The 57,671-nt window shown below is 50.8% G+C and carries 56 protein-coding genes and 1 pseudogene (2 of these 57 cut by a window edge); 10 read left to right on the forward strand and 47 right to left on the reverse strand.

Annotated features, from left to right (window positions below):
• Both J2T14_RS00495 and J2T14_RS00500 read right to left on the reverse strand, forming a co-directional pair.
• Window positions 1-1,311, reverse strand: the start of a protein-coding gene (locus J2T14_RS00495; RefSeq protein WP_307466697.1) for an IPT/TIG domain-containing protein. It extends 1,371 nt beyond the left edge of the window; only the first 1,311 of its 2,682 coding nucleotides appear in the window; its start codon is at window positions 1,309-1,311; its stop codon lies beyond the left edge, outside the window.
• A gap of 110 nt (window positions 1,312-1,421) precedes the next feature.
• A complete protein-coding gene (locus tag J2T14_RS00500; RefSeq protein WP_307201167.1) occupies window positions 1,422-1,844 on the reverse strand; it encodes a VOC family protein in 423 nt (140 codons plus the stop codon).
• Between the two features lie 196 nt (window positions 1,845-2,040).
• On the opposite strand from J2T14_RS00500, the gene J2T14_RS00505 reads away from it, so the two are divergent.
• On the forward strand, window positions 2,041-4,104 hold the full coding sequence (locus J2T14_RS00505) for a helix-turn-helix transcriptional regulator (protein WP_307466700.1): 2,064 nt from the start codon (window positions 2,041-2,043) through the stop codon (window positions 4,102-4,104).
• A 150-nt stretch (window positions 4,105-4,254) separates the two neighbouring features.
• Here J2T14_RS00505 and J2T14_RS00510 read toward each other — a convergent pair whose 3' ends face one another.
• From J2T14_RS00510 to J2T14_RS00530, 5 genes are all read right to left on the reverse strand, one after another.
• Window positions 4,255-5,193 carry a tyrosine-type recombinase/integrase gene (locus J2T14_RS00510; protein ID WP_307466702.1) on the reverse strand — a complete coding sequence of 313 codons (939 nt, stop codon included), beginning with the start codon at window positions 5,191-5,193 and terminating at the stop codon, window positions 4,255-4,257.
• A gap of 134 nt (window positions 5,194-5,327) precedes the next feature.
• Window positions 5,328-6,539 (reverse strand): Ger(x)C family spore germination protein, encoded by a 1,212-nt coding sequence (locus tag J2T14_RS00515; protein ID WP_307466705.1) that lies wholly within the window; start codon window positions 6,537-6,539, stop codon window positions 5,328-5,330.
• The gene (locus J2T14_RS00520; protein WP_307466708.1) at window positions 6,517-7,626 is read right to left on the reverse strand and encodes a spore germination protein; all 1,110 of its coding nucleotides are present in this window, start codon (window positions 7,624-7,626) and stop codon (window positions 6,517-6,519) included. Before J2T14_RS00520 ends, J2T14_RS00515 begins: the two co-directional genes overlap by 23 nt.
• A gap of 20 nt (window positions 7,627-7,646) precedes the next feature.
• Window positions 7,647-9,110 (reverse strand): spore germination protein, encoded by a 1,464-nt coding sequence (locus J2T14_RS00525; RefSeq protein ID WP_373458099.1) that lies wholly within the window; start codon window positions 9,108-9,110, stop codon window positions 7,647-7,649.
• 250 nt (window positions 9,111-9,360) lie between these two features.
• The gene (locus tag J2T14_RS00530; protein ID WP_307466711.1) at window positions 9,361-11,310 is read right to left on the reverse strand and encodes an ATP-dependent DNA helicase; all 1,950 of its coding nucleotides are present in this window, start codon (window positions 11,308-11,310) and stop codon (window positions 9,361-9,363) included.
• 144 nt (window positions 11,311-11,454) lie between these two features.
• On the opposite strand from J2T14_RS00530, the gene J2T14_RS00535 reads away from it, so the two are divergent.
• From J2T14_RS00535 to J2T14_RS00545, 3 genes are all read left to right on the forward strand, one after another.
• Window positions 11,455-11,784, forward strand: a complete 330-nt coding sequence (locus J2T14_RS00535; RefSeq protein WP_307201178.1) for a DUF5658 family protein — start codon at window positions 11,455-11,457, stop codon at window positions 11,782-11,784.
• Between the two features lie 322 nt (window positions 11,785-12,106).
• Window positions 12,107-13,144, forward strand: a complete 1,038-nt coding sequence (locus J2T14_RS00540; protein ID WP_307466713.1) for a voltage-gated chloride channel family protein — start codon at window positions 12,107-12,109, stop codon at window positions 13,142-13,144.
• A gap of 63 nt (window positions 13,145-13,207) precedes the next feature.
• On the forward strand, window positions 13,208-13,453 hold the full coding sequence (locus J2T14_RS00545) for a hypothetical protein (protein WP_307466715.1): 246 nt from the start codon (window positions 13,208-13,210) through the stop codon (window positions 13,451-13,453).
• Window positions 13,454-13,555: 102 nt separating this feature from the next.
• Here J2T14_RS00545 and J2T14_RS00550 read toward each other — a convergent pair.
• The 12 genes and pseudogenes from J2T14_RS00550 to sleB all read right to left on the reverse strand — a co-directional run.
• Window positions 13,556-13,882: pseudogene (locus J2T14_RS00550) on the reverse strand (undecaprenyl-diphosphate phosphatase); the annotation flags it as partial.
• A 1-nt stretch (window position 13,883) separates the two neighbouring features.
• Window positions 13,884-14,759, reverse strand: coding sequence for a radical SAM/SPASM domain-containing protein (locus J2T14_RS00555; RefSeq protein WP_307466717.1), 876 nt, complete (start codon window positions 14,757-14,759; stop codon window positions 13,884-13,886).
• Between the two features lie 153 nt (window positions 14,760-14,912).
• The gene (locus J2T14_RS00560; protein ID WP_307466720.1) at window positions 14,913-15,590 is read right to left on the reverse strand and encodes a DUF4166 domain-containing protein; all 678 of its coding nucleotides are present in this window, start codon (window positions 15,588-15,590) and stop codon (window positions 14,913-14,915) included.
• Window positions 15,587-16,528, reverse strand: a complete 942-nt coding sequence (locus J2T14_RS00565; protein WP_307466722.1) for a DoxX-like family protein — start codon at window positions 16,526-16,528, stop codon at window positions 15,587-15,589. The genes J2T14_RS00560 and J2T14_RS00565 overlap by 4 nt, the downstream gene beginning before the upstream one ends.
• A 25-nt stretch (window positions 16,529-16,553) precedes the next feature.
• Complete coding sequence (locus J2T14_RS00570) at window positions 16,554-16,973, reverse strand: thiol-disulfide oxidoreductase DCC family protein (RefSeq protein ID WP_307466724.1); 420 nt, start codon at window positions 16,971-16,973, stop codon at window positions 16,554-16,556.
• Window positions 16,974-17,083: 110 nt separating this feature from the next.
• Window positions 17,084-17,728, reverse strand: coding sequence for a response regulator transcription factor (locus tag J2T14_RS00575; RefSeq protein ID WP_307201189.1), 645 nt, complete (start codon window positions 17,726-17,728; stop codon window positions 17,084-17,086).
• Window positions 17,729-17,766: 38 nt separating this feature from the next.
• Window positions 17,767-19,104, reverse strand: coding sequence for a sensor histidine kinase (locus tag J2T14_RS00580; RefSeq protein ID WP_307466727.1), 1,338 nt, complete (start codon window positions 19,102-19,104; stop codon window positions 17,767-17,769).
• A 123-nt stretch (window positions 19,105-19,227) separates the two neighbouring features.
• On the reverse strand, window positions 19,228-19,446 hold the full coding sequence (locus tag J2T14_RS00585; protein ID WP_307466729.1) for a cold-inducible protein YdjO-related protein: 219 nt from the start codon (window positions 19,444-19,446) through the stop codon (window positions 19,228-19,230).
• Window positions 19,447-19,480: 34 nt separating this feature from the next.
• The gene (locus tag J2T14_RS00590; protein WP_307466732.1) at window positions 19,481-20,569 is read right to left on the reverse strand and encodes a lactonase family protein; all 1,089 of its coding nucleotides are present in this window, start codon (window positions 20,567-20,569) and stop codon (window positions 19,481-19,483) included.
• A 91-nt stretch (window positions 20,570-20,660) separates the two neighbouring features.
• On the reverse strand, window positions 20,661-20,927 hold the full coding sequence (locus J2T14_RS00595; protein WP_307466734.1) for a hypothetical protein: 267 nt from the start codon (window positions 20,925-20,927) through the stop codon (window positions 20,661-20,663).
• The gene (locus J2T14_RS00600; RefSeq protein ID WP_307466737.1) at window positions 20,873-21,601 is read right to left on the reverse strand and encodes a DsbA family oxidoreductase; all 729 of its coding nucleotides are present in this window, start codon (window positions 21,599-21,601) and stop codon (window positions 20,873-20,875) included. The genes J2T14_RS00595 and J2T14_RS00600 overlap by 55 nt, the downstream gene beginning before the upstream one ends.
• A gap of 198 nt (window positions 21,602-21,799) precedes the next feature.
• Complete coding sequence (gene sleB / locus J2T14_RS00605; RefSeq protein ID WP_307466740.1) at window positions 21,800-22,456, reverse strand: spore cortex-lytic enzyme; 657 nt, start codon at window positions 22,454-22,456, stop codon at window positions 21,800-21,802.
• A 448-nt stretch (window positions 22,457-22,904) separates the two neighbouring features.
• Here sleB and xerS point away from each other — a divergent pair, with 448 nt between their 5' ends.
• Complete coding sequence (xerS, locus tag J2T14_RS00610; protein WP_307466744.1) at window positions 22,905-23,990, forward strand: tyrosine recombinase XerS; 1,086 nt, start codon at window positions 22,905-22,907, stop codon at window positions 23,988-23,990.
• Window positions 23,991-24,022: 32 nt separating this feature from the next.
• Here xerS and J2T14_RS00615 read toward each other — a convergent pair whose 3' ends face one another.
• From J2T14_RS00615 to J2T14_RS00625, 3 genes are all read right to left on the reverse strand, one after another.
• A complete protein-coding gene (locus J2T14_RS00615) occupies window positions 24,023-25,828 on the reverse strand; it encodes an ABC transporter ATP-binding protein (RefSeq protein WP_307466748.1) in 1,806 nt (601 codons plus the stop codon).
• 28 nt (window positions 25,829-25,856) lie between these two features.
• Window positions 25,857-27,605 carry an ABC transporter ATP-binding protein gene (locus J2T14_RS00620; RefSeq protein WP_307466750.1) on the reverse strand — a complete coding sequence of 583 codons (1,749 nt, stop codon included), beginning with the start codon at window positions 27,603-27,605 and terminating at the stop codon, window positions 25,857-25,859.
• 376 nt (window positions 27,606-27,981) lie between these two features.
• On the reverse strand, window positions 27,982-28,515 hold the full coding sequence (locus tag J2T14_RS00625; RefSeq protein ID WP_307466752.1) for an ADP-heptose synthase: 534 nt from the start codon (window positions 28,513-28,515) through the stop codon (window positions 27,982-27,984).
• A gap of 166 nt (window positions 28,516-28,681) precedes the next feature.
• Between J2T14_RS00625 and J2T14_RS00630 the strand changes: the two genes are divergently transcribed.
• Window positions 28,682-29,659: a YpdA family putative bacillithiol disulfide reductase gene (locus J2T14_RS00630; RefSeq protein ID WP_307468553.1), complete on the forward strand. Its 978-nt coding sequence runs from the start codon at window positions 28,682-28,684 to the stop codon at window positions 29,657-29,659.
• A 45-nt stretch (window positions 29,660-29,704) separates the two neighbouring features.
• Here the strand turns inward: J2T14_RS00630 and J2T14_RS00635 are convergent, their stop codons facing one another.
• The 10 genes from J2T14_RS00635 to J2T14_RS00680 all read right to left on the reverse strand — a co-directional run bounded on the left by J2T14_RS00635 (window position 29,705) and on the right by J2T14_RS00680 (window position 39,758).
• Window positions 29,705-31,039 carry a DUF4129 domain-containing protein gene (locus J2T14_RS00635; RefSeq protein ID WP_307466756.1) on the reverse strand — a complete coding sequence of 445 codons (1,335 nt, stop codon included), beginning with the start codon at window positions 31,037-31,039 and terminating at the stop codon, window positions 29,705-29,707.
• Window positions 31,039-32,187 carry a DUF58 domain-containing protein gene (locus J2T14_RS00640; RefSeq protein ID WP_307466758.1) on the reverse strand — a complete coding sequence of 383 codons (1,149 nt, stop codon included), beginning with the start codon at window positions 32,185-32,187 and terminating at the stop codon, window positions 31,039-31,041. The genes J2T14_RS00635 and J2T14_RS00640 overlap by 1 nt, the downstream gene beginning before the upstream one ends.
• A gap of 10 nt (window positions 32,188-32,197) precedes the next feature.
• Window positions 32,198-33,157 carry an AAA family ATPase gene (locus tag J2T14_RS00645; protein WP_307466761.1) on the reverse strand — a complete coding sequence of 320 codons (960 nt, stop codon included), beginning with the start codon at window positions 33,155-33,157 and terminating at the stop codon, window positions 32,198-32,200.
• Between the two features lie 15 nt (window positions 33,158-33,172).
• A complete protein-coding gene (locus J2T14_RS00650; RefSeq protein WP_307466763.1) occupies window positions 33,173-34,117 on the reverse strand; it encodes a polysaccharide deacetylase family protein in 945 nt (314 codons plus the stop codon).
• 36 nt (window positions 34,118-34,153) lie between these two features.
• On the reverse strand, window positions 34,154-35,146 hold the full coding sequence (locus J2T14_RS00655) for a phosphotransferase (RefSeq protein WP_307466766.1): 993 nt from the start codon (window positions 35,144-35,146) through the stop codon (window positions 34,154-34,156).
• Window positions 35,147-35,192: 46 nt separating this feature from the next.
• Entirely contained in the window at window positions 35,193-35,873 is a 681-nt protein-coding gene (locus J2T14_RS00660) for an MOSC domain-containing protein (protein ID WP_307466769.1), read from the reverse strand.
• A gap of 262 nt (window positions 35,874-36,135) precedes the next feature.
• The gene (locus J2T14_RS00665; protein WP_307466772.1) at window positions 36,136-37,752 is read right to left on the reverse strand and encodes an amino acid permease; all 1,617 of its coding nucleotides are present in this window, start codon (window positions 37,750-37,752) and stop codon (window positions 36,136-36,138) included.
• Window positions 37,753-37,895: 143 nt separating this feature from the next.
• Window positions 37,896-38,507 (reverse strand): DUF3298 and DUF4163 domain-containing protein, encoded by a 612-nt coding sequence (locus J2T14_RS00670; protein ID WP_307466779.1) that lies wholly within the window; start codon window positions 38,505-38,507, stop codon window positions 37,896-37,898.
• 16 nt (window positions 38,508-38,523) lie between these two features.
• Window positions 38,524-39,036 carry a GNAT family N-acetyltransferase gene (locus J2T14_RS00675; RefSeq protein ID WP_307466782.1) on the reverse strand — a complete coding sequence of 171 codons (513 nt, stop codon included), beginning with the start codon at window positions 39,034-39,036 and terminating at the stop codon, window positions 38,524-38,526.
• The gene (locus tag J2T14_RS00680; protein ID WP_307466785.1) at window positions 39,033-39,758 is read right to left on the reverse strand and encodes a phosphonate ABC transporter ATP-binding protein; all 726 of its coding nucleotides are present in this window, start codon (window positions 39,756-39,758) and stop codon (window positions 39,033-39,035) included. The genes J2T14_RS00675 and J2T14_RS00680 overlap by 4 nt, the downstream gene beginning before the upstream one ends.
• Before the next feature lie 160 nt (window positions 39,759-39,918).
• Between J2T14_RS00680 and J2T14_RS00685 the strand changes: the two genes are divergently transcribed.
• Window positions 39,919-40,143 carry a hypothetical protein gene (locus tag J2T14_RS00685; protein WP_307201234.1) on the forward strand — a complete coding sequence of 75 codons (225 nt, stop codon included), beginning with the start codon at window positions 39,919-39,921 and terminating at the stop codon, window positions 40,141-40,143.
• A gap of 71 nt (window positions 40,144-40,214) precedes the next feature.
• Here the strand turns inward: J2T14_RS00685 and J2T14_RS00690 are convergent, their stop codons facing one another.
• Entirely contained in the window at window positions 40,215-40,352 is a 138-nt protein-coding gene (locus J2T14_RS00690) for a hypothetical protein (protein ID WP_307201236.1), read from the reverse strand.
• A 153-nt stretch (window positions 40,353-40,505) separates the two neighbouring features.
• Between J2T14_RS00690 and J2T14_RS00695 the strand changes: the two genes are divergently transcribed.
• Window positions 40,506-41,240, forward strand: coding sequence for an HAD family hydrolase (locus J2T14_RS00695; protein ID WP_307466788.1), 735 nt, complete (start codon window positions 40,506-40,508; stop codon window positions 41,238-41,240).
• 65 nt (window positions 41,241-41,305) lie between these two features.
• Here J2T14_RS00695 and J2T14_RS00700 read toward each other — a convergent pair whose 3' ends face one another.
• The 11 genes from J2T14_RS00700 to pdhA all read right to left on the reverse strand — a co-directional run bounded on the left by J2T14_RS00700 (window position 41,306) and on the right by pdhA (window position 54,165).
• Window positions 41,306-43,597, reverse strand: a complete 2,292-nt coding sequence (locus J2T14_RS00700; protein WP_307466793.1) for a type IA DNA topoisomerase — start codon at window positions 43,595-43,597, stop codon at window positions 41,306-41,308.
• 205 nt (window positions 43,598-43,802) lie between these two features.
• On the reverse strand, window positions 43,803-44,927 hold the full coding sequence (locus tag J2T14_RS00705) for a hypothetical protein (RefSeq protein WP_307466795.1): 1,125 nt from the start codon (window positions 44,925-44,927) through the stop codon (window positions 43,803-43,805).
• 49 nt (window positions 44,928-44,976) lie between these two features.
• The gene (locus tag J2T14_RS00710; protein WP_307201243.1) at window positions 44,977-45,297 is read right to left on the reverse strand and encodes a hypothetical protein; all 321 of its coding nucleotides are present in this window, start codon (window positions 45,295-45,297) and stop codon (window positions 44,977-44,979) included.
• Window positions 45,298-45,406: 109 nt separating this feature from the next.
• Entirely contained in the window at window positions 45,407-46,894 is a 1,488-nt protein-coding gene (locus J2T14_RS00715) for a glutamate synthase subunit beta (RefSeq protein ID WP_307201245.1), read from the reverse strand.
• A 227-nt stretch (window positions 46,895-47,121) separates the two neighbouring features.
• On the reverse strand, window positions 47,122-47,610 hold the full coding sequence (locus J2T14_RS00720; protein WP_307201247.1) for a dihydrofolate reductase: 489 nt from the start codon (window positions 47,608-47,610) through the stop codon (window positions 47,122-47,124).
• A 54-nt stretch (window positions 47,611-47,664) separates the two neighbouring features.
• Entirely contained in the window at window positions 47,665-48,621 is a 957-nt protein-coding gene (locus J2T14_RS00725; RefSeq protein WP_307466797.1) for a thymidylate synthase, read from the reverse strand.
• A gap of 61 nt (window positions 48,622-48,682) precedes the next feature.
• Entirely contained in the window at window positions 48,683-49,168 is a 486-nt protein-coding gene (locus J2T14_RS00730) for an acyl-CoA thioesterase (RefSeq protein ID WP_307466800.1), read from the reverse strand.
• 115 nt (window positions 49,169-49,283) lie between these two features.
• Window positions 49,284-50,702: a dihydrolipoyl dehydrogenase gene (gene lpdA, locus J2T14_RS00735; RefSeq protein ID WP_307201253.1), complete on the reverse strand. Its 1,419-nt coding sequence runs from the start codon at window positions 50,700-50,702 to the stop codon at window positions 49,284-49,286.
• Window positions 50,703-50,705: 3 nt separating this feature from the next.
• Entirely contained in the window at window positions 50,706-52,028 is a 1,323-nt protein-coding gene (locus J2T14_RS00740; RefSeq protein ID WP_307466802.1) for a dihydrolipoamide acetyltransferase family protein, read from the reverse strand.
• A 71-nt stretch (window positions 52,029-52,099) separates the two neighbouring features.
• The gene (locus J2T14_RS00745; protein WP_307466805.1) at window positions 52,100-53,077 is read right to left on the reverse strand and encodes an alpha-ketoacid dehydrogenase subunit beta; all 978 of its coding nucleotides are present in this window, start codon (window positions 53,075-53,077) and stop codon (window positions 52,100-52,102) included.
• Window positions 53,078-53,097: 20 nt separating this feature from the next.
• Window positions 53,098-54,165, reverse strand: a complete 1,068-nt coding sequence (gene pdhA, locus J2T14_RS00750) for a pyruvate dehydrogenase (acetyl-transferring) E1 component subunit alpha (RefSeq protein WP_307201259.1) — start codon at window positions 54,163-54,165, stop codon at window positions 53,098-53,100.
• A gap of 347 nt (window positions 54,166-54,512) precedes the next feature.
• Between pdhA and J2T14_RS00755 the strand changes: the two genes are divergently transcribed.
• Window positions 54,513-55,250, forward strand: coding sequence for an alpha/beta hydrolase (locus J2T14_RS00755; RefSeq protein ID WP_307466807.1), 738 nt, complete (start codon window positions 54,513-54,515; stop codon window positions 55,248-55,250).
• A gap of 63 nt (window positions 55,251-55,313) precedes the next feature.
• Here J2T14_RS00755 and J2T14_RS00760 read toward each other — a convergent pair whose 3' ends face one another.
• A complete protein-coding gene (locus J2T14_RS00760; protein ID WP_307466809.1) occupies window positions 55,314-55,802 on the reverse strand; it encodes a low molecular weight protein-tyrosine-phosphatase in 489 nt (162 codons plus the stop codon).
• Window positions 55,799-56,431, reverse strand: coding sequence for a trimeric intracellular cation channel family protein (locus tag J2T14_RS00765; RefSeq protein WP_307202312.1), 633 nt, complete (start codon window positions 56,429-56,431; stop codon window positions 55,799-55,801). Before J2T14_RS00765 ends, J2T14_RS00760 begins: the two co-directional genes overlap by 4 nt.
• Window positions 56,432-56,663: 232 nt before the next feature.
• Here J2T14_RS00765 and J2T14_RS00770 point away from each other — a divergent pair, with 232 nt between their 5' ends.
• The gene (locus J2T14_RS00770) at window positions 56,664-57,302 is read left to right on the forward strand and encodes a thiamine diphosphokinase (RefSeq protein WP_307201264.1); all 639 of its coding nucleotides are present in this window, start codon (window positions 56,664-56,666) and stop codon (window positions 57,300-57,302) included.
• 56 nt (window positions 57,303-57,358) lie between these two features.
• On the opposite strand, the gene J2T14_RS00775 is transcribed toward J2T14_RS00770, so the two are convergent.
• Window positions 57,359-57,671, reverse strand: the 3' end of a protein-coding gene (locus J2T14_RS00775) for an endonuclease MutS2 (RefSeq protein WP_307466812.1). Its footprint extends 1,658 nt past the window's final position; 313 of the gene's 1,971 nt are visible here — the last part of the coding sequence; its start codon lies beyond the right edge, outside the window; it ends in the stop codon at window positions 57,359-57,361.

Raw genomic sequence — 57,671 nt, forward strand, 5'->3', positions numbered from 1 at the left:
TCCGTATACTGTCACCCTTTCGCCGCTTTTGACATAAAGCGAGGTCACACGGTTGATCGCAGGCTCCAGCATTTTTCTTCTGAAATCGTCTGCGTTGATGGAGAAGAAGCCGATCGGATTAGGCAGGACGCCTCCTGGCTGACCGTTTGGTCCTGTCATGCCATATGCTCCCGTCGATCCATACTGACCAGCCCTCCGGGGTCCCGGACCGCAAGATCCCTTCGAGGCTCCTACGGCTCCTCCTTCTCCGCCGATACCAGGGTAGCCCGCAGCTCCGCCGATACCTGCACTGCCTCCTTCGATACGGATTTCGAAACCCGCTGCATACTGCTGTAAAACAGGCTGAGGCGCATATAGGCTCAGTCGGCCTCCACTTCCGCCATTGCCGCCGGCACCGCCATTACCGCCTCTGCCGCCGTTGCCGCCGTTGCCGCCGGCACCCGCACCCGCCTTGCAGAAGCCCGCCCAGTCCAGCACGGCAGGCTTGCCTCTGCCGCCTTTGCCGCCGTTGCCGCCATTTTGTCCTTGCCCGCCTTGCGTGCCGTCCTGCCCGCGAAGATCAAATCGCGGCCTCCCCGTCATCTCGAGCACCCATACTTCAAGTTCCGGTGCTCGGGCGCCGTCATATCCGCGGTCCCCCGTCCAGCCTGGCTCTCCGGGAGTCCCCGGGATCCCGACCAGCGTCGTGGACATCGGTGCCTCATCCGGCGTACGCGGTGCCGGGTTTTTTTGCGGAGGAGCAGTACGGTAAGGACGCTCCCAACTAATCGTGACGTTCTCTTCGACCGTCAGCTTTTCCGCGATAATAATGAGATTGCGCTGCGGATATTTAAGGACGATGTTTGTTCCGCTTACGAGATACACCTCAGATGCGGCCCAGTAAGCCGAATCGACAAAGATATCGGATCCGGCAGCCGTTAGAGAGGGCAACGACAGAAAAGCTTTGTCCTTGCTTGTGAACGGAATCGCCGTGAGAATATCTGCCTTTCCGCTGTAGGTCTCTACCGACGGTGTTCCTTTCTGACTGGAGACGATGCGGGTCGTGGACTGCACCATCGTGCCTCCGCTGATGATTCTTGCTCCCGGCTTCGTCACGCCCTGCTGGGGAACGATTTGGCCGCTAATCCGCAGCATGCCTAGACCGGATAATGACGTTATACCTTTCGACTCGAGCAAAGCTTTATGATAACTCAGCCTGTCGTTTACCATCTGCGGAGCTGCAGTGAATGAGCCAGCCTTTAACGTCGCGGCGAACGCATTCGTCTGCATACCTCCAATCGAAGTATTGCTTCCGTAAGTACCTTTAGACATAATGATTACCTCTCCATTTCATTAGATAAATTTTGCGTGAAGCTTTGCCGGAAATTCATGCGAGTCGGCTTGGCATTTTCGTCTGAGTCGGTTCGGGTTCGGGTTCAGGTTCAGGTTCGGTCCGCCCATTCCTCCAATTGTTCGAACGTAACCATACCGCCAGCCGGCCATTCCGCCCTTACGGGCCAAATGATTTGCACATGATTCCCTTCCGGATCGAAAAAAGAAAACGTCGGTCCTTCCTGCTGCCAATACGGCCCCTGGGTGAAAACGCCCAGCTCCTTCAATCTGCGCCATATAGCCTTGAAGTCATCCAACGTATCTGCGCTGAAAGCCAAGTGCATATGATGCAGATTGTTCATGATGATGAGCTCGTGCCGCCCCGAGGAAGGATCGATGGCGAGCCCGGCTGTCCCGTCCTCGACGGGCGCCTCCGCCCCCTTAAGCTCGAGAGCCGCTTCATAGAAGGCTGTCAGCCTGCGCACATCATGAGCGTACAGTGTTATGTGTTCCAATCGGCTAACCTTCGCCATGCTTCTTCATCCTTTCAAGCAGCATCTCGCCTGTTCATATCCTACCATCGCCTTTGTCGCCGCGATATTACCCGAAAGGATACATCCGAAAGGATACCCTTTTGTAAAAGTCAGGTGCTCAAAACGATATATGAGCGTGTATAATATGGAAGTGTACTTTTTTTGATGAAGTGATATGGAATAAGAGGGTGAACGGATGATGCAATTCAGGATGGAGGAGCTTGAAAGCCGGCTGATGGTCGGACGCTCCGCTGAAATTAATGCCTTTATCGGCATGCTTGAGGACGAGCGGCGAACCAAGAGGCTGATCCACCTCTTCGGAACGGCCGGTGTGGGGAAGAGTTGTCTGCTCGACGAGCTGCAACGGCAGGTCAGATTAAGGGGAATCGCCTCGATTGCAATGGACAGCGAAGGATTTTGGCGTTCTCCGGATGCTTTTTGCTTACATATGTTGCGCTCCTTAAGAAGCTTGGAGCCTGACGACGAGGGCCTGGATGCTTCTTCTTTATTGGAGAGAAGTATCCGCACGCTGAACGAAAAGTCGGCGTCCGAACGGCTGGTGCTGTTCCTGGACAATTACGAAACGATGGAAGCGCTCGATCATTGGCTGCGCGAATATTTTCTCAAGCGGCTTCACGAAAATGTGCTGATCGTCACGGCCGGGCGTCACGCCCTCTCCGAAGGGTGGATTCTCTCGCCTGTCTGGCGGTCGCATATCGCGAGAATTTACCTGGATCATCTTCCGTATGAAGCGGTCGAACGATACGCCCGCTACTGCCAAATATCCGATCCGTCGTTAGTCCGGGACATTTGGCGCAGGTCCAAGGGACATCCTTTAACGCTTTCTCTGCTTGCGTTTTTCTGGGAGAACCAAGAACCGCACGCAGGCGAAGAACGGAGCGCGGAAGAGACGGACAGCCTGCCGTTCATTGTAAGCCAGTGGCTGCGGGAAATTCCGGGCGAGCATATGCGCCCGCTTGTCGAAGCGGCCTCCGTCCTGCGTTATTTCAATCAAGATACGCTTTCTTTTATGATGGAAAAGGAAGTGACTTCCCCGGAATTTTACCAGCTCATCCGCTTCTCTTTCGTTCGGAGAACGGACAGCGGCTGGACGGTTCACGCTTTGATGCGCGAAGCTGTAATTCAAGAATTGCGTCTGCGGTCGCCCCAGCTGTATGACCGGCTTCAAACCCGCGCCATCCTGCACGCCTACGAAGGATTTAAGCGTTCGCCGCGAGATGTGCGCAATCACGAAGCGCTGGAGCTTACGTATTATGCCGGGGACGCATTGATCCGCGCCTTTATGAATTGGTTCGATCCTACGCCTCGGCCGTTCGAGCCCGTCGGCCTGAGCCACCGCGCCGAACTGGAGCGCTATGTACAGTACCGGCGGGAAACGGCTGCGCCGCAGACGATTAAGCTGTTCGATGCTGCGACAAACCGCCGTTTCGACTTTCCGTTGACTGTAGAGCAGAATCTTCATTCCCTGAAGTGGTTCAATATGGACCGGTTATTCTCGCTCGAATACGACGTGCTCCGGGTCATGCGGAACGATGAGGGAAAAATATCGGTACTCATCGCGTTGGTTCCCATCAACCGGAAGACGATGCCGTATTTGATGGAGCATCCGTGCTCCCGTTCCTATTTCTCCGGCCTTACCGAAGAAGAGCTTGAGCGGTTCGCCGTGCCGGAGCATACCCGCGCGGGCTGGTTTATCGATACAATCGATCAAGACGATTACGAGAATGTAGCCCAGCATACGGGTATTGGCCACTTTCTCCACGGTTTGATGTTTACCGGCGAGTTTTTGCTGCGAACGCCCCCTCCTCATCCGTTCTTCCAGGCGGCTCATGAGAGCCTAGGCTTCGATACGGCCGATCATGCTGTCCATACGAATCACGACGGCATTACACCGACGCCCGTCTTCGTTCGGGATACACAGGGCGAGCAGCTTCATGCTTATATCCGGAAGCTGGTGAAGCGCTCGGGCCTTCGTATCGAACTTCCGCTCGAGGAATCGGAAGACACTGGTTCAGATGCTTCCCCTGTCCGCGGAGACGAAAGCGGGGTTTCGGAGCTTCGTGGCTTGACCGCCAGGGAGAAGGATGTAGCCGCTCTGGTGCTCGAGGGGCTGACCAATGCGGAGATCGCCTCCCGCTTGTATTTGAGCGAAGTAACGGTGAAGAAACATTTGAAATCGATCTTCGAGAAGCAGGATGTCAGCAGCCGGACCCAATTGGTTCGGAAGATGCTTATGTAACAAAGAGGAGCCGCAGGCATGCGGCTCCTCTTTAGGTTCAGCTTATACGATCAATATTCGACCCGAGCGTCCATGCTGGGCGCACAATACTAAGGAACGACGCGTTTGCTCCGGTAATTATTTAACGCTATTAAGTTTACATAATTATAGTTATGTATATTTTTGAACAGGAACATAAATTTTTGCTGCGATATTGTTCATAGCGTTCTGGAGCTGCTTATTATCGATATGCGTATAGATTTGCGTCGTTTCGATGCTCGCATGACCTAACAGCTCCTGAAGCGTACGAATATCGGTGCCGCTGCGAATCTGCATCGTTGCAAATGAATGCCGCAGCTTATGGCTGGACATCCGCTTAGGAGCCAGCGAAGGCATATCCGCCTTGAGCCGCTTGAACGCATCGTCCGCTACCGTCTGAATCATCCGGATCGACAATCGCCTGCCGAATTGAGAGACGAACATCGGCTGTTCCTTGCCCTGCTTCGCTCCTACCCTCTCCTCGATCGCTTGACGGAGAACCGCTTGAATCTGCTTCGGCAGCGGAATAACTCGCCATTTGCGTCCTTTGCCGAGTATATGGATAGACCCGTCCGCTTGAAAGTCATGCACATTCATTCGATGTACCTCGCCCACCCGCAAGCCGGCATACGCCATCAACAGCACGATGCATAGATTGCGACCGTAATGCTTGCCACCGAGCATATGAATGAACGCTTCCAGCTCGTCCTCCTCGAGATAGGAAGGAATTTTGTTTTTCTCCTGCTTGGACTTGGCGATGAGCGCGGCCGGATTGGCCTCGAGCTGCTCCAATTCGATGAGCGCTTTGAAGAACGCACGCAGGGCGGATAGCTTTCTATTCCGCGCTTCGTCTCCCGCTCCCTTTTCCCGGCAAGCCGACATGAACCTCATCACATCCATCTTCGTCAGCTTCTTCACCTCGGCCGGATATGCTGCATGAAGGAAATGCATCGTGTCGCTCAAGTAAGCGCGCTGCGTCGCTTTCGTCATCCCTTTATTTTTCATCCAGATCGAGAATAAATCCAATTCGTCTCTATAACTATCGAGTAGCTCATGCTGCGTATGTACCAAGTTCAGGCTAACCTCCGCCAAATAACGTATTTTCGCACTCAAACAAGCTCTATTACTGCTCTTATCATAACGAAAAGAGAGCTTAGAATGCAAATTGCATGAAATATGTATTTCACGCAATTTTATAGCCCTGTTTAACGTCGGCTTGTAGCGCCATATTCAGTAATTTTCGATTTGATATGGATCGTAACCGGTATTTGGCTGAACTCCTCATCCCAATCCTTCTTCATCGGCTCCCATACCTTCGGATGCTGAATACGGAGGCGTTGACCGAAACCAGCAACATCCGTTTTATACTTATCTTGCAGCTTAGCCAGAGTAGATAGAACGAGCTTCTCTATTTCTTCCTTGACCGCCGCTTCTGTCTGTTTCGTAAAAGCCTCATTGATCTCGAGCTCGGACGGGGTCCATTCCTCCATGACTCTTCCGGTCGTTTCGATCTCTACCTCAAAAGTGACTTTGCCGTTTTTGACGATCGCGTTTATTTTACTTTCCAATTTTTTAATTTCGTATGAAATCACTTCACCTCTTTCTTCGTGGTAGGCTTTAATTTGTCCGCCCTTTCCTTGTCCGGATAACAGCATTAAGCCGACCAGCTCTTTCTCGTTAAGAAAACCGATAAGTTTCTGGCTGCTTCCTTTAATAACGGCAGCACCCGAAAACGCCACTTCTCCCTTTGCTGAAACGACGTTTTGCAGCACATAGCTCATCCCGGCATGCATTTTACCTTCAAGCTTCGCCAAAGTGACGGGAGACATGATTTTCAAAGAGCGATATTGATTATCCGTAATGCCTAATAAACGAAAAGCAGGAACGACCGTGCTGCTCTGGGTCTCCAAGGTATGGCTGGCTTTGCTTTTGCTAATGAACACAACGGCGCTGGGCCTAATATCATTGTCTCTCAGGAAAAAATCAAGCAATTGATCCATACGCTTTCGCCTTGCAAGCTTCTCATTAACAACGATTACTTTCAGGTGATGTCCGATAACGGGCCGTTCCATCCGCGTAGAAAACTCTCGTATCATTTCAAAGATCGAGTCTCCCGTTTCAGACACATTGATATAGGCTTTTTGCTCGGCCGCAGGCGTTTTCTCTCCCTTTCCGCCTTTCAATTCATTAATGATTTGAATGGTAAACGTCATTGTCTTTTTTCTCGCATAACCTGCTCCTTGCTTTTCAAGCTCCTTCTCTACCTTCGACTGCTCGCCGATATCCAGCGCCATGCCGATGTAGATCGATAGATCCTCGATCTCGTCCTTGCTCCAACATCCCGTCTGCAAGAAAAGGATGGCAGCAGAAATGAGCATAAGAAAGAGCCTGCTTTTATTTACGGCTAATGCCTTCACCCTTATGCCCCCTTAGCTTGGATATCGCTAACAATAGCAGCGGCATTGCGCCGAATAAATACAAACTCAAATTGCCGATAAAATCTCCCATTCGGAAAACGCCGGCTAAGTTTTTAGGTATATTGGCCATTAGAAATACGACTGGAAGCAGCCCATAAAGGAACCCGTTCAGATTACGCTTCGACATTTGCGACAAACCGAGTGAAGCCGCATAATACGTCATCGTAAAGGTCGAATAAATTTGCATGATCCAAATAACGAGCAGAAACGATTCAAAACGTTCAAATATGAGTCCTTCGATTTCGACGCTTCTTACTAAATCGAGCGTTGGCCAGGTTCTCGTTACAACGCCGTCCACGGATAATGAGCCTATGACCATCACAACCGTAATGATATAAATCATTAAGGGTATGGAAGTGCCAACGATAACGGCTTTCGATGCTTTTTCCGGACGATGCATGAAAGCAATAATGATCAATATCGCTTCGAATCCCGTAAACGTTATGGCGGTGGTCTTCACGCCATTGAGAACCGGCATAACCCCCTGCCCTAGTACAGGTCTAAGGTTGTCCACATCAAACAACGTAATGCCGAAGAAGGTTACGATGACGAACACAAAGATTGTAATGGGCAAAATAATTTCAAATAAACGTGCTATAGCGTTTATTCCGCCAGTAACCAAATAGAGACTTACCCACATAAAGACCATAATGATCGCCCAAGAAGGCGTACCTTCCAACAAGAAAAAATCAGCAACCTCTGCAAGCACTCTAATCTCGAATGAAGCGATCAGACAGAAATAACCGACAACGATAAGCGAAATAAGAGAGCCGAGCCATTTGCCCGTAATTTGGCCTATGTATTCGTAAAATGTTTTACCTCGAAACGGTTTGGACAGCATGACCATAATAAGACCTGCAGCTATAGCAAGAAAGCCGCCTATTATAACGGAAATCCAACCGTCCGGCGTTCCCGTTTTTTCCGCGACAGTTCTTGGAAGCGTTAATATACCTGCGCCAAGCATCGTATTGGCTAGGATTACAGCTGTTTGGATGCTTGTAATGCGATCCTTAGCCTGATATGCCATTCGTTGCGGCCTCCCGTCTGTCAACCTTTACGTACCTTGTCCTTTGTTTTTAGCATTTTCGGACGTCGCTTCATCATCGTTAACGGCATGCGCAGAATGAAGTCTTTCCAATCGTTTAACCGGTAAGGGACTGCCGGACTGGCATACGGCACTCCAAAGCTCTTAAGCTTGACCACATGGACGCACAGCATAAGAAAAAACAAAATTACGCCATATAATCCGAAAGCCGCCGCGCAAAACATGGCGATAAAACGAAGCATCCGTAGTGCTATGCCTACGCTGTATTGTGGAATTGTAAAGGAAGAAATAGCCGTTACGGCAACGACGATAACGAGGATGGGACTTACAATTCCTGCTTGAACAGCCGCTTCTCCAATGATTAAGCCTCCGACGATACCCATCGCGGGTCCGATCGGTTTAGGCAGGCGCAGGCCAGCTTCGCGTAATATTTCGATCGCTATTTCCATAATCAACGCTTCCACAAGCGAGGAGAAAGGGACGCCGACTCTTGTCGCCATGATCGATACGGCAAGCTTCGTCGGAATGAGTCCTGGGTGAAAAGAAATGAAAGAAATGTAAAGAGACGGCGTTAACAGAGAAATAAGAGCCGCGGCAAAACGGAGAACCCTTAACAAGCTGCCAGACATCCAGCGTTCGTAATAGTCCTCAGGCGATTGGAGCAGCATGCTGAAGGTAACGGGCACAATAAGCGCGAAGGGCGTTCCGTCAAGCAAGATCGCGACCCGTCCTTCCATTAATGCCGCTATGACGCGATCCGGCCGCTCCGTGCTTTGCACTTGCGGGAACGGGCTAAGGAAGTTATCCTCGATCAACTGCTCCACATACCCCGATTCAGGCAGGTTGTCTATATCGATCTTAGAAACTCGCCGCTTTACCTCTTCTACGATGTCCGAATCGGCAATATCCTCCATGTATGCGATAATCAAATCTTTGCTTGCCCGTTTGCCAACTTTCATCGCGATCATGGATAGGCTTGCGTTTTCCCCATGTCTTCGCAACAATGCCGTATTATCCGATAACGTTTCATTGAAACCTGTTCGCGGTCCTCTTACTAACGCCTCCGAGATCGGTTCTTCAATGCTGCGCGACTTGCTCAACATCGTTCCGATAATCAGCATTTCGGACATGCCGTCTACGAGCAGCGCCGTTTGGCCGGTGAGCACCTTCCGTATGATTTCTTCTATTTCATGGGTTATTGTAATCTGGCTTACCGTTAACACTTTATTCGTTAATATCGAACATGTGATCGTCTCTTCGCCGACATCGTTCATCAACACTTTCAAAATATGTTGATCTATCATATCTTTGTCCGCCAACCCGTCCGCATAAATAATGGCGGCGCCGACACTACTGCCGGCAATCGAAAACTCGCGTATATTCACGTCCGAATGGCGCGCTGTAATCGCTCTAACCTTTTGCAAATTCGATGATAAGCTTCCGTACATGGGGACCACTCTTTCTATGCTTTTCGGAACGAATCAAATAATCTGGAAATGGCCACCGGAACGGCTAAAACGATAAAAGCTTGAAAAATAACTTTCCACTCTGGAATATAGCTTATCCATGCTTGAACATTCATAAGGCACACTCCCGCTCCGTCTTTTAGAGGGATAAAGAGCATTTTCTCCATTCACGGCGCGAAATAAACCCGAACAGAAACGATTGAAGGGAATAAGACAAAAAAAAGAGAAGGGATCACTCCCCTCTCTTCTTCTAGAACGTATGCAGCGTGACGTCGTTTGGCATCACATTGTTAATCTGCTCTCGTACGTTACGGTCATTTAATTGTGCGCCGAAGATCACGATCGAACCGCTGTCCTCTCGGGAACGTATCAGACGTCCGATTCCTTGCCTTAATCGGAGCAGCATATAGGGCATATCGACTTCGTCGAACGGATTCAGCGCATCCTCCCGCTTCGCATCGAATACCGGATCATGCGGCGGGAACGGCAGATCCCAGATGATGACTTGCGACAACGATGCGCCTGGAATATCGAGCCCTTCCCAAAGCGTCACCGCGCATAGGATGCTATCGGTTTGCTGCTGGAATTGGGCGATCAGATGGCTGATCTCGGCCGAACCTTCGTATAGGAACGAATAATCGGCGCTGCCATGCTCGTCTTTTTGTACCGAAATTTTGAACAGCTCAAGCTGTTCGATCGATGGGAACAAAATCAACGAACCGCCCTTTGCCTCGCCTAACCTGCGCAGCGTTTGTTTTACTTTGCTCTCCGGATCAAGCTCCGTATTGTCTGCCTGTATGAATACTTCCATTTGCTGCGCGTAATCATAGGGCGACGGCACGGTAAAGGATAACGGCGCCTCGATTCCTAAGCTCTGCATCATATAAGCGAAAGATCCGTCCACCGACAGCGTCGCTGACGAGAACACGATCGGCATGTTAAGACCGAACACTTGCTCCTTCAGCACTTCCTTTACCCACTTCGGCATTATGACGAGCGAGATGCCTTCCTTATCCTTCGTTACCCAGCTAATCGGCTGCTCCTGTCTCTTGAACAGCGACAAGGCGAATTGGAGCATTTCGATATGCTCCTCTACGATCTTCAACTGATACTCGTCAATGGTGAACAAGCCGCTTTCGAATACGAGCTCCTCTTCAATCTCGGACATCATATCCTGGAACCGATTCACTTCCTGCAGCAGCTCGGCCTTCCAAATGATCTGTTTGCGATCCGATGCGAGTACGGTGCGGCTATTTTGTTCGATCAAGGAGAACAGATGCTCGCTCTGCGCTAGTGCGTTCTCTATCGCATAGGCTAAAGACTCTCTAATGTCGTCCTGCAGCAGCCTTGTAATGATGCTCTCGAATACATGGTGGTTCAGCTTGTACGTTAGCGCCTTCTGGGCAGCCGTCTCCAGCAAATGTCCTTCGTCGAAGACAACCGAACTATGCGCGGGGAGCAATGGCAGCTGGCCTTCGCGTTTACGCGCTTCGTATGTCCATATATGTTCCATATAGAAGTCATGCGAACATATGATCAGATCCGCCGCTTTCCGATAGTCGTCGCGCGACAGCGTCTGGCCGCAGCGATGCCTTCTATCGCAGACGAGACAATCCTGGAACACGTCCCAGCCGACTTTCCCCCACTGCGGATCGCTAAGCTCCGGGTACTCTTTGCGATTGCCATAGGGGGAGAACGATTGCAGCGTTACCGGTTTATAGACAAACGAAGGCAGCTTGCGGAATATGTCGTCGTACAGCTCGGCGTCGCCGTCGAACTCCGCTCTAGCATCGTCGAGCTTATTGAGGCATAAGTATTGATCCTGCGATTTTGCCATTCTGGCATCGATAGTTAGGCCGAGATGGCGCGAAAGCTTGGCAATATCGCCTTCCGGCTTGAGCAACTGCTCGATAAGCGACTCGTCGGCGCAGGCGATTATCGCCGGTTTTCTCGTATAACGCGCATAACTGAGCGCATATAACAAATAAACAAGCGTTTTGCCCGTGCCTACGCCGGCTTCGGCGAAAATCGTTTTTTTGTCGGCATAGGCTCTCTCCAGCTGAAACGCCATGTAAATTTGCTCATCGCGCACCTCGAAGCCCGCTTCCGGAAGCTTCTCGTAGAATACATCGGCAATCCAATCGCTTGCCTGTTGAATGTAAGACTCTTTAGGGTCGAATTCGAAAGGATAATTATTCACTCGCACATATCTCCAATAGCTGCTTATATAGTTGTTGTTATACCAAATGCCGATCTTCTCACACTCCGCCTAGGGATGGAAGTCGATGCATGTGGACGATATAATATAGTGGTATGCTGATTTTGTTGCAAGGAGGTACGACTTATGAGCGGTTTTGCACGAAAAACGACACGCTTCATGTTCATCGGACTGCTCGTATGCAGCTTTGCCGACGCCGTGTTTACCGACATAGGCCTGCGTCTCCGGCTTATCGAAGAGTTGAACCCGTTCATCAGGTATATCTACGAAACGGACCGCTTCAGTTACTACGGCATTAAGCTGCTGCTGCCTTTGCTGCTGCTTCTTCTCTATCCTCGCTTGAAACCTTATAAAAGGCTTCACGTCTCCATATCGGTTACTTTCGCCATCTATCTAGCCGTTATTCTGTATCATGTCCTCTGGCTATCCATCAGCCTTAGCAGAGGCTTGTTCTAACTATACCATATTCGATTTGGACATGTCGGTGTATAATAGCAGATAGCTGACAGAATGTACAGTTTCTCACCATTATTGATGCTAGGAGCATATACCATTGTCCTCAATACGAGCAAAACTTCATTCAGCCTTACATCGCGCGATTGATCGTTATACCCCATTTCGTATAGCCGTTTATGTACTTAAATGGACCATTATTGCAGGCATTGTCGGTGTGCTTGCCGGTTCGGCCTCTGCCGTATTTCTATATGGATTAGATGTTGTAACGCATTCAAGAATAACGCATGGTTGGTTATTGTGGCTGCTACCGTTTGGAGGCGCCTTGATTAGCTATTTGTACATGAAATACGGCGGCGAGGCGGGCAAAGGCAATAATCTCATTTTGGAACAAATCCATCGAGGCGACGGTGTCGTTCCGCTGCGCATGGCTCCGCTCGTCTTGCTCGGAACTTGGACGACGCATCTGTTCGGCGGCTCCGCCGGCCGGGAAGGTACGGCTGTGCAGATGGGCGGCAGCATGTCCGAATGGGTTGGCAGTTGGTTTCGGCTTAAAGCGCCAGACCGTAAAATCATCTTGATCTGCGGGATCGGCGCCGGCTTCGGTTCAATCTTTGGCACGCCACTTTCGGGTACAATCTTCGGGCTTGAAGTGCTTGCCATCGGATTGCTCAGCTATGAGGCGCTGCTTCCTTGTTTTATCGCAAGCTATGTCGGTCATCTAGCAACGACCGCTTGGGGGGTTACCCATGTCCATTATGCCATGGGCGATGTGCCTGCCGTACAACCGATGGTATTCTTAAAAGTCGTGTTTGCCTCCATTTTGTTTGGATTAATGGCATTAACTTTCATTAAACTTACACATGCCATGAAAGCATGGTTAGGCAAGCTGTTCAAGCATGCGGCTCTTCGAAGCTTCATAGGCGGATTCGCCATTATTGGAATGGTTTATCTCATAGGCTCAAGAACGTATATCGGACTTGGCATTCCGCTTATGCAGCAATCGTTCGAGGAGGCAGCGTCTCCGCTCGATTTTCTATGGAAGACCCTATTTACGGCCGTTACGCTTGGCGCGGGCTTCCAGGGCGGCGAAGTAACGCCATTATTCGTTATCGGCTCAACGCTTGGCAGTACGCTGGCGTCGGTTCTGCACCTTTCCGTTCCCTTCTTGGCTGCCATCGGCTTCGTATCCGTATTCAGCGGAGCCGCCAACACCCCTCTCGCTTGCTTCATTATGGGCATCGAGCTGTTCGGCGGTGAAGGCGCGATTTACCTGTTTATCGGCTGCGTCATCAGCTACCTATGCTCTGGCCGTTCCGGCATCTATTCCGCCCAGCAGCTTGGGGCCGGCAAGCCCAAATGATAATCCATGGCCATTTCCGCTGCATACTCTGTTGATAGGCGAATGACAGAGAGGATGAGCAGTATGTTCATGCAAGGCACTGGACCTTTGCAGATGACGACTCCGGCTTCCATCGAGCAGAAAGCATTATTTTACCGCGGCCGCCCAGTCGGAGTGTCGCTAAGAAACGGTCAAGGCGTATCGGGCATCTTATGCAGCGTTCAAGGCGGGCAAATCTATTTAATCCAATATTTATACGCAACGCAGTTCGCCACCTTCCACTACGGTTACAACGAGATTGCGGACATTTTGCCATATCCGAGCTGCTAATGAACAAGTGGCGGTGCAGGAATCCGTTCCCGCACCGCCACTTGTTCATTTCAAACGCAATTAAGATAAACTTTTATACGTATTGCCGAACCCGATTCAAGTTTAGAAATAGACGATATAAATAATAGCTGCAAGTACGATGCGGTATACGGCAAATGGTACAAGCTTGATCCGGTTAATCAGCTTCAGGAAGAAGCGGATCGAAATCAAGGCGAATACGAATGCTGCGATGAAACCTGCAATAAAGTAAGGCAGGTAGTCGAGCGTGAAGAACTCCCAGTTTTTCGCTAACGACACCAAACTCGCTCCCGCCATGATCGGAACGGCCATAATGAACGTGAAGTCCGCCGCAGCGCGATGGCTTAGTCCAAGCAATACGCCGCCGGAGATCGTCGAGCCGGAGCGCGAGAAGCCCGGCCAGAGCGAGAGGTTATCCGAACCGTTTGCGATAACCGCACTTGCGGCACAGCTCTTCTACGGCTTCCCGCCGCGAGAAGCCGTCATACAGCTTCGTTGCCCGCTCGCTCTCCACGATATCCGAGAAATGGCCCTCGTGAATATTGCCCAAGTTAATGACGCCTTCGCCGTCAAGGCAGCACGGGATGACCGTTCCGTCAATGAGTACGCCCGCTTGGTTGCGCAGCGCATAACAGAACCCTTTCCCATCGTCCTCGGGCGCGTTCAAGTCCGGCCAATCGAATTCGGGATCCTGGTTCAGATAGATCCGTTCCGCGATCTTCACGCCCGTGCCGGGGATGAATTGCTCGTCGATACGGTAATCGAGATCGAACGCTTTCTCGATCATGGCCAGCAGCTCGCGGTTACGCATCTTCTGCAAATTGGTCTCGTTGTCCATATCGAGATTCCAGAGCCGGAACGAAATGATGATGTCGCTGCTCGCTACCGCTTCTTTCACGAAACTTAATATTTCCGCGAGGTAACCTTCCTTATCCGTCGAACCGGGATGGCCGTCGAAGCTATGCAAGGAGAAATTCATCTGACGCAGCGCCGGCTTATTGATGATCTTGGGCTTTGCTTTCTTGATAAGCGTTCCGTTCGTCGTAATATTGACCTTGAAGCCCTTCTCATGGCTAATATCAAGCAGTTCCTCGATCTTCGGATGAAGCAGCGGCTCGCCTTTCACATGGAAATAGATATAGTCGGTATGCGGCTTGATTTGATCGAGCGTCTTCTTGAAATCTTCCACCTGCAAAAAACCTTTCGCGCGCTGCGTGGGAGGGCAGAACGTACACGAAAGGTTACAAATGCTTGTCGTTTCGATATAAAACTTCTTGAACCTCTTCATCACTGTTATGCTCCATTCGTTTATGGCAACGGCCGTGCAATCTAAGGCTGCCGGGGGCCGAATCATGTCTAGTCTATAGCCATTATACAACGTTTGATAGGAGCATGACAAAAGAGGATTATAGAAAAGGCACCTTCTCTCCGATATATGAGGCTATTCCCGGCTCTCGCTTCGTAATGGCTTAATGCCGATCGGTATCGTTTCTTCTTCGGCGGGGATAAACGATGCCTGGAATGAACCTTGATAGCGAAATACCGTTCCTAGCAGCTTATTGCTGACGCATACCGATATTTTATAGCAATCCCGCTCGTCGTCATACCATTCGCATACGTCTGCGCAGCCCGTCAGCAGTCTCGGAAAAACAAACTGCAGCTTCCCTTCGTAGAACCGCTGCTCCCCGGAGCAGATGCGCAGTCCGCCGTTCGGTGCAACCGACAGGTCGAGATCGACGGCGAGATGCTGTTTATTGCCGAGATAATCGACGATCGCTTGGCGGCGCTTGCTGAATACCATCGTCGCATCGAAATGGCGGACGATTCCCGGGAACTCGAACTTGCGAATCCAAGTAATCGTTTCTCTTCCGGAAGAATCGATATACGCGTAGTTCTCAATCGTGAACGGAATGTTATTGCCGCCGTTCGGAAACATAATGTGTCGAAAAGTGCCAAGAAATAACGGCAGCAGCGCCCACTTTGAATACCAGACGCGCTCCATGACGCCATGCCCGATCGATGCAATCCGATCCGAGCTGCTGAACCCGAACCGCTGCTGAATGCGCGGATGAAGCTTGGCGAATTCTGCCCCTAGCGCTTGCTCATAGATGGAAGTCATCGACCATTCCCCCCATTTGGCTTAGTATTCGGAAGTTTCCTGATGCATCTTGATGCATTAGGCAATAGAGCTCGAGTCTTAGATGACGCGAAGCATAATGCAAGCATCGGCACGGCTGCCGTGACCGGATTAAAGGGGGATTGCAATAACTCGGGGTAAACGATGCAAACCGGAACGGTCAACAAGAGCAAAACACACGCTTGCGAAAGAGGTGACCATACGGTTCGATGACATAATGCTGTAATAATGCCGAAAATAATCTCCAGGACACCGATCAATCTGATCATCGGACTCTCATAACCGACGAACATGCCCGTCTGCTGCATAATGGTGAGCTCTCCGCTTGTCTCTGTATAAATAAGTTTCGGGATCAGGCCCATATAGAGCCATAGCAGCAGCAAGACTCCCACGCTCGCATAATGCATTAGCGCTCTGTCGGCAATAACAGATGGCGGTACACGATGTTCCAGCCATATGCGCAGTCTATCGAAGCTCCATGCCGTCGCAAAACCGAACAACGGCCTGAACACGAAGCGGTCGAATAGCTTTCCTATCCAGCCGAAGCGGGTTTTGTAATCATACTGCGTGACGAACTTGACGGTGTTGCCTTCCGGCTTATAGCTCCAATAGCCTCCGCCATGGCGGATAAGCGAAACAGCCTGCTCCGAGGAGAAGGAAAGCGTGGATAGAAGCTCCTCCTTCCTCCCGTTCTCTTTGCTCGTCGTAATGCCCGTCCCTTCAATCTGAAGGCCGAAGCCGATTCGCGTCCGATAAAAGAAATGCTGTTCGGGCTCCCCTTGTTCGCGGGGCAAATATGCTATTTCAGAGAAACGCAGGTCCCATTGCTGATGCAACTCTGGCTGTTGGGTATGTTCCCATACCTCGTCAAGCGGCGCTTCGATATGAAGCTCTACATAGATCGGCTTCGCCTTCACCACATTCACTCCTCATCAACGTTAATCGTTATTCGTCGAGGAATCGTTCACGTAAGGAAGCGTTCGGAAGCAGGCAGCTATCCGATCTTCCAAACCAACGATAGCGATTGCTCGCGATGAAATCGTATACGGCATTCCGGAAAGGCGCGGGTACGATTATGAACGGGTAGAGCAGCGGCCACAAGCCGTTCAACTGACGAAATACTCTTAGCGCCGCACCGGATTTCGTATAATAGCGCCCGCTGCATATGAATACGAACGTATCCAAGTCATGGAGCGGGAGACCGCCTTCTGCAAGCAGTTGTTGTCCGATCTGCGATTGAAGCGACGCGAATTGAAATTTGGCCGCCTTGTCTCGCTTAATGACGAACTTCGTAATGCCGTTGCATAGATGGCAATGTCCGTCAACGAGCATAATCATCGGTTGTTTCCGCTTGTTTGCCCTCATGTCCTTCATCCCTCTCTGGTTGCTCTAATCGTAACGCTGACGCTGTAATTTCGGCAGTCCTAACTTTTGTAGTACGAATGGAGAAGGGGTACTACGATTCGTAGTACCCCTTAATCGTTGCCGCCTTCCGACCGGTCGAACAGACCGCGTTTCTTCACCTTCTCGATCGCTTCCTTGCTGCTTTTGACGCCGAATTTCTTGAGCATTTTGTTCACTTGATTTTTGAGCGTGCTCTCCGCTTTGAATAACTTCTGCTCGATCTGGCTCTGCGTATGTCCGGCCTCTATGAGCTCGTACACTTCTCTCTCGGCCGGTGTCAAGTCCTTGAGCTGCTCTTCGCGCTTCAGCCTGGCGAACTCCTTAAGGAGCGCCTCCATCGGAGCAGGATAGAGATGGGCGTTCCTTATTGCCTGCGGCAGTTCTTTGAACTGCGTTTTCTCCAAATAATGAATCGCTCCGGCCGTAAAAGCTTTCGTCATCGATTGCTCGTCATTTAACGACGTTAACATTATAATTTTAGCCGAGGTTAGCCCATGCAGCTCCATCGCAGTCTGAATGCCGTCGAGCTTGCTGCCAGCCAGTTGTATGTCCATAAGTAGAATATCGATCTGCGTCGTCTGCGCTCCGCGTATCGCCTCATCGGCGTTCGTAGCTGCACCGACGACGAGTATATCCTCTTCACGGTTCAAATACGAAGTGATCGCTTTGATCCAGTCCGGATCGTCCTCCACGACAAACACTTTGATATGATTCATTTCATAGCCTCCCGGCATGCCTGTCGGATGCCTGCGTTTTATTGAATTCGAACAACTTTATGCCGCGGAAAATAAAACGAAACCGTTAGCCCGCCTTTGTCACCGTTAGATAGCTTCACGTTGCCGCCGCTTTTCGCCATTACGTTATAGACGTAAGATAAGCCAAGACCGAAGTTTTTACCTGATTTGCCGCTGCTGTAGAAAGGATCGAATACTCGCGCAAGGTGCTCCTGGGGAATGCCATGCCCGCTGTCTTGAATTGTCAGCACGACTGCGCGTTTTACAGCCTCCAATCGGATGCTTAACTTTCCCTTTTCTTCCGCAGCCATTGCGTCGCATGCATTCGTTAGAATGTTGCTTATCGCTTCGGACAAGTGGATCGGATCGCATACAATGACTGGCTTGACCACATAACTGGTTGCAACTTCCACGTTATATTTCTGAAACAAGCCGACGTGATGGGCGATACATTGATCCATCAGCTTATCGAGCCGGTACGATTGCTCCTGCAGCACGATCGGCTTCATTTGGTTATGAATGCGCGAGACCATGCCCAGCATATGTTCGGTTGCATTTTCGATAATTTGCATATGCTGCTGCGATTGCTCGTTGGCCACGTCGGTGTCGCTATAGATGCTTTTCAAATTTTCGGTGCTTATTGCAATCTTGCCAATCTCGTTTTTGATGGTATGGTTCAGGAGCGCCGTACCCGAGCTGACAGCCTGCATCGTGCTTTGGAGCGGATCCTGCACGAACTTAAGCCTAACGCCGAGCACCCCGTAAAGAAAGGTGCAGAGCAACGCCAGCGCAAATGAATAGATCATAAAAACCGATATATACTGGAAGAAATCGAACGCCGGATAGATCACTTTAGCAACGTAAATAAAGATAAGAACGCCGAGCAAGGGCGGTACGATGATGAGCATCGATATGAACCGATTCCGCTTCATGCGCGCATCCGTCTCTTGCCAGAACGACGTAATAAGCATATAGCAGGACGCTAAATAATAAGGTGCGCTGCATAAGAGCAACACGATGTAAAAAATGCTGCGATTCGGCAAGCTGTATTCGAGAATAGCGATGATCATGGAAGGAATAAGCAGGAACGTCTTCGCATAATTGCGTTTTCTTCTCGTCTGCAGCTTGTCCGCATACAATAAACTGAATATAAGCACGCCATAAGGCGTTATTGTATAGTTCAATAGCTGAACAAGTCTGGCCGCAGCCAGAGCGTCTTGCTCGATAAGCCAATCCGAAGTGCCTCCTATAGACGCAAAAAATAGGAAAAACGATGTCCAGCGACTCGTTTCGCTGTTTCGATTGTTCAGCAATACGATGATCGCAGCCAGCAGCAACGCGGCAAAATAAAATAACATGACGTTGTACCGTCCTTATTCACGAAAGATTACTTACATCCTACCACAGAATGGATGCTCTAGTAAGAAGAAAACCCAGTCCCCTTCGAGAAGGGGCTGGGCTTTCCGGTTTGTATGGTTGATTTAAAAGTCGGATTTAGGCTTTCGCGGCTGCGGCTTCGCTTTGTTCTGCACGGCCGGCAGATGTCTCATGCTTCGCAGCATCGGTCCTTTGCAGATCGGGCATGCTTGTTCGGATTCAGCCGCGAATTCATCGCGTACCCATGCTTTGCAGTCGCTGTTTTTGCATTTCCATATTTTCGTCGGTTTTAGCTTCGGTTTTGGATCATCGCTAGTTGTCACGCTGCTGTGGTCCCCTTTTTCATTTCATTGCTCTTTATACGGTTATATACACGGGTTGTACGCATACCGGCTTCGATACCGTTACGCTTTGTCCAGTAAATGTAAGCTTGCCGCTTGCTTCATCCACTGCGAATGTCGCGATATTGTTTGTGTCGCGGTTTGCAACGAGAAGATATCGTCCGTTTGGCGTCAGTGCAAAATGACGCGGATGCCCGCCCTGAACGGATATATGCTGGATGGTCGTCAACTTGCCCGCTTGTTCATCGACTGCATACACAACGATACTGTCATGTCCGCGATTGGATCCATATACGAATTTGCCATCCTTGCTAATCGCGATTTCAGCGCAAGAATTGTCGCCTTCAAAGCCTTCAGGCAATGTCGAAACCGTCTCGATCGTCGATAACCGACCGGAAGCTGCGTCGAACGCAAACGCAGTAACGGTCGAATCCACCTCGTTAATGACATACGCGAAGCTGCCGCTCGGATGGAAGGTCAGATGACGTGGTCCGGCTCCGGGATGAAGAGAAACTTCCGCCACGCGATTCAGCTTGCCGGCTTGCTTGTCGACCGTGTAAGTGAAGATTTTGTCCAAGCCTAAATCTTGAACGAGCAAATAATTGCCATCCGGGCTATAGAACGAGGAATGCGGATGCGGACGATCTTGGCGCTCAGGATGAACGCTGCTGCCTGAATGCTGCGCAACGTCGAGCTTCTCCCCGATCCTACCATCCTCCTTAATCGCATGAAGGCCAATCATTCCGCCATGATAGCTTGTAACCGTTGCAAAACGTTTGCTTGCATCCAGCTGAATGTGGCATGTCGTTGAATCGACCGTAATCGCGCGGTTAAGCAGCGTAAGCTTTCCCGCTGCTCCGTCGATGGCATACGCCACGGCTTCCCCTACTTTGCGTCCATCTTCCGTCGTCGTCTCCGAAATCGAAAACAGACGGTTGTGCTCTGCATCCACTTGAACGAACGTTGGATTTTTAAGTCCTTCATAATCATTTAATAACATTAATTGTCCGGCTTCTTCATCAAAAGCATACACATAGACTCCGCTCTCTTCAGCCTCCGAATAGGAACCGGCGAAGACGAGCAAGCGCTGTTGCTCTGCACTCATGTATTATTCCCCCCAAACCATTTAACAAGCACGTTCACTATTATAAGATGATTGCCATTGCAAAACAATCTTGACGTCCGTCCATTGTTCGTTATTGATCTTCGCTGCCGGCTTTTATCTGCCGCAATACCCATATTCGCCCCGACCATTCGACAACATCGCCGACCTTGATGCCTGAGGCGAGCTTACTTAGCGGAATCGTGCTTATCTTGCCCTCACAGTTGATTTCAGCGCATTCAAAAAGCAGACGGCGCACTACCGCCGTCCGCTTGATTTGACATTTGCCGTTCTGATCTGGAGTAATCATTCCGTTCGTTGCGAGCGGCCAGCGTCCGGTGCGCAGACGCCATCCGCGCATGATACATCATCATCGCCATCGACTTGAATGAGGGTCGGGTGCTTCTCGTCCCAAGCCTTCTTCAGCGTACTAAGGAATGTCTCCGGCGCCTGAGCACCGGAAACCGCGTATTTACGATCGAATACGTAGTATGGCACGCCTCGTATGCCAAGCGTGCTGCCTTCGTTTTCTTCGCCGCGGACAGCATCGGCATATACGTCAGAAGCGAGCACTTTAGTCGCCGCTTCTGCATCGAGACCGACTTCTGCGGCCAACTGAGCTAGCTTCTCTCGATTGCCGACATTGTCGTTGTCCGTGAAATGGGCTTTAAACAGACGTTCCGAGAGCTCCTTGTCTTTGCCTTGCGATGCCGCGAAATGCATAAGTCGATGCGAGTCGAACGTGTTCGTTTCGACTTGACCGTCGAAGTTGAACGTCAGACCGACCTCTGCGGCTTGTTGCGCGACGTTAACCGTATTCGCTTTCGCCTGTTCGATCGTCATGCCGTATTTTTTCGACAGCATTTCATAAGTACTCTTGCCCGATTCTGCATCCGCCCCCGGATCTAGCTCGAAGCTGCGGTATACGACTTCGATTTTGTCATTATGTTCGAACTTGCTAAGCCCCAATTCAAATCTTCTCTTGCCAATATAACAAAACGGACATACATAATCCGACCATATTTCCACTTTCACTGCAAGCACCTCCGAATAATAATTGTAGGATTACTAACTCAATATCAAAATGAGAGTTACTTTCATTATAACCGATAAAGTGCGATTTGCGAACATCGGCAAGAAGTTCGTAAATAAGTTTACATAATAATTTTTATGTAATGTTCGAAACAAATAAAAAAGCGTCTTGAGATTAAAATTCTCAAAACGCCGCTTTTTTTAAACTGCGAATATATGCCGACCAATCTTAACCGTCTGCTGACGCGACCAGATCCATTTGGAAGTGGCCGTAACCGGGTTGAAGTAATACAACGCGTCTTGCGTCGGATCGTTACCGCGGACAGCTTCTAGCGCTGCTTTGTATGCTGTCGAGTCCGGCTTCAAATTGTATTGCCCATCGTCAACGGCCGTGAATGCGCCAGGCTGTTCGATTACGCCTTGTACCGTATTGGGGAAACTCGAAGAGGCGACGCGGTTCATAACGACCGCCCCTACAGCGATCTGGCCTTTGAAAGGCTCGCCGCGCGATTCCGCATAAATAATGCGGGCAAGCAAATCAAGCTCCTTCTGATTGACAGACACCTTCTTAAGCGTCTCCCACGTTTGTTTGCCGGCAATTCCGTCGACTTCGATGCTGTAATCCTTCTGAAAATTCATCAAAGCGTCGTACGTATTCTCGCCGAAGAACAACGTAACCGAGCTATCGAAATAACCTAACGTTTTCAGTCTGTACTGCAAGTCCGGAACGTCCGGACCCGTACTGCCGTACTTCAACGTTGCAGGAGCAGCCGCATTCGCTTGCGGTGTCGAAATCGATAATGCCAGCATAATTCCGATCAATACAGCCATACTATAATTAATCCATCGTTTATTCATCGTTATAAATATCCTCCTTCATTGCCGAATCGTATACATTCTCAAATGGTCATATCGATCGTCGGTCGTTTGGTTTTTTCGAGTGTAGCATAAGCACTCACTTAAATGTAACCCAAATCTATATATTACATATATTTACTAGTTTTCATTTTTCTCATTTACTGATATAATTTCTTGTCGATTTTGAAGGCTGAACCTTAGAGCCCCAACGGTTTTGGGTTATATGAACAATAAGGCGCTTCATCCTGCTTCGTCGGATGCTGCGCCTTATTTTAATTTCCGGTTCGCGTTGTGACTTTGCTGTGTGATTGCTACAATATAGGAGATTCGGTTCGGTAGATTGCTTTTAATGAATATGTGCAGCCATATTTCAACACTTAACTTAAATATAATTATGTAAACTTAATGAAACTAATTATTTACGACATTAATAATGAGGTGCAAGCGAATGAATATCATTAAGCAAAAAGACCGGCTGGAGCTCGACAAAAAAATACCGACGATGCCCTGGTTCATCGAGAAATTCATTAATTATAAGCTGCCAGACCTCTCCCCCTCCTCTCTGCTTGAATACATACGGGACTACGACACTTTTCTGAGATGGCTGATGGCGGAAGGTTTATCCTCGGCAAGCGATGTCAGACATGTCACGCTGCTCGAGTTGGAACAGTTGCATATGGACAGCATTGACGGCTACCGCATGTTCCTATCTACCTATAAGGAAGAGAGAAACAGCAAAACGACGATCTCCCGCAAGCTCTCCTCTCTTCGCTCCTTGTTTCATTACTTAAGCCAAATTGCCGAGGACGAGCAGTTTTACCCTCTATTGAAACGGAATGTGATGGCCAAAGTATCGATCAAGCGGACGCATAAGCCGAAGGATACGGCGGCCAAGCTGGAAGGCAAGCTGCTGCAAGAGGAGGAAATATCGGAGTTTATGCACTATGTGAAGCAGCAATATGAAACGGATATCGCATCGAATAAACAAGCGCTTTACTCTTATGAGCTGAATAAAACGAGAGATGCATGCATTATTAGCTTTATTCTTCATTCGGGACTTCGCGTATCGGAGCTCGTTAATCTGAATGTCGACGATGTAGACGTAAAGAAGAAGCTGGCTCATGTGTACCGTAAAGGACGCAACGACGACAACTTTAAGACGCCGGTATATTTTCGCCAAGAGGCGGTTGAAGATTTGCAGGCGTATTTGATGCTGCGGGAGACGCGATATAAAGCTCAGAAGCGCGAGAAGGCGTTGTTTTTGGCGATTGCCAATGGCAAGAACGAAGGGGCGAGGATGACGAAGCGTGCCATCCAGGAGATGGTCATTAAGTACGCCAAACGTTTCGGCAAGCCGTACTTATCAGTCCACAAATTGAGGCATTCGTTCGCGACGGACTACTATCTCCGCAACGATATCTACAAGACGCAAGAGCAATTAGGCCACGCCTCGCCGGAAACGACGCAAATCTATGCGCATCTGACCGACAAGACGATGGCCCTTGCCATTGATCGAACGAAAGAGAATGAATGATTGCTGTTTTAAACGAATAACGTAAAATCCGCCTAACTCGTCTGCAAAATAACCGATTCCTGCATCGATAACTGCGTCAATACAAGATTCGCATATAGCCCGCTTTGCTTCATTAGCGCTTCATGCGAGCCTTGCTCGGCGATTCGCCCGTCCTGTACGACGAGAATCAGATCGGCATCCCGAATCGTTGACAGCCGGTGCGCGATAATGAAAGCCGTCCGGCCTGCGAGCAGCGTCTGAAGCGCTTCTTGGATATGCTGCTCCGTCTCGGTATCGACGCTCGAAGTCGCCTCGTCGAGAATGAGAATGCGCGGATCGGACAGCAATACCCGTCCGAACGCCAGCAGTTGGCGCTGGCCGACCGACAGCTTCGATCCGCGTTCCTCCACCTCGGTCGCATAACCGTCAGACAATTGCGCGACGACCCTGTCTAACCGAACGCTCTCCCCCGCTTTGCGAAGCTGCTCGTCTGTCGCTTCCTCATTGCCGTAGCGCATATTTTGTTCCACCGTTCCGGCGAAGATGAACGAATCCTGCAGCACGATCCCCATTTGCTTGCGCAGCGACTCAAGCGTCGCATTTTTCACGTCCATGCCGTCAATTCGAACGCTGCCGTCCGTGGCGTCATAGAATCGCATGAGCAGATTGACGATCGTGCTTTTGCCTGCTCCCGTTGGACCTACAAGCGCCACGCGTTGACCCGGCTTCACCTTGAAGCTTACATCGTGAAGCACATTCGGCTTATTGTCATCGTACCGGAATGAGACATGCTCGAACTCCACGCCTCCATCTATCGGCGGCAGCTCGCGGGCATTGCTGCTGTTTTTCACTTCGGAGTCGGTATCCAGCACCTCGAATATACGTTCCGCCGATGCCATGGCCGAGAGCAATTGACTGTACACCTTCGACAAAGCGCTTAGCGGCCCCCAGAATCTCCATAAATAGTTGATGAAAGCCATAATGAAACCAAGCGACAAAGCTCCGTCGATGACGCGAATTGCGCCGAACCATACGACGATGCAAGTCCCGATCATACCGATCATTTCGACAAGCGGATAGACGGTCGATTCAAGCGTGATGGCGCGCATGAAAGCTTTTTTGTTGCGTGTATTGATCTCATTAAACTTGTCGTTGTTTTTGCTTTGGCGCGAGAACGCCTGAACGACTCGGATCCCTTGAATCGTCTCGTTCAAGTTACCGTTGATCGCGGACATCGTTGATCGGGATCGCGACCATGAGCCTTCGATCTTCGGCCTGACTTTGGCAACGATAACGTACAGAAGCGGCATCATGATGAACGATAACAGGGCAAGCTGCCAATCCATCCAGAACAAAATAATGACGATGCCGAGCAAGTGCGTCACTTCCATCACCATCGTAATCAAGCCGCCGTTAATCAGCTCGCCGATGGCGTTCGTATCATTCGTAATCCGCGACATAATCTTGCCCGCCGGGCGGCCATCGAAGAACCGGAACGACAGACTCTGGAGATGGTTGAACAACTGCTGTCGCAGATCGAATAAGATCCGTTGTCCGGTAAAGTTAATCCATCTCGTATGCATCCAGCTGAACAGCCAGCTGACCAAACGGATGCCTAGCAGCGATATCCCAAGCGCCGTAATGACGGCAAAGTTCTTATCTCCGATGCCTTTATCGATAATATAAGCGAGTATGATCGGCTCGGATAAGCTCAGCAGCATATTGAACAGAACAATGACGACAACCAAACTCATTAGCCTTCGGTACGGGTATAAGTAGCGCAGCATACGCCGCATATATTTCATATTAAACGGCTTTTCCTCGATATCTTCGTCCATATCCCATTCGACTTGACTCATGCAGCACCTCGTTTCTTAGGTAAAATGGTTATTTTTGCATAGCGATCTGCTTCTGTCGGTTGAAGAGCTGGCTGAAGAAGCCTCCCCGATCATTCAATTCCTTATGCGTGCCTTCCTCGGCTATGCGTCCGTTCTCGAGCACGATAATCCGATCCGCATGCTGTATGGAGGACAGCCTCTGTGCGATAATAAACGTCGTCCGCCCTTCCATTACCTCGAGCAGCGCTTCGTGAATCGCCGACTCGGTTGCCGTGTCGACGCTGGCCGTCGCCTCGTCTAGGACGAGGATCGGCGGATCCATTAAGATCGCCCGCGAGAGCGCCACGCGTTGGCGCTGACCGCCGGATAACCCGACGCCTCGTTCGCCGATCCGCGTATTGTAGCCGTCCGGCAAACCGATTATAAAGTCGTGAATTTGTGATTTGCGTGCCGCATTCTCGATCTGCTCTTGCGTTGCATCCGGACTGCCGTATGCAATGTTGTCACGGATGGATGCCGAGAACAGGAATGTTTCCTGCGGCACGATGCTGATGCTTTTGCGTAACCCATCAAGGTCATAATCCTTAACATCTATTCCGTCGATAAGCACCCGGCCGCTGGCAGCGTCGTAGAATCTCGACAGCAGTCCGATCAAGCTGCTCTTGCCTGATCCAGTAGAGCCTAACACGCCGATGACTTCGCCTTTAGCGACGGAGAATGATATCCGGTCCAATATCGGTTTGTCTTTTTCCTGATCCTGGTCGTCGAAATAAAACGATACGTTATCGAATACGACATTGCCGCTCATCCCATCTGTATCTACGCCGTTAGTTGGCGATGCAATATCGACCTTTGTATCGAGCACTTCAAACACGCGCGGCGCGGCTTTCATTGCCTGCTGCATAATGTTGATCTGCCAGCCGAGCATGTTAAGTGGCCATATAATGCCCCATGTGTACCATTGGAACGCCATGAACGTACCCAGCGTCATCTCATCGCGAACGACGAATATGGCGCCGATCCATATCATAAGCACGAACGTAAGTCCGCCGTAGAAGCCCATCTGCGGGAAGGCACGAGCCTCAAGCTTGGCGCGCTCCATATTCGTCTCGAAGTTCTGTTCATTCCGCTCGGCGAACTTACGTTCCTCGACCTTCTCGGTCGCGAACGACTTCACTACCCGTATGCCTGAAATATTTTCCTGCAGCGTCGTCGTTAACCGCCCCATCTGCTCACGAATATTCGTCCAAGCCGGGCCTACTTTATGATTGAATCTCCATAAGACGAACAAAATAAGCGGGATCGTAACAAGACTGATAAGCGTAACCTTCCATTGCATCGTCATCATGAAGATGACCGTTCCCACAAATGTCAGCAAACCCGTGAACAGATTCATCGCTCCGAAGCCGACGAAGTTTTTGACCGAATCGATATCCCCCGTCATGCGGGACATTAATTGCCCCGTCTGCGCGCGGTCGTAATAAGAGAACGATAACCGCTGCAAGTGAGCATACAGCTCCTTGCGTAATTGGAACACGACATTTTGCCCGACAAGCTCCTGCGAATAGCCCTGGACGAACATCGCTCCGCTCTTGATGGCTTGCACGCCGATGAGCGAGAGCGTCAGCCAGAAGACGACGGTCATATTTTCCTTGTCGATGCCCTTATCGAATATTTCCCTAAGGATCCAAGGCGCGACCAAATCGATTAGCGTCGCTAACACCATAATGGAGATGGCCGTAACGACCCACTTGGCGCTCGGTCTTACATAGACCATAATTCTCATCATCGTCTTCATTTCGTTAACCCCTTCCCGCTATTTATGAAACAAAAAAGACCGCAAGCCGTTGATAGGCTCGCGGTCTTCGTATTAACGGCTGGCAGCATAGCGATCTCGCTATACGGTCGCCGCTCTGCGAAGGCAGGCCGGTCGGCATGTTTGAACCATTAGTCGGAACGGATTCGCCAAAGCGTTGAAACGGCCTTGCGCGCCAACAGTCCAATTAAACATACGATGACCCCCTTCTCCTTGATTTACGGTAGTATTGTTTTCTAACCCATCCAAATCTTAACACCTTGGCAAACCGATGCGCAAGAGGTTTAAGCAAAAAAATACGCCTCGACGGCCGCCTATCCGTATATGGGTAGCGCCGCCCTAGCGTATGTTCGGTCCATTATGGTTCGTTCGACATCTCCAGATCCTCTGACGATATGCCTTCCTCTACCGCAAACTCGAAATCCTCTATATCATAGACCTGTACCGGAACGGCGGCTTCGATCAGCCGGTCTTGAAATTCGAATTGATCGGATAAGAGCGGAATGCCGAGCTTCATGCCTGTAAGCAACAGCTCGGTTTCAATCGGATCGAACGTCTCTCCATAGTGCGCATTGTCTACGCCATGCACAACCGTAAACTGAATCATATCGTTCAGAAGCAACGGAGAGCTCTCGCGCCATGGCACCTGCATTGCCTTCTCGATCTTCTTGCGGTTAAGCGGATCCTCGAAGAAAGCGATCAGCTCGTTGATCTTCGCTTTAACGTGTCCGTCATCATCCGGATCGTCCATCACCGGATCGACTCCGTCTCTCATCTCGTATAATTCGGCAATCGATGAATAGGGAACGACATAATCTATAGGCCGGCTCGGTACGAGAAGATGCCCATACGTTGCTACTAATACTGCTTCTATCACAAAACGCCGCTGCATGCTGGCTCCTCCTCACGTAAGAACGGTTACACATTATTATACAATATTCCATTGCCTGTACAAGAGAGTCAAACGCCAAATTTGCATAAACCAGCTTTCCCAAAGTAAAATGGTCGATAGACAACAAGTGATGATGGCAGGTTTCACAGGAGGGGAATTACATATGATGCAGAAGGAAGAAGCTATTATTATCGGGGCAGGACCTTGCGGGCTCGCAGCGGCAATCGAGCTGCAGCGAATCGGCATGTCCCCGCTTATTATCGAGAAGCGGAATATCGTTCATTCTATTTCGCAATACCCGACATATATGCATTTTTTTAGCTCGCCTGAGATGCTCGAGATCGGCGGCATTCCGTTCACGACTGCAAGCGAAAAGCCTTCGAGGCTTGAGGCGCTGCATTATTACCGCACTGCGGCGCAGCGGCATCAGGTTCGCGTTCAAGCCTACGAGAAAATCACTAGCGTTGAACGCGAATCGGACGGGTTCGTGCTGAAGGGCGAAAATCGGTTCGGCGAGCCTCGCACCTATAGGTCCCGTTACGTCATTATCGCGACAGGTTACTTCGACCATCCGAACGTGCTCGGCATTCCCGGCGAAGAACTCGATAAGGTCACCCATTTCTTCCGCGAATCGCATCCTTATGTCGGCATGCAGGTAGCAATCATTGGCGGCAGCAACTCGGCGATCGATGCCGCACTGGAGCTCGAGCGTGTCGGCGCGAAAGTGACAGTCGTCTATCGCGGCGCAACCTATTCCTCCAGCATCAAGCCTTGGGTAAGGCCTGGCTTCGAGAGTAAAGTTGCCAAAGGACTTATTCAAATGCGATTTAGCTCCATGGTCACGAACATAGGCAACAACGACATTGCGATACAAGGTGCGGAAGGCGCCGAGGTCGTTCCGAACGATTTTGTGCTGGCGCTCACCGGCTTCCACCCCGACCGCAACTTCTTGACGCAGACAGGCGTTACGATGGAGGCGGAAGGTTATCCGACCTTTAATGAAGAAACAATGGAGACGAATGTGCCCGGCATTTATCTAGCTGGCGTTGTAGCGTCCAAGCATGAGGCGAATGAAATATTTATCGAATCCGGCCGATACCACGGCAACAAAATCGCTGACCATATAAAAAACAAAAAGAAATAACGGCTCTGCGCCGTTATTTCTTTTTTTACGTTGAAAAGGTTTAGACTATTTCAAGTCGAGCTTCCGCTTAAGATCGGCTACCGTATCGTCGCTCGGCGATTTGTCACCGTAACGAACGGCTTCATAAGCTTCGATGAGCGACGTCATCTGTTCCGATGCGATAACGTTTTGTTTTTTCTTCGTCATATCGGCAGCCGTCTCGCGAGGGGTTAAGCTTGGAACAACCGAATAACCGAGCCTCATTCCGCCATGCAGCAGCCTCGTGTACAAATAACGAATGCGTTCGCCATTCGACAACATATCGTTCCAGCCAAGTTCTTTATCCTTGCCTCGCGGCCTCAACCGCTGCAACGAGCCGTTCAACTGGTCTTTCAGCTTCGTATACGACATCAAGCTTTCGACTTCGTCCGTATAATCTGCTTCGTCGCTTTGCCGTTCGGCGCTTCGCTCCATTATTTTCGAGATGAATGATTGGACGAGCCGGTACAGCTTCTTTCCTAAGAAGTAGAGCAGTACGCAGACGACGGCAATAACGAGAATCGTGGCCGCTATTTTCAAGATTTGCTCCAAAATAACGACCCAGTCGGCCGTCGGCTTGGACTCGGTTTGCGGCAAAACGGGCGGCGGCGCTTCACTTGTAGGCTCGGTTTGAATCTCATTCTCCCGAGGTCGATTCATCCACGCCATGATAGTATCGATGATTTGTCGGATGAAGCGTTCGACCGCGTGCTGAATTTGCCTGAACATCGCTAATACGGCTATCAATACGAGCAGAATTGCAATCCATAGCCGGTTCTGGCGCTTGAAGGCAAGCGTTGTCTTCGATCTTCCCGTATCTGCCGTCTCCGCGCCTAGATGTCTCTCGTTCGCTATGAAGAAGAACAGAATAACGGAAACAATCCCGCACCCGATTAACAAGCCGTTATAAGCAGACAGCTCTTTCAATAAGAAAAGCTTAAGCGGCTGTACGGCTACATACACGCATACGGCGATTAACAGCTGGGAATTCGAGAATGAGATTAGCCAGCCGCGCATGATCGATGCCATGCCTCTATAAGCATAAACAGTCCCGATAAAGGAGCAAATGACGATAGGCAGCGGGCTTAGCTTATTTTCAAAAAGCACTAAACTTAACATGGTTAACAATGTTCCAATACATGCTGCGAGCAGCAATCTGAATACTCTTCTCTTGATTGTCCTTGCCGTAACAATCGCCGATCCCGCCCAGTAGCACAAACCGACCGATGCGATCCACGGCCAGACGGTTTCGTCCGAGAGGGTATAGACGGCTGCAGTCAGAACGAGCGGTAAGAAGAACAACAGCTCAACGAAGCCTTTGAATAAGGAAGCAAGGGAGCCAGTGCGCATAACCGGATTCATTAAGCGATCACCTCTTCCGCTTGCTTGATTCCGGCATGTTCGGAGCAAGTATGTTCTGTACCGCTCGTGTCATACGGTTCTGTTAATTGCCATACCGCGACGGCGTTGCCATTATAACGCAGATGTTCCGCCGCCTGCTCCAGCGACTCGTTCCAATAGGCGGATATGATCAGAATATCGAGATCGCGTACGCCCCGTTCCGCCTCGTTCTCCAGAAAACGATCGAATAGCTCCGTTCGTTCGATCTCCAGCTTGGCCATATTTTCGAAAATCGCCATTAGCTGTTCATGACCGCCCCGCGGCTCCAGGCGAACGCTTTCCCTTTCCCCGATTAACGGCATATTCGCCGCGAAGCCAACCTCGCTTCCCTCCGAAATGACCGCTTCGGCAGCACCGGCCGCCCATTCGATTCCCCGCTCGATGAGCGCTTCGTTCGTGACCGCACGCCACATGCCCTCCGCGTCGTCCACGTTCAAATAAATCATCAGACGGCGGTCTGCGGTGAAATCGAGCTGATGCGCTTGCAGCTTCCCCGTCCTCGCCGTCGCTTTCCAATTGACCTGCTTGAAGTTGTCGCCGGGTTGATAGTCCCTGACGCCTGCATTGACGAATGGATCGCTGACGATCCAGCGCTTGACCGAATGCTCGCCATGCCAGCTATGATAGGGCAATTCATGAACGGGAACCTGCGCCGGCTTCGGGTAGACGATCAGCTCTCCAGAAAGTGGAATCTGTCGCGACTCATTCATGAGCCCGAGCAGATCCCCGCCGGTAAGCGTTACGGTCTGCAGACGATACCAGCCTCTTCTCGTGCATGTGAAACGGTGCTTTCGCGTCACCTTTGTATAAGGCTTGAAGCTGAAGAAGCTTTTGTGATTCTGGGACAGCCGACCGCTGCTGACGGCGAAGTTGTCGACATGTTGGAATCGTAGGAAAGCGGACAACTGCGACTCTACTCGAAGCCATGGTACAGGCAGCCACTTGCTATTGGAGATCTGCTCGATGAGTTCGACCTGCTCGCCGCGATAACTTGTCTTCTTCTGGAAATGCCGTTCATAGCTTACATGCTTAAGCGCATAACGGCGAAATATTCGGCTTTGTATAAATAGAATGAAAACAGCGGCAACGATGAACCAAAATAATAGCATCGCCTGCCGCCTACTTAACGGCTAAGCCGGCTTCCGCCGGCACGGGAGTCTGGCGAATAATGTCGTCGATGATTGCCTCCGCATGGTTATGGCCGCGCTGCAAACCGCGCAGGGCGAGACGATGCGCGAGCACGGGCTTCGCCATTGCCTTCAAATCGTCCGGCGTCACGAAATCGCGGCCGCGAAGAATCGCATGAACCTGCGAAGCGCGCAAGAGCGCTTGGCTGCCGCGGGGACTGACGCCGATCGCGACCTCTTCTCTCGATCTCGTCTGCTCGACAAGACGAAGCAAATAGCCGAGCACGTCATCCGAAATGGTTACGGCAGCATATGTCATCTGCGCCTCCTCGATAGCGGCCTGCGTAACGACCGGCTCCAGCGTCTGAAGCGGATCATTGTCCTTGAACCGCTTAAGCAATCGAATGCCTTCCTCCGTTGTCGGATAACCCATCTTAATTTTGAACAAGAATCGGTCGAGCTGCGCTTCCGGCAACGGGAACGTGCCATGATGCTCGACAGGATTCTGCGTCGCGATAACCATGAACGGACGCTCCAGCCATTTCGTTTCTCCATCGATACTAATTTGGCGCTCCTCCATACATTCCAGAAGGCTGGACTGGGTACGCGGCGTTGCACGGTTAATCTCATCGGCCAACAGCAAATTCGTGAATAGCGGACCCGGGCGGAACTCGAATTCGCTTTGCTTCTGATTATAGAAATGAATGCCGCTAAGGTCCGATGGCAATAAGTCCGGCGTAAATTGAATCCGCTTGAACTGCAGCGACAGCGATTTCGCGAGCGACTTGGCCAGCAGCGTCTTCCCCGTTCCCGGCACATCTTCAAGCAGCACATGTCCCGATGTGATGAGTCCGATCAGCAGCAGATCGATGACCTCTTCTTTTCCGATAATAACGCGGCCGATATTGCTTCTTACCGTTTCGGCTAATTGCTTAACAGATTCGAATGACATGTACGCAGCTCCTTCTTATTGGCTGGCCTGGCTGGATAGTTTATGTTGCAGCTCTTGCAGCTCGCTCCAGCGGATCATCTTGATTCCTTCGGTCTCTATCGTACGCAATATATCCGGATCGCGGAAAATGTCCATCTCCATGCCGCGCTTCTCGGGATGAAAATGATACGCGCGCAGCTCTTCTGTAACGACAGACGGATGAATAATAATCTCGCTTACGCCGGGGCGAAGCCCTCTGAGCAAGCCTGTCATGTTCTCTTTGAAGCTGTCATACGTCTCCCCGTCCTGCAAGCGGAATGGCAAACCGAGCAAATAATCGAGCACGACAACGCCCTTGGAAGCGGCATAATCGGCGAGCTGCTTCGCTTGCTCCGCCAACTCGGGAGGCGCAACCTGGCCGTCCTCCTGCAGCAGGTAGCGAGGCAAGCGGAACGGCAGGCCGTATGAAGCGCATACATCGAACACGATCGGCAAAAAGTTGCGTCCTGTCGTTAGTCCGTATAGGCTGCCCATATGATTGTCGGCATGCGTAGGTTTGACGCCAAGCTGCAGCGCCATCTCGACCTGTGCGATCAATTCAGCCCTTACTTGCTCCTCATCGGCTTGTTGCTCGAACGTCATGCAGTCCGGCGGAAAATATCCTTCATTCGTGACGAGCGAAGAGCTGTCGCCTTTGCGGTTCACAGGTCCCCACCGGTAAGCGTCCCACTCGCTTGTGAACGTAAAATGAATGCCTACGTTAAGCTCTGGATGAGATGCGCTCCATAGCGCTGCTTCGCGCGCCCAAGCGCATGGCAGCATGAGCGTGGCCGAACTGATTGCGCCTTCCTCCAGCAGCTGCTGAATACCGACGTTGACGGAGTGGCAGGAACCAAAGTCATCCCCATTCACAATAAGAAGCCGATCCTCTTCGTTATATCCGAGTGCCCTTGCCAAGTTCAAGTTTACATTCATGCTCATGCAAAGTTTCATCCTCTCCGCTTAAAAAATAAACGCTTATGCTCGAAGCTGGCGAAGCAGCCCATCCGCATGCCTCTCCACCCATTCACAGCCGTAAACGGATTGATCGATGATCCCGCATAGCACTTCGTCCGCATCCAGCCCATCTTTGAACCTAATGGCGAAGTGAAGCGCGACGTCAAGCAGCCTTAGCTTCATCATCGCAGGCAGCAGCTCCATCTCGCGATCCGACAGTCTGATGACCTCGGAATAACCGGCGAACAGCAGCTTGATCCGGTCAAGTAAATCTCCCCGGTCTGGCCTGATCATGTCGACAGCCGTAACCGCGAGCTCCATAGCCCGTACGTCTACGGTGCAGAATTCGAAGTCCAGCACGCCCGACATCGCCCCATCCCGAACAAGCGTATTGTTGAATACGAGATCGCCATGAATCCACTGCTTTGGAAGCTCGGCGATCCGGATGCTTAGCGGCTTCAGATACCTCCGCTCATTCATTAACCTCGTCATTGACTCACGCCTAGCAAGCAGTTCATTAGATCGCTCGCTCAGATTTATGAAGCTCTCCTCGTCCATTGCCGCATACGTTTCTTCTAACTCATAATAAGGGCTATAAAGCGGCTGTCTAGAAGGACGCGCATCGCTTAACGCTGCCGATAACTCGCCTGCCGCGCGTCCAAGCAAGTACACATGCCGTTCGGTAGCCGCATCCGTCCGTTCACCCTCTATGTAACGGAATAATGAAGCGATCGTGCCGTCTTCAATACGTGTAAGGGTAGTCCCATTCCCGTTATGAATCGGCAGCGGCACTTGAAAAGGCAGCGCTTTCGTCTGAAGCCAATCGAGAATCTCATGTTCCAGCGCGACAATGCCGCTATCCTTATGATTGTTGTATATTCGCATGACGAATCGTTCGTTGCCCGCCGTTACCATCCGGGTCGTATTGTTCATGCCGCTTTCCTTATGCTCGATGCGCCATTCGTCCTTGAATGAATATTGCTCCAAAAATGATGCAAAATCTATGCTGTCCATAGGCACCATGGATCCTCCTTAAAGCTAAACACGCAGCAGCGTCTTATTAAGCTTCTTGTTGTTCTAGCCGGCGCAGCCGATTGCCAAGCTGTTCTTGCCAGCTTACGGAGAGCTCTTCCACCGCCAGCAGTTCGCGCAAGCCCGCTACGTCCTCTTTATCGATATACATGAGACGGTTCGCCTCGGCAATCGATATGGCCGCCGGATGGCGCTGCACGATCACAAGCTCCGAACCGGACTGCAGCACACCTTCCTTCATTACGCGAAAATAAAATCCCGTATACCCTGTAAGCTGGACGTCCTGCGGCAGCTCCTGCAAGTCATGGCGCAGCCCAAGCTTGTAGCATGGCTGTCTCGGCTGACTTACTTGTACGACAACATCGCCGATCTGCACGATATCGCCAATGCACAAGTCATGCTCCGTCCATTCGGATACCGTCAAATTTTCTCCGAATGCGCCAGCTTCGAATGTACGGTCGTATTTATTCGACCAATACGGCAAATTCCGTTCGAAATAAGCGCAAATAGCTTTGTCGCGCCCGCCGTGATGAACGGTGTCTCCCTGACCGTCCCCCTCCAAGCCGGTAAACGACAAAGCGTGCGGTTGCTCCGATGCGCGCTTCACAATGCCTGATACAACTTCCTTCGAGCCATGAGCCATCGAGACCGGCATGCCGACATTTAGCGATACGACCCTCGGCAACGATACTACGGTATCAATTGACATGATCTTTCCCTCCCACAAGCTGATTGCTATAGTCCCTATTATAATCGGGGAAGGGAGAAGATGGCAAAGATAACATCATTCTTTTATTTCACGCCATTAATAATAAATGGCATTTATATTGTCGAATATAGGCGAATCTGCTGTCGGAACGAGATGTCGAATGAATTGGCTTTCTGTTGCTTCATGCGCTTCCCCGGGAAATTTCCCAAAGTTAGCCTCCATTATTTCCTCGATATTCGTTCGATTGTTTCCTTCAATTGCCTTATTGAAGAGGAAACTTCTTCTCCATCCGCAAAAGTTCTTTGCGAGTGCGCTTGGAGCGGGATTGCACGCTAACGAGACGTCTCTTCTCGTATCTGAAGTCCATCGTCGTCGCTGCCAACAAGACGAGTGCGGCCCCAATTGCGCCCCAGCGATGGAGATAACCCGCTGCGAGAGCCGCCGATACGACGAGCCATATGACCGCAATCCAGCTGACCGCCCTGCTCCATCTTCCAAGATGCCATGGCGCGCGCTGCTCCGAATGAAGCCGATTGTCCTGCTGCAGCTTCATGGCTATTGGAATCGCGTAGGAAGTATGTACGCATATAACGCTGAAGGAGACGAGAAGCATAATGTAGCCCGATGCTGTTATGGCTTGGGCCGCTGCAAGTATGGCAATAGCAAGAACGGCGCTGAGCCATACCGTGCTCGAAGGCGATTGATGCCGTTCAGACACCTTCGTCCACCATTTGCTTAACGGAAGCGCCTCGTCCCGCGCCAAGCTAAGCAGTGCTCTCGAGCAGACCGTTAACGTCTGCAGACCGCTCACCCACAGCGACAAGAGTACAATGGCACCTATAAGCCAAGCGCCGCCCCAGCCGGCAAGCGCACTGTTAATGAACAGACCCGCTCCTGCATTTCCTTCAGCCGTATACGTAAGAGTAAGCGTCATGAAAGCAAGTACGGCAAATCCGACGATATACGTATAAGCAGTGGATAAATAAATAGCCCACGGCACTCGCACGCGCGGTTCAATCGTCTCTTCCGCACCTTGGCTTGCCGCGTCCATTCCGATAAACAGCTTTTGCAGCAGCAAGGTACCGCCGATGAACGCACTGGCGTTAACCGTTCCGCTTAGCTGCGCATTTTGGAATTGGAACAATACGATCGGCGAGTAGCTGCCTGGCCAGAACAGCCAGACCAAACCGCCCACTATTAAAGCGCCAGTTATTAATTGAAGCCATACACCGCCTGCCAGTACATATTTGAGCACCGGCGTACCCCAGTGATTGACAGCAGCTTGCGCGACTGTAAGCACGACGACAGTCGTCCAGAACGTAACGAGCGAGGGATCGTAATGTAATCTAGCCGATAGGAAGGCATCGAGAAGTCCGGCACAAGCCGCATTCATTAGCGTTAACGTCGCAAGCTGACCAGCCGCGTGGAAGGCGCCTGTCCGCCAGCCCCATTTGCGGCCGCCCATGGCCGTTGCCCAGTGGTAGACTCCTCCGGCTGTAGGCACGGCCGATGACAGCTCCGCCAAAGAGGCGCTTACCATAAGCGCCAATAAAGCCAGTATCGGAAAGCCGAAGCCGATAACCGAAGGTCCTCCTTCTTTTAACGCCGGTCCGTATAAAAATGCTGCTCCGCCGATTAACGCCATTACGTTAAAAGACAAACCGAAGATGGACATACCGCCCAGATGCCTGCGAAGCTGCTGTGCGATGCCGAAACGATGCAATTCATGCTTATCCTGCAGCATTTGGGTCGAAGCCCCATAGCCGATCATGCTTTGATAACCCGAATTTTTCACGCTTGCTTGCGCTTTAAATGCCCCTGCTATGATTACGGCGAATACCGCCGCGGCCAGCATCATTCCGATTAATGCGGCAACCAAAACGACCACCCCCTTCTTTAAATGTATGAAACCTTGTCCTCGGACATGCTCCAACGGGACAAGCATTTGTTTTGCTGCTGACACGGCAAAGCAAACAGCCACACCTGTATGGATGCGGCTGCGCAAAGTTTCGCTAATTTTGATTAATCATTTGGTGTCATTTGCCCGAGCGGGCCTTCTTCATTGATAATGTCCTGAATATCGTACAACGATATCGGAAAATAAGGAAAGCCGAACACATACGGCGTCAATTCATAAATCTGGAAGTAGATAACGAGTGCCCGATCCGCAATATAGTAGTCTTGGTCGGGCCGGATCGTCTTGAACGGTTCGATCGGAGCAATATCCCGCTCTTTGATCTGTACGGCGATCATCTCGTTTAAGCGCGACACGTAGTCGCTGCCGGGCTTGAACAATTGAGCGAGCGTATATCGCTCCCCTGTCGATTGCTTGAACGTCAGCGAATCCTGAAGCGTCAGGCCATGTGCTCCGCCTGTATAGGCGTAGTTAAATAACGATAAGCTCAGTACGTCTTTCTCGTTCGTCTTCTGCTCATAGTAGCCGATCATCTCGGCGTTTGGCTCCTGGAGCGAGCCTTGGCTGTCCACTAGCTTTTGAGCGGATTCCTTGATCGCATCATTGATTCGTTTGTCAGCCGCCGAGCTGACGCCTCCGGATATATGCGGTACCGCAAGGTCTGCTTTGTGAAAATGAGCCTTGGCGGTTTGCACGACAACGGGTGATTGGAATGCCATGCCTGTGAACACCTTCCTATTCGGTAAGATGCTCCATTGTATGCAGGTCTAGGCTCATCTCATACCAGACGATTCCCCCATGTTTGGAAGCCGATTGACCGTGTAGGACGAAGCCTTGCTGTTCATAAAAGCCGATCAAATGAGATTCGCACATTAAGGAGACAGACTTCAGATAAGCGCTGCGGCACTGCCCGATCAGCTTCCGCAGAAGCATGCCTCCAATGCCGCGCCTGCGATTGTTCGCATCCACCGCAACGGTTAGCACGCAGAAGCTATGGCCTTCAGGGTCGTCGCCATGCTCGCCTTTAAGCTCGTCGCCGCATTCCTCTTGGGAGGTACGAACGCCGTTAACGATGCCAACAAGTCTGCCGTCGGCCCATGCAGACCAGAAGTATTCGGGATACAAGCGTATCCGATGTCGAAATCCTTCAAGCGTTGCGGCCGCTTCCGGCGTATAACAGCTCAGCTCCAGCGCAATGGCTTCGGGCAGCTCCTCCGGGGCAATTGTCCGCAATTCTATTCCGATCACAGCAACTGCTTCTCTCTTTCAGTCAGCCTGCGACCCTTCACGTCAAGCACAAGCTTCCCGGCATTCAGACCGATAATGCGGTCCGCGAACCGTTCCGCCCAATCGCCTTGACTAAGAACGGCAATGACGATTACCCCCTGATCGCGGCAAAGCGCTTTCAAATCAGATAAAACCTGATCTGCCGTATGAGGATCAAGTCCGGTTACCGGCTCATCCGCCGCAATCACTTTCGCGCCATGGACAAGCGCTCTTGCGACAGCCATCCGCTGGCGCTCGCCGCCGCTTAGCGTACTCGCCTTCTGATGCGCCTTGTCGATCAAGCCGCGCTTCTCGATCATATCCATCGCACCCATGTAATCGTCGTTGCGAACCATGCCCGTCCACCGCCGCCAAGCAGGCGTTTGCGATACCGAGCCAATGATGACGTTCTTAAGGCCTGTCTTCGTCGGGAACAAGAACGGCTTCTCTTCAAGGTAGGCAACCTGCTGGCGCACTTTACGTTTCGCCATGATGCCTTGCTTGAACACTTCGGCTCCGTCGAAATAATACGAGCCTTCCGTCCAACTTTCTTGTAGCGACAAGCATTTGAGCAGCATGGACTTGCCGCTGCCGCTGCTTCCTTTGATCGCTATAAAATCACCGGGCTGCGCCTCGAAGCTTACTTGGTCAAGCACCTTAGGTCCGCCTGGAATTTGTTTCGTCAAACGCTGAATTCTTAACATTTCTCGCGCTCCTTCTGCTTGCCTCAATCGTATCTATAAATCTAGTTTACGGGAAACAAAAAATAGTTTCCATACGAACAAATGTTTGGTATAATGAAAATAAGAACAAACGTTCTATCTTGCGTGTAAATGTTAAATCATTTAAGGAGGATCGATCATCATGAAAAAACAATGCGAAAATTACCGTTATGTAGAGAAAGGACGCCCCTATCGCGACCTAACCTTTAAGTTCTACGCGGACGGACGGCTCGTCATTATCGACAATAACGCAGAGGAGGTGATCGCTCCGAGAGACTTGAAGGGCGACAGCCTGGATTTCTATGTACGCAGACGGATCGCTTTCATTAAGAATCAGCTAACTGCCTCGCAGCTCAAATACGCTTAATCGCACCCATACGTTACGCGGCTGGAGAGGCACGCTTGCCCTCTCCTTCTCGCGAGTCATTACAATCTTTACTAAGGCAACTGCTTATTAATACCGTTCATGCTCGGCGGTCTCTTGGCGAACTTCTCCGATTTCAATGTTACCGTTTGTTCACGGAAGCTGGAATGATTTTGCTGGTTCTCAGTCTTGTTGCTTTTGTTGAATGGCATGCTTATCACCTCCAGTATCATTATGTGAATTTTGTTTAATATGTATGTGAATCGAACTGTGCAAGCGTAAACGGCCGTTACATTGACTCTGCGTCTTCGTTGCGGTAGATTGGTCATACAGCAGCCAATCGCCCTACAAAGGAGTCGCTCTCTATGAAGCAGCAAATTATGTTCGACCTGGACGATACGCTTATTCACTGCAACAAGTACTTTTACTTGGTCGTCGATCAGTTCGTCGATGCGATGACAACCTGGTTTCAAGGCTACAACGACATAACAGCCGATGCTATTCGAGACAAGCAGACCGAGATCGATATTGCCGGCGTCGCGGTGTTCGGTTTCAAGAGCGAGCATTTCCCGCAATCGTTCGTTGACACTTATGCCCATTTCTCTACCGTAACAGGGCGGAAACGTTCGAAGACGGAAGAAGACTTGCTGTGGAAGCTCGGGCTAAGCGTGTACGAGCATGACAATGAGCCTTACCCGAACATGGAGCAAACGCTATATGAACTGGCTAATACCGGTCATGAGCTTCATCTGTATACAGGGGGCGAGATCCTCATCCAGCGCCGTAAGATTGAGAAGCTTCAATTGGAGCGTTATTTCGATTCGCGCATCTACATACGCCGATTGAAGAATAGCGAAGCATTGGAGAACATATTGGCTGAAGGTCCCTTCGATCGCAGCCGGACGTGGATGATTGGCAATTCAATTCGCACGGACGTTGTGCCGGCTCTTACGGCAGGCATACATGCGATCCATATGAAAGCCAAGTCTGAATGGCAGTATAACATCATCAATATAGAGGTTGAGCCGAAGGGCGCGTTCTTTACGCTCGATCAGCTTAAAGACGTGCCGGATACGATTCACCGCTATATTGGACGCTAGCATCCCGAATACGAAGAGGCCGTGCGGTTAGGAAGCATTCCTCCTGACCAACGGCCTCTATTGCTTTATTCGATCGCAAGCTCTCCGGTCGTTTCGTTTCTCAATACGATTCGGCCTTCCGTCTGCGTGCCATCCTGAAGCGTCACCTTCAGCTTCGCCGTTTTGCCTTTCTCGATCAGCGACTTGACTTGCCCGTCGGTCAAACTTCGACCATAGCTTTCCTTCCAGATAACGAACTTGCATCCTTCCTTATAATGCGAGCACCCATAACCCTTCCGCCCCATAAAAATCGAACCGCCGCATCCAGCACTCGGACAGACACCGATAATAGACGGCTGTGCAGCCGCAGGGGCAGCTTGAACGGCGACACCGCCTGTTGGTGCAGATGCTGACTTTGCACCCGTTGAACGAGCGCGTGAGCCGCCTGAAGGGGAAGCGGTACGTTCCCCTGCCGCAGCTTTGCCTTTGCCTCTTGTCGATTTACCTTGCGCAGGCGCTTCGCTCTCAAACAAATTTTTGCTCGCTCTCGACTGTATGCGCACTTTATCGACAATCATCGTCGCGAATTTCTTCACATTGTCCATGAATTGTTGATCTGAAGCCGACCCTCTTGCGATTTCATTCAAACGTCGCTCCCACATCCCGGTCATTTCCGGCGAAGTAAGCAGCTCTATTCCGGCACCGCGTATTAATTCAATGGCCGAACGACCTTTTTGCGTAATAAGTATTTTTTTGCCTTGCATTTCGACATAACCGACGTTTTTCAGACGTTCTATCGTAGCAGCGCGGGTGGCTGGAGTGCCAAGACCTGAATCCTTCATCGCTTCTCGCACATCATCGTCTTCGATCTGCTTGCCCGCGCTCTCCATCGCTTTCAGAAGCGTACCCTCCGTATAATGCTTCGGAGGCTGCGTATCCTTTTCCTTGACGATAGCGTCCGCGCAAGTAACCCCTTCGCTTGCCAAGATCGAGAACGGCTCGCTGACCTCGATTTCCTCTTCCTCGGCCGAGTCTTCCTTCTCTTTGCCCTTGGTCGCCTTAGGCTTGTCCTTCTTTTGATCGGCATAAATCACTTTCCAGCCCAGACTTAGCAGCTCTTTCACCGTCGTCTTGAAGCTTTCGCCTTCGACTTCCGTTATGACAGTATGCACCTTATACTCGGCAGCCGGATAGAACTGGGACAGAAACCGGCGTACGACCAAATCGTACAGCTTCTGCTCATCCGGGTTCAATCCGTTCGCCTTGCGATTGGTCGGCAATATGGCATGATGATCTTCAACTCTGGAAGGATTGCAAATAAATTTATTCCCTTTATGGACTAACCCGCGGTTTGCGCCTTTCACGAACTCATCGTAAGCCGTGCCTTGGAGCGCGTTTAACGTTTTGTGCATTTCCGGAATGTTCTGCTCGGTCACATAGTTGGAATTCGTCCTCGGATACGAGATCACTTTATGCTTCTCATAGAGCGCCTGCGCGACGTCAAGCGTCTTCTTCGCCGAGAAGCCGTATTTGCCGTTCGCTTCGCGCTGCAGCAGCGTCAAGTCGTACAACTTGTTCGGGTATTCCTTCGTGTCCTTCACCTCGTAAGAGGCGATTCGTCCATCCTTTCCCTTCACCTTGGCGGCTAATGCGTCGGCCTTCTCCTTATCGGTCATCCGTTCGCCTTGCCACATGCCGCGATATGTCATATCGCCTTGGGCGAAGTGTCCCTCCAACTCGAAAAACTTCAACGATGAGAACGCCTCGATCTGCTTCTGCCGATCATAAATCAGAGCGAGCACCGGCGTCTGCACGCGCCCAACGGACAACAGCACATTATGCTTTGTCGTGAACGCCCGCGAGCCGTTCATTCCGATCAGCCAATCGGCTTCGCTGCGCGCCGTGGCGGCCTTGGTCAAGTTATCGTATTCCGAACCTTCTCTTAGCTCCTCGAAACCCTTCCTAATCGTCTCCGGGGTCAAGTCCGATATCCAGAGCCTCTTTACCGGCTGGGATAGCTTCAGATGGCGCTGAATGAGCGAGAAGATGTATTGGCCTTCCCTCCCTGCGTCGCAGGAATTGACGAGTCTATCGCTGCGTTTCGCCAGGTCTGCGATCACCTTAAGCTGATCCATCGTTTTTCGGTTCGGAATAAGCTTGAACTTATCAGGAATGATAGGAAGATCGTTGATATTCCATTTCTTATACCGATCGTCATAGGCATCCGGCTCGGCAAGCCCGATGAGATGACCGATCGCCCACGTTATAATATAATGCTCCCCTTCTATGTAGGAACGGTGATTTTTCGCTTTAGGATCTATTGCGGCCGCTATATTTCTTCCCATATCGGGTTTCTCCGCAATAATTAACGTCTTCAATACAGAATCGCTCCTTCATTACGATCATTCTTTGTTACCCATTTTACAGACATCCGGTCAAAAAGGGAATGGACGACACGGAAGCATTAATGGCTGTCGCTATCCTCAGGACTCCTATTTTCATGGAAAAAACCTGATCGGACCATCATCCGAATCAGGTTCATTCCTGAATAACCATCTATAATGGCATCTAAAAGTTATTGATTTATTTCTCCCCGACGTAAGCGGCAATTGCGCCGAATATCGAACGCACGCCATCCGACCAGTGTGGATCTTCCGCATATTTGCGGTTAATCCAAGTGAACGCATCGGCATCCGCCGGTCTGTCCTTGCTTAGATTGAAGATCGTTCTGGCTGCAATCTCTGCCGAATCATGGATCGTCGTATTGTATTCCTTCCAGCTATGGAACACATTAAAAGGATTGTTTGCTATCTCGCCAGCCTGCTTTTTGGTACTTGGAACGAAAGCCTGCTCCTGCCCTGTAATGGCGAACAGCAGAATCGGGTGGATATCGAACGCATGAGCTGCATCGATAATGGCGTCGAAGTAAGGTTGTTCCGCAAGCACCGAAGATTTGGTCTCAAGATAGCTGATGAGCTTGTCCTCGTCGATAGATGTATAACGCAGTTCCATCGGCAATCCGCCTGCCGCAATCTCGACCTTCTGTACCGGCTTCATTGCAATTGGTGGCTGCATCTGACCTGCCGCCGGCCTCGACAATGACCAAGCGTGCAAGACGGTCGCAACAACCAACATGGCGCAAAGCGACAAATACATCAGATTTCGGCGTTGGAACTTCGTCTTCAGCAGCTCGTATGCTGCATTTGGAAGCGTTACGACCTCCGCAGATCGGGTTGACGCCGTGTCTTGCAGGAACTTTACCGGTTGCGAGGCAAGCTGCGCTCGAAGCAAAGACCATAAGCTGACTTGCCGCCCGCTCGTCTCTCCATCTGATTCGGCAAGCCTGTCCAGCAGACGGCCCATTACATCGGATTCGCATTGAATCTGCAGTTGACGTTCAATCCATGCATGGAAAGGTGCTGCGATAGCAGCTATACTCCGATCCAGGGACAAGCAAGCGCCGAAAATATCGTCAGCCCTTACGGGCCGCCCTTGCTCCATAACGGCGCTCCGAATTAATTCCGAAGTAATTTGTCGTTTAACCGACTCTTCGAAAGCAGGCAATTGCTTATGTATAATGCGAGTAACGGCATCGGCAACAATCTCCGCCCGTTGCTCCTGCGGCATTGAGGCATACTTATGTTGAACATAGCTGCGAATGTTTCTAACATCAGACGGAGAAAGAACCAGTGCTTCTTCGGCCGGCATCGTTAATCGCTCCTTCGCATCAACTATACCGATTTTACCACAACTTTCCTTACGATAGGGAGCTTAGTTTATGAATTTGCTCTTGAATATGAGGCAGCATAACGAAATTCGTGATTTGCTCCTTCTCGCCTACTGTGAATTGGTATTCGCAATCGCAGCCTTCATCCTGAGGCACGATCTGTGCAATCGCTCCGCTATGCGTGCAGATGACGAGCGCCGTAAAGTCGATCAGATCATCGGGAACGGGCGTATCGGCTTCAAGCTCAAAGCGAAGCGTGATGTCCATCCACTGATGATCACGTCGTTCGATGGATGGCTTAATCGCCCGAAAGCGAAGCTCCGTCACTCGGTCAAGTCCATATTTAATCACATCAATTCCTCCGCATTCTAACAAATTAATCGTGCCCTAGGATTCCTATTACGAGAAAAAAGCGCCCGAAGGCGCTCATCTCTATTCCTTATATCGTCGGCATCTTTACTTAAGGAAGCATCGACGATCCCATCAAATATTTGTCAACCTCTCGAGCCGCTTCGCGACCCTCGTTGATTGCCCATACGACCAAGCTTTGGCCACGGCGCATATCGCCGGCAGCGAACACTTTGTCCACGTTTGTTTTGTATTTTCCGTAAGCGGCTTTAACGTTCGTACGACGGTCTTGCTCAAGGCCGAGCTGCTCGATTACCGGTTTCTCAGGGCCTTCGAAGCCGACAGCGATGAATACGAGATCGGCAGGCCATACTTTCTCCGTGCCTGGAATCTCGCTATAAATCTTGCGGCCCGTCTCGTCGACCGTACGCTCGATTTGAACGGTGTGAAGCTCTTTCAAGTTGCCATTCTCGTCGCCGACGAATTTCTTCGTCAGTACGGAGAATGCGCGCGGATCTTCGCCGTACAACGCTTTCGCTTCCTCTTGAGCGTAATCAAGCGTGTAGACGTTCGGGAACTGCGGCCAAGGGTTGTTGATCGTATCGCGCTCAAGCGGTGCTTTCGCATGCGTACCGAATTGCGTTACCGACTTGCAGCCGTGACGAAGCGCAGTTGCCACGCAGTCCGTACCTGTATCGCCGCCGCCGATAACGATAACATCCTTGTCTTTCGCCGAAATATAGTTGCCGTCTTCCAGATTCGAATCGAGGTAGCTCTTGATCGTGCCGTTCAAGTAGTCCATGGCCATATGAACGCCGTTCAGGTCGCGTCCTTCGATCTCTACATCGCGAGCGCGAGTCGAACCGCCGCATAATACGACGGCGTCGAAGTTCTCGACAAGCTCGTTCGCCGTAATATCTTTGCCGATCTCCGTGTTCGTTACGAACTCAACGCCTTCCGCTTCCATCAAGTCGACGCGGCGTTGAACGATATGCTTCTCAAGCTTCATGGTAGGGATACCGTACGTGAGCAATCCGCCGATGCGGTCTGCTCGCTCGTATACCGTTACCGTATGACCGGCTTTGTTCAATTGGGCGGCAGTCGCCATTCCGGCAGGGCCGGAACCGACAACGGCTACCCGTTTACCCGTACGAACCTTCGGAGGCTGCGGTACGACCCAGCCTTCCTCGAAGCCGCGGTCGATAATAGCTTGTTCGATCGTCTTAATCGTTACAGGGTCGCCAATTAAGCCGACTGTACAGGAACCCTCGCAAGGCGCAGGACATACGCGGCCTGTAAACTCGGGGAAATTGTTCGTTTTGTGCAGGCGGTCAAGCGCTTCGCGCCATAGACCACGGTAAATGAGATTATTCCACTCCGGAATGAGGTTGTTAACCGGGCAGCCCGACACGGAGCCAGCCAGTTCCATTCCCGTATGACAATAAGGCGTGCCGCAATCCATGCAACGCGCGCCTTGCGTCTTCAGTTGCTCATCCGAGAAATGCTTATGAAATTCCTGCCAATCCTTAATGCGCTCCAGCGGGTCGCGATCGGCCGGCAATTCGCGTTGATATTCCATAAAACCAGTAGGTGTAGACATGATCGCATTTCCTCCATCCAAATTTCCGTTTACCATACTAACAATCTCTTTAAAACTATATCGGGAATCCATCAAATATTCAACCACAAACTTTGCAAAGTGCCTATATACTATTGTAAAACATCCTAGCATTCCTGTCACAAGGAGGTTAATGGATTATACGCACAATCATTTGCACTATCTTACATAACGTTCGTCAAAAGTATACAGAATCTCGCTTATAATGGCTACATCTTGCGTAAATAGGTACAAAATGTGAAGTTATACGTGTTATGCTCATCTCTCAGCTTATGTTCGCCTCTGATCAAATCCCACTCCGTTTCATCGACAGCCGGGAAATAGGCGTCCGCCCCCTCGATCTCGGCCTCTACATCGGTAAGCAGCAGCTTGTCCGCAAAGGGGAGGAATTGCTCGTAAATATCGGCGCCGCCCATAATCATCAGTTCATCGTTTCGATACCGCTCCAAAGCTTGCTCAATGGAATGAACAATCTCGCAGCCTTCCTGCTCGTAACCGATTTGGCGCGTTAAAATAACGTTTTTGCGGTTCTTAAGCGGCTTGCCGATCGAGTCGAACGTCTTTCTTCCCATTAATACCGTCTTGCCCGTCGTGTTGGCCGTAAAATAGGCCATCTCCGCCTTCAGGCGCCATGGCATGCGGTTCTCAATGCCGATCGCACGGTTGCGATCCATGGCCGCAATTAAAGTAATAGACATCGCGCAGCCGCCCCTCTCTCTCGTGAAATACGCTATTGCCGCTCTAATCGACGATTAGACGGCTACAGGAGCCTTGATCGGCGCATGCGGATTGTAGCCTTCGATCTTCAAATCGGCCACTTCGAAATCAAAAATCGATTTCTTGTCCGGATTCAAGCTAAGCCGCGGCAGATCGAATGGTTCGCGGCTTAGCTGCAGCTCGATCTGCTCGATATGATTGCTGTAAATATGGGCATCGCCAAGCGTATGAATGAACTCGCCGACCTCAAGGCCGCATTCATGGGCAATCATATGCGTCAGCAAGGCATAGCTGGCGATATTGAACGGAATGCCCAGGAAAATATCCGCGCTGCGTTGATACAGCTGGCAAGACAGCTTGCCTTCAGCCACATAGAATTGGAACATCGTATGGCAAGGCGGCAGCGCCATACTCGGAATGTCCTCCGGATTCCACGCCGATACGATCAACCTTCTGGAATCGGGATTGCGCTTGATCGTGTCGATAACATCCTTCAATTGGTCGATCGTCTCTCCTTGCGTCGTCTTCCATTGGCGCCATTGCTTGCCATATACGTCGCCGAGCTCGCCGAACGCAGCAGCGAATGCATCGTCTTCAAGAACGTTACGCTTGAAAACCTCCATCTGCTCTTCGTATAACGCATTGAACGCTTCATCCGTCTGCGAGCGCAAACCGAAGTTCTTCATATCAGGACCTGTATAAGCGCTGCTCTCTATCCATCTCTTGAACGCCCATTCGTTCCAAATATTATTGTTGTTCTGCAGCAAATAACGGATGTTCGTATCGCCCTTTATAAACCATAAAAGCTCGCTCGCGATTAATCGGAACGGAACTCGTTTCGTCGTCATTAACGGAAAGCCTTCACGCAAGTCGAAACGCATCTGGTAGCCGAAGGTTGAAATCGTGCCTGTTCCCGTACGGTCTTCCTTCTTCGTACCGCTGGCCAGCACATCCCTAAGCAGCTTCAGATAGGCTTGCTCGTTGTTGCTCATCCCGATTCGCCCCCCTCTATTGAACCCAACAGAAATAAACAAAATAACATATATTATAACATTAATTGCGATCCCTGTCCTGCTTTCGTTTGCGACGCAGTTGGTGACGTTCCGGGGCGGAAGCATGCAGACTGCGCTCCTCCTCCAACTCCGGAACGACGGCAGGAACGGGCGAGGGCTTGCCGTCCGCCCCAAGCGCAACGAAGTTGAAGAATGCGGTCACCGTCTTCCGGCGCTCGCCGGTGTACAAATTTTCCGATTCGACCGTTACGTATATTTCCATGGAGCTGCGATGCGTCCACGTAACGAAAGCTTCAACCTCGATAACCTCTCCCACCCGAATCGGCGCCAAGAAGTCGAGACTGTCGGTCGAGGCGGTCACTACCTGCTTTCGGGCATGTCGCATCGCCGAGATGGCCGCCACCTTATCCATATACTCCATGAGCTTGCCGCCGAACATCGTCTCATGATGGTTCGTGTCAAGCGGAAAAATAAGCTGCGTCATGATCGTTCGGGATTCACTTGCTTTCCTCGTAGCTGGTTCCATTGCCGATCCCATCCCTTCTAGCGTTCGTATCGGGCCTTTAAAGCGCAAAGAGGCCCCGACGGCAGGAGCTTGCCGCGTGACCTCTATTATTGCGAATGAGCATCGTCAAAATTGCTTATTTTTTAATGAACGTATGGATCGGATGACCAAGCGCCACTTCGGCAGCGTCAAGGACGATCTCGCCAAGCGTTGGATGCGCGTGAATCGTAAGCGCGATGTCTTCAAGAGTAGCGCCCATCTCGATAGCCAGAGCAAGCTCGGCAATCATGTTGGAAGCTTCGAGACCGATTATTTGTGCGCCAAGCACAAGGCCGGAGTCCGCATCGGATACGAGCTTCACGAAACCCTCGGTAGCGTTTAGCGATATAGCGCGGCCGTTGATAGCAAACGGGAATTTGCCCATTTTAACGTTATGGCCTTTGTCCTTTGCTTCTTTCTCGCTTAGGCCAACGCTTGCGCATTCCGGATCGGAGAAGCATACGGCAGGTACGCATTTATAATCGATGACGCTAGGCAGACCTGAGATTGCCTCGGCTGCTACGCGACCTTCGTACATCGCTTTGTGAGCAAGCGCAGGGCCAGCGATAATATCGCCGATTGCATAGATGTGCGGGATGCTCGTACGGCATTGTTCGTCAACCTCGACAAGACCGCGGTCGGACATCTTCAGGTTGATCAGGTCAAGGCCAAGCTCGCCATCCGTATTCGGACGACGGCCAACCGTTACGAGCAAGTAATCAGCCGTTACTTTCTCTTCTTTGTCGCCTACTGTGTAAGTGACCGTAACGTCTTTGTCGGTTTGTTCGGCGCTCTTCGCTTGAGCGCCGGTAACGATGTCAACATTCGTGCTTTTCAGTTTCTTCGCAACGATCGAAGACATATCTTTGTCGAAGCCCGGAAGGATCGAGTCGGAGCCTTCGATAACCGTTACTTTCGTGCCGAACTTGGAGTACATTTGTCCAAGCTCGATACCGATGTAGCCGCCGCCGATAACGACGAGGCTCTTCGGAATTTCAGGCAGAGACAATGCGCCCGTCGACGACACGATGCGGCCGCTGAACGGGAATGCTTTCAGTTCGATTGGACGCGAACCTGTAGCGATGACACAGTTCTTGAAACGGTAGCGCGGCGCTTCCTGATCGTTGAATACGCGAGCTTCGTTTTCGTTAATGAACATCACTTCGCCTTGGAAGTATTGAACTTTGTTCGCTTTCAAGAGCGATGCTACGCCGCCGGTCAATTTTTTGACGACGCCGTTTTTGAATTCTTGCACTTTGCTGAAGTTAACCTTTGCCTCGCCCGCTTCGATACCGAATGCGGAAGCGTGGCTGATCGACTCATATTGATGCGCCGCGGAAATAAGCGCCTTCGACGGAATGCAGCCTACATTCAAGCATACGCCGCCTACATATTCTTTATCCACGATTAAGACGTTTTGGCCAAGCTGAGCGGCACGAATTGCCGCTACGTAACCGCCGGGGCCCGCGCCGATGACTAGAGTGTCAATATCTAGGGAAGCATCTCCAACTACCATGTCTTATACCTCCATAATGAACAGTTCGGGTTGACCCAGAAGCTGTTTGATGTAGTTCATAAAGTTTTGTGCCGTTGCGCCGTCGATGAGACGGTGGTCGAAGCTGAGCGACAATGCCATGACTGGAGCCGCTACGATCTCGCCGTTACGTACGACCGGCTTCTCAGTGATACGGCCTGTGCCAAGAATCGCGACTTCAGGGAAGTTGATGACCGGCGTGAAGAACATGCCGCCCGCCGAACCGATATTGGAGATCGAGATGGTGCTGCCTCTAAGCTCGTTTGCGCTAAGCTTGCCGTCGCGGCCGCGAACAGCCAGGTCACGAATAGCGTCGGCTACCATGAAAATATTTTTGCGGTCCGCGTCTTCGATAACGGGAACGATCAAGCCGTTGTCCGTATCCGTTGCGATACCGATGTTGTAATATTTGCGCAGAACGATTTCTTGATTAGCTTCGTCAAGCGTAGCGTTCATGATCGGGAACTGGCGGCATGCTGCCACGAGCGCCTTCACGATGAACGGCAAGTACGTAAGCTTCGAGCCTTTTTTCTCTGCGTAAGGCTTATATTTTGCACGGAGTGCAACAAGCTCGGTAACGTCTACTTCATCCATGATCGTTACATGAGGAGCCGTGTATACCGATTTCACCATGGCGTTCGCAATAGCTTTGCGGATGCCTTTGAACGGTACGCGTTCTTCTGGACGGTAAGCCGTGCCAGCTGCCGTAGGAGCTGCTTTCGCTTCGCTCTTAGGTGCTGCTGCGCTTGCTTGTTCTGCAGGTGCCGCCGCGTCCGTTGCTGCTGCAGGAGCTGCCGCTGCGCCTCCGAATCCAGTAACGTCTTCGCGTGTAATGCGTCCGTTCTTGCCAGTGCCGCTAACTTGCGTCAGGTCCACGCCTTGCTCGCGAGCGAACTTGCGCACGCTTGGCGTTGCAAGCACAAGACCGCCAGTCGCTTTCGGTGCTGCTACAGATGGAGCAGCTGCCGGTGCCGCTTGTACTGCTGGGGCTGGTGCTGGCGCAGCTGCCGGTGCCGCTTCTGCCTTAGGCGCTTCCGCTGCAGGAGCTGCTTGCTCAGGCAAGTCGCCTTCTGCGTCGATAATAGCAACAACCTCGCCAACATGGCATACTTGGCCGTCCTTCATTAGAACTTCCGTTACTTTGCCGTTAACCGGACAAGGGACTTCAACGATCGCCTTGTCGTTCTGGACTTCCATAATAATATCTTCATCAGTTACCGTGTCGCCGACTTTGATATGCACTTTAATGATTTCGCCTTCGTGCAATCCTTCGCCGAGCTCTGGGAAACGATATTCAAATTTTGCCACCGATCGCATCCTCCTCAAAGTCAAACTTGCTTCGCTTACTATTCCGAGTTCATCCTAGAGGGATGATTGTATTAAAAGTTCAGCACTTTCTGAACGGCCGCTACGACGCGTCCCGTTGTAGGAAGCCAAGCGTCTTCTACTTGCGCGAACGGATATACCGTATCCGGTCCGGCAACCCGAAGCACTGGCGCTTCCAGGTGCAAAATCGCTTTTTCGTTGATTTGCGCAATAATCTCCGCCGCAGCGCCGGAAGTCTTCTGCGCTTCTTGCACGACGATTGCACGGTTCGTCTTCTGTATCGATGCAACGATCGTATCGATATCAAGCGGAAGCAGCGTGCGAAGGTCGATAACTTCTGCCTTTACGCCAGACTTCTCAAGCTCTTCAGCTGCCTTAGCAGCGGTATGAACCATCATGCCGTAAGCAATGATCGTTACGTCGCTGCCTTCGCGGACAACATTCGCTTTGCCGATCTCGATTGTATATTCGCCCTCAGGAACCTCTTGTTTGAATGCACGGTATAAATTCAAGTGCTCCATGAAGAATACCGGATCGTTGTCGCGGATCGCGGAAATCATAAGTCCCTTCGCATCATAGGGGTTCGAAGGAATAATAACTTTGATGCCTGGCGTTTGAATGGCGAGCCCTTCAAGGGAATCGGTATGCAGCTCAGCCGCTTTAACGCCGCCGCCGAATGGCGTACGGAACACGATCGGCGAGTTGTAACGGCCGCCTGAACGGTAACGCATACGAGCCGCTTGGATGAACATTTGATCAAGCGCTTCAAAGATGAAGCCAACGAATTGAATCTCGGCAATCGGACGGAAGCCCTGCAGACCCATCCCTACTGCCATACCTGCGATTGCGGATTCCGCGAGCGGCGTATCGAATACGCGATCTTCTCCGAATTCTCCCTGCAATCCTTCCGTTACGCGGAATACACCGCCGACATTACCAACGTCCTCGCCAAAGATGACAACGTTCGAATCACGTTTAAGTTCTGTGCGCATCGCGTCGCGAATCGCTTCCAACATATTCATTTGAGCCATGGTCGTCTGATCCTCCTCTTCTATTGAAAATCGGCTTTTTGCTCTTCAAGATGCTGCGGCGTCGTTTCGAACATCGTATCGATGAGGCCTGAAACGGTCATCTTCTCGACGGCTTCCGCTTTCTTGATATGCTCGTTAACCGTTGCTTTCGCTTCTTCTTTCACTCGAGCCGTATCTTCATCGGTCCAAAGACCTTTTTTCTCCAAATATTTGCCGAAGCGAACGAGAGGATCTTTCAGTGCCCATTCCGCTTCTTCTTCCTTCGTACGGTATTTCGTCGCGTCATCGGACATCGAGTGCGGACGGAAACGGTACGTAAGCATTTCGATGAGCGTTGCGCCTTCGCCGTTGCGTCCGCGTTCAGCCGCCTCTTTCACTGCTTTAATAACGGCAAGCACGTCCATGCCGTCTACTTGTACGCCCTTGATGCCGGCGGCAACCGCTTTGTGGGCAACCGACAAGGCAGCCGTTTGCTTAGCGAAAGGAGTCGTAATCGCATAACCGTTGTTTTGAACGACATAAATCGCAGGAAGCTTGAAAATACCCGCGAAGTTAAGGCCTTCGTAGAAGTCGCCTTCCGACGAACCGCCGTCGCCCGTATACGTAATCGCTACGCGCTTCTCGTTCTTTTTCTTAAACGCCATTGCAACGCCGGTTGCGTGCAATACTTGAGCTCCGATAATGATTTGCGGCATAAGAACGTGCACGTCTTGCGGAATTTGTCCGCCGTGCTGATGTCCGCGGGAATATAGGAAAGCTTGGTACAATGGCAAGCCATGCCATACCAATTGCGGCATATCGCGGTAGCCCGGGCAAATAAAGTCGTCTTTATTAAGCGCGTACTCGCTGCCGATCATCGAAGCTTCTTGTCCGGATACCGGAGCATAGAAACCGATCCGGCCTTGGCGGCCAAGGTTAACGGCGCGCTCATCCCACGCACGGGTGAATACCATGCGGTACATAACTTCTTTAAGCTGCTCATCCGTCAAGTCAGGAAGCAAGCTTTCGTCAATAACTTCTCCTTCGAGTGACAGCACGGATAGCGGCGTTACCGGTTCCGTTTGAACTTCGTATGGCAATTTGCTCATTTTGAACGCTCACCTCAATTGAAATATTTGAAAATCGTTTACCTCTGTTATAGAATTATTATAAACCTGTTTAACGAAAATGGTCAAAGCAAAAAACAAAAAAACCGTTGTTTTTTCGCTAATTATCATCATTCTGTTAAGGAATTGTATATGCTACAGATTATTAATTTGACTGTAACAGAATAATACAACAGAACGGGAATAGACGATTCACCTATGTTTACCTTACTATTGTTTACCCACAACGGCTGCATTCCATTCAAACGGCCAACGACGGTTGCCGCCCGTACAGGACGGATCGCCCAACAATAGATTGCTAGACGAACCCTAAGGAGGCCATTAGTACGATGACTGATGAACGTTATTTGAAGAGAACGATTGTGAAAGAAACGGTAGCAAGCAGGTATTTGCCCGAGCAAGGGCGCAATCTGCGCATCTTCCTCCCCCCCGGTTACAACGAGCTGCTTAGCTACCCCGTCGTCTATTGCCAGGACGGCGAAGATTTTTTCAACTTCGGGCGCATTGCGACAACGTCTACCCAGCTCATCCTCGACGAAGGTCTTGAGCCGTTCATTATTGTAGGCGTCGATGTAGACAAGAAGCAGCGCACCGCGGAGTACTCGCCGGACGGCGAACGCTTTTCAGCTTATACGGCTTTCTTCGCGGAAGAGCTAGTTCCATTCATCGAAGAGAGGTTCGCCGCAAGACGGGATCCGGCATCCCGCATCCTGGCTGGAGATTCGCTTGGAGGAACGGTGTCGCTCCATCTTGCGCTTAACTACCCTCACCTGTTCACCAAAGTTATCTCGTTATCCGGTGCATTTTACGCTTATTCCCAAAGCTTAATCGCCAATGAGACCGATCTTAGCTGGTTGTCCATCTATATGATCGTCGGCTTGCAGGAGACCGCCTATGAGACGGATCGCGGCGTATATGATTTTGTTGCGCTGAACCGCAATGCGAAAGCGCTGCTGGAATCGAAACAAGCAACCTTTTCTTACGAAGAGAAAGACGGCAAGCATCAATGGGGCTTTTGGCAGAAGGAAGTCGGTCAGGCGCTCTGTTATTTTATCGAGGTAGAATAAGCTCGCAAACATAGGAAAATGCTCGCTGTCATTTACGACAGCGAGCATTTATTCGAGTTTCATCTATAGAGAGAGATCGGACTTGATCTTAAGCAGCAATTGGCGGCAGCCCGCCTCCACTAACTCATAAACGTAGTCGAAGTTGCCGCTGTAATAAGGATCGGGTACATCGGCGATGCCGAGTTCCGGCAGCAGCTCCATGAATGTGAATATTTGTTTGCGGGCATCGCCTCTCATCCCTGAGCGCTCCAGCAAATCTCTAACATCCCGAATATTGTTATTGTCCATGCAGACGATATAATCAAACTGCTCAAAGTCGTTGTCGTTCACGAGGCGCGCTCTCATGCCCTCATACGAGATATGATGATCGTCCAACTGCTTCCTCGTCCCCTCATGCGGCGGATGACCGACATGCCAATCGCCGGTTCCCGCTGAATCGACGTCAATCACGCTATCGAACCCGGCTTCCTTCACATGATGCCTCATGACCGCTTCGGCCATTGGAGACCTGCAAATGTTGCCTAAACATACAAACAGGACTTGCGCTTTCATGAAAAACCTCCTTTCTCCATTACACCCGTCTTAAGCGAACGGCGCGGCAGCTTCCATTTGAAAAAAACGGACAGCATCCGGAACGAAATAATAATGACGAATAATAACAATAGTTCAAAAGTCGACTTAAACCAGCCCAGCCCGATCGCAAGCCCTGCGAGCATCGCCCATACCGCATAGATTTCATCCTTGAGCACGAGAGGTTTGCGTCCCGCAAGGACGTCCCGAATAATCCCTCCGCCGATACCCGTTAACATGGCCGCGACAAGCACTGCGCTAAGAGGGTGCTTCATCTGCGTAGCATATAATGCGCCTTGTATCGCAAAGGCCGACAAGCCGATCGCATCGAAGAAAGCCTCGCTCTTCCGCCAATGCTGAATCCACTTCACCGGCAGCAGGAAAGCGATCGTCATCGCTATGATCGCGATCTTAAGCAATGAGCCTTGATTCCATATTGCCGTAACCGGCATGCCAATCAGCAAATTGCGGACGACCCCTCCACCGAAGGCCGTCACCAATCCAAGTACGAATACGCCTAAGATGTCGTATTCCTCCTCCATTGCGACAATCGCGCCGCTGACTGCGAACGCAATCGTGCCAATGATGCTGAATATGCCGAAAATATCCATATCCACCGCTATACGCCTCGCTTCCCGTTCATTGCACCGAATGATGATCGGTAGTTTCCTTCCCCATTTTAGCTGTGCCTCAACGCTTGTGCAACGACAAATTTCGCCTTTTATCCGACTTATCGGTATAAGGCGTACAATTTTCAGTCGATTTTGCGCAGCATATAGCGATATACTAGGAAACGGACCTATAATGTACGTATTCAAGCATAAAAAGGAAAGGAAGAGCGGGATGACCCATCGGATCATCATTTTTACAGGCGGCAAGCTCGGAGAATGGGCGCTTGAGCATATTGCCGAAGGCGATTTATTGATCGGCGCGGATAGCGGAGCAAAGTTTCTCGTTCAACAAGGTTTTCGTCCGGATATAGCCATCGGCGACTTCGACTCCGTCAGCGATGCGGATTTAATTTTAATCAGAGAGCAAAGCTTGCAGACGATTGCATGCGACCCGATCGATAAAGATTTTACCGATACCGAAATGGCGTTCAGGCTCGCGCTCGATTTGAAGCCGCAAGAAATCGTAATGCTTGGCGCACTCGGAACCAGATTCGACCATTCGCTGGCGAATGTGCATTTGCTGTCCCTTGCCGAGGAGATTGGCATTCATGCATCGATTATCGATCAGCACAACATGATCTTCCTCGCATCGGCGGTTACAACGATTCATAAAAGAAACTTCCCGAACGTATCGCTATTGCCGTTAACGATGGAAGTCGCCGGCATTACGCTGCGCGGATTTCAATATCCGCTGGAGGAAGCGAAACTCACGATCGGCATGTCGCTAGGGATCAGCAATGTGCTTCTGGAGGAAACCGGCGTTCTCTCATTCAGCGAGGGTAAGCTGCTCATCATCCAGAGTCGCGATTAATAAGGCATTGGGGGAGAATAGCTCCCCCATCCTTTAGTAATGCCCCTCTCATCCCGCTACTTATTATCCTCTGCCGGAGTAATAATCGTAAGACCCTCCACGTGCTTACGGTTCATCTGATGCCTTGCTTTCCGATTTTCTTTCGTATCGAACACAATGTCCATATCGTATTGATCACCCGGATACAGCTTCTCCTTCGCGATATAGAGCCTTAACCGCTTATGATTGAAAGCAAGCTTCTTCCCTTGCACCTGAACGATAACTTCTCCCCTCTCGTCAGCGGGACGGAAGACGACGCCCGCCCGTTTAAGCGGATAAATCCATACTGCGTCTCCTTGTTGAAAAGCTTGTGCTGCAGGTTTGTCTGAT

This window comes from Paenibacillus harenae (assembly GCF_030812415.1).
Lineage (GTDB): Bacteria > Bacillota > Bacilli > Paenibacillales > Paenibacillaceae > Pristimantibacillus > Pristimantibacillus harenae_A.

Excerpts from the sequence above, each read along its gene's own strand:
- J2T14_RS00680 (WP_307466785.1), bottom strand. The coding sequence starts at position 39,758 with ATGTTAAGAATTCAGCGTTTGACGAAACAAATTCCAGGCGGACCTAAG.
- J2T14_RS00575 (WP_307201189.1), bottom strand. The coding sequence starts at position 17,728 with ATGAATCATATCAAAGTGTTTGTCGTGGAGGACGATCCGGACTGGATC.
- sleB (WP_307466740.1), bottom strand. The coding sequence starts at position 22,456 with ATGAATAAACGATGGATTAATTATAGTATGGCTGTATTGATCGGAATT.
- xerS (WP_307466744.1), top strand. The coding sequence starts at position 22,905 with ATGAATATCATTAAGCAAAAAGACCGGCTGGAGCTCGACAAAAAAATA.
- J2T14_RS00520 (WP_307466708.1), bottom strand. The coding sequence starts at position 7,626 with ATGGCATATCAGGCTAAGGATCGCATTACAAGCATCCAAACAGCTGTA.
- J2T14_RS00560 (WP_307466720.1), bottom strand. The coding sequence starts at position 15,590 with ATGACTTCCATCTATGAGCAAGCGCTAGGGGCAGAATTCGCCAAGCTT.
- J2T14_RS00640 (WP_307466758.1), bottom strand. The coding sequence starts at position 32,187 with ATGCTATTATTTTGGTTCATCGTTGCCGCTGTTTTCATTCTATTTATA.
- J2T14_RS00625 (WP_307466752.1), bottom strand. The coding sequence starts at position 28,515 with ATGCAGCGGCGTTTTGTGATAGAAGCAGTATTAGTAGCAACGTATGGG.
- J2T14_RS00505 (WP_307466700.1), top strand. The coding sequence starts at position 2,041 with ATGATGCAATTCAGGATGGAGGAGCTTGAAAGCCGGCTGATGGTCGGA.
- J2T14_RS00690 (WP_307201236.1), bottom strand. The coding sequence starts at position 40,352 with ATGCCATTCAACAAAAGCAACAAGACTGAGAACCAGCAAAATCATTCC.
- J2T14_RS00635 (WP_307466756.1), bottom strand. The coding sequence starts at position 31,039 with ATGAATCCGGTTATGCGCACTGGCTCCCTTGCTTCCTTATTCAAAGGC.
- J2T14_RS00570 (WP_307466724.1), bottom strand. The coding sequence starts at position 16,973 with ATGAGGGCAAACAAGCGGAAACAACCGATGATTATGCTCGTTGACGGA.
- J2T14_RS00705 (WP_307466795.1), bottom strand. The coding sequence starts at position 44,927 with ATGCCGGCCGAAGAAGCACTGGTTCTTTCTCCGTCTGATGTTAGAAAC.
- lpdA (WP_307201253.1), bottom strand. The coding sequence starts at position 50,702 with ATGGTAGTTGGAGATGCTTCCCTAGATATTGACACTCTAGTCATCGGC.
- J2T14_RS00670 (WP_307466779.1), bottom strand. The coding sequence starts at position 38,507 with ATGGCATTCCAATCACCCGTTGTCGTGCAAACCGCCAAGGCTCATTTT.
- J2T14_RS00745 (WP_307466805.1), bottom strand. The coding sequence starts at position 53,077 with ATGGCTCAAATGAATATGTTGGAAGCGATTCGCGACGCGATGCGCACA.
- J2T14_RS00615 (WP_307466748.1), bottom strand. The coding sequence starts at position 25,828 with ATGAGTCAAGTCGAATGGGATATGGACGAAGATATCGAGGAAAAGCCG.
- J2T14_RS00720 (WP_307201247.1), bottom strand. The coding sequence starts at position 47,610 with ATGTCTATTACTTTAATTGCGGCCATGGATCGCAACCGTGCGATCGGC.
- J2T14_RS00765 (WP_307202312.1), bottom strand. The coding sequence starts at position 56,431 with ATGGATATTTTCGGCATATTCAGCATCATTGGCACGATTGCGTTCGCA.
- J2T14_RS00595 (WP_307466734.1), bottom strand. The coding sequence starts at position 20,927 with ATGCGCGGATGGCGTCTGCGCACCGGACGCTGGCCGCTCGCAACGAAC.
- J2T14_RS00620 (WP_307466750.1), bottom strand. The coding sequence starts at position 27,605 with ATGAAGACGATGATGAGAATTATGGTCTATGTAAGACCGAGCGCCAAG.
- J2T14_RS00660 (WP_307466769.1), bottom strand. The coding sequence starts at position 35,873 with ATGTCAATTGATACCGTAGTATCGTTGCCGAGGGTCGTATCGCTAAAT.
- J2T14_RS00650 (WP_307466763.1), bottom strand. The coding sequence starts at position 34,117 with ATGAGCATGAATGTAAACTTGAACTTGGCAAGGGCACTCGGATATAAC.
- J2T14_RS00580 (WP_307466727.1), bottom strand. The coding sequence starts at position 19,104 with ATGTTATTTTATTTTGCCGCGTTGCTGCTGGCTGCGATCATCGTATTG.
- J2T14_RS00535 (WP_307201178.1), top strand. The coding sequence starts at position 11,455 with ATGAGCGGTTTTGCACGAAAAACGACACGCTTCATGTTCATCGGACTG.
- J2T14_RS00555 (WP_307466717.1), bottom strand. The coding sequence starts at position 14,759 with ATGAAGAGGTTCAAGAAGTTTTATATCGAAACGACAAGCATTTGTAAC.
- J2T14_RS00760 (WP_307466809.1), bottom strand. The coding sequence starts at position 55,802 with ATGAAAGCGCAAGTCCTGTTTGTATGTTTAGGCAACATTTGCAGGTCT.
- J2T14_RS00730 (WP_307466800.1), bottom strand. The coding sequence starts at position 49,168 with ATGGAACCAGCTACGAGGAAAGCAAGTGAATCCCGAACGATCATGACG.
- J2T14_RS00685 (WP_307201234.1), top strand. The coding sequence starts at position 39,919 with ATGAAAAAACAATGCGAAAATTACCGTTATGTAGAGAAAGGACGCCCC.
- J2T14_RS00655 (WP_307466766.1), bottom strand. The coding sequence starts at position 35,146 with ATGGACAGCATAGATTTTGCATCATTTTTGGAGCAATATTCATTCAAG.
- J2T14_RS00695 (WP_307466788.1), top strand. The coding sequence starts at position 40,506 with ATGAAGCAGCAAATTATGTTCGACCTGGACGATACGCTTATTCACTGC.
- J2T14_RS00590 (WP_307466732.1), bottom strand. The coding sequence starts at position 20,569 with ATGAGTGCAGAGCAACAGCGCTTGCTCGTCTTCGCCGGTTCCTATTCG.
- J2T14_RS00725 (WP_307466797.1), bottom strand. The coding sequence starts at position 48,621 with ATGAGCAACAACGAGCAAGCCTATCTGAAGCTGCTTAGGGATGTGCTG.
- J2T14_RS00645 (WP_307466761.1), bottom strand. The coding sequence starts at position 33,157 with ATGTCATTCGAATCTGTTAAGCAATTAGCCGAAACGGTAAGAAGCAAT.
- J2T14_RS00755 (WP_307466807.1), top strand. The coding sequence starts at position 54,513 with ATGACTGATGAACGTTATTTGAAGAGAACGATTGTGAAAGAAACGGTA.
- pdhA (WP_307201259.1), bottom strand. The coding sequence starts at position 54,165 with ATGAGCAAATTGCCATACGAAGTTCAAACGGAACCGGTAACGCCGCTA.
- J2T14_RS00500 (WP_307201167.1), bottom strand. The coding sequence starts at position 1,844 with ATGGCGAAGGTTAGCCGATTGGAACACATAACACTGTACGCTCATGAT.
- J2T14_RS00715 (WP_307201245.1), bottom strand. The coding sequence starts at position 46,894 with ATGTCTACACCTACTGGTTTTATGGAATATCAACGCGAATTGCCGGCC.
- J2T14_RS00770 (WP_307201264.1), top strand. The coding sequence starts at position 56,664 with ATGACCCATCGGATCATCATTTTTACAGGCGGCAAGCTCGGAGAATGG.
- J2T14_RS00630 (WP_307468553.1), top strand. The coding sequence starts at position 28,682 with ATGCAGAAGGAAGAAGCTATTATTATCGGGGCAGGACCTTGCGGGCTC.
- J2T14_RS00545 (WP_307466715.1), top strand. The coding sequence starts at position 13,208 with ATGTTCATGCAAGGCACTGGACCTTTGCAGATGACGACTCCGGCTTCC.